This is a genomic window from Mesobacillus selenatarsenatis SF-1 (assembly GCF_000813125.1).
Classification (GTDB): Bacteria; Bacillota; Bacilli; order Bacillales; family Cytobacillaceae; genus Mesobacillus; species Mesobacillus selenatarsenatis.
Genome location: NZ_BASE01000028.1, coordinates 1 through 57,671 on the forward strand (window position 1 = coordinate 1; position 57,671 = coordinate 57,671).

The window sequence follows — 57,671 nt, forward strand, 5'->3', positions numbered from 1 at the left end:
ACCAAGCCTTAAGCTGTCTAAATCCATTTAGACACTTCCTTATTTCCTCACTACAAATTCTTCCCCGCTCCTCAATAAATCAACCCTACTAAAATTCCTTCTATTAATTAGTTCTAAACCTAGTATCCCGTCAATATCTTAGTGATAGGAAAACTAATACTATAGAAAAAGGTGATTGAAGTGTTTGTTGTCCATTTTTATGATCAGAAAAATGAACTGCTGAATCAGTTGCTTAAGCGTGTGCCCGTAGTTGGGGAGGATCTGAGAATCAAAGGTCGCAAAGGTAAGGTTGCGAGTGTGACGGAAATCGATGAGAAAACCTACCATGTTCAAGTTGCCTTGGAAGCAAAAGCGAAACCTGGCGTAGCGGCCGACCCTGGCAAAAAGAAGAAAAGGTAATAAAAAATGGAGAACCGCGCGGAGGTTCTCCATCTCTAATTATTTGTTCAAAAAAGCCCAGGCATACTGTGCATAAAGCTCTGCTCCCGTTACCAAAGCGTCTTCATCAATATTGAATTTGCCATGATGGTGAGCCCATTCTGTATCTTTATCAGGATTACCGCTGCCGACGAGGGCAAAACTACCTGGGACCTCGTCAAGATAGAAACTGAAGTCTTCCCCACCCATCGTTGGCTTTTCATTATAGATTACATCCTCACCGAATGCCTCAGATGCGACCTGCTGAACAAGCAACGTACTTTCCTCATCATTGATGACTGCCTGTGTCCCACGTGTATATTCTACATTTGCCGCAGCTCCGTAAACTGCTGCTACACTTTCCGCATAATGTGTTAGTTGGGTCTCGATGTGGTCCCGTGTTGCCGGATCAAAGCAGCGTACTGTTCCTTCAATCACTGCATTTTCAGCAATGACATTGAAACGTGTACCTACTACCATTTTACCAACTGTGAGAACTGCGCCCTGCTGCGGATCAATCGTTCTCGACACCACAGATTGAACATTCATGACAAAGGATGATGCAACAATCGCAGTGTCGATACAATCCTGTGGAATAGCTCCATGTCCGCCTCTTCCTTTAAAAGTGACCTTGAACAAATCAGCGGAGGCAAAGGATGGTCCGGGAGTGCAGCTCACCTTATGAGTCGGCATTTGCGACCAAATGTGGATTCCAAAAACGTTATCGACTCCTTCGACTGCACCCTGTTTTACCAGAGCTTTGGCCCCTTCTGCTACCTCTTCGGCAGGCTGGAACAATAAACGGACATTTCCTGGCAGCTCATCTTTGATTTCATTCAAAGCCTTTGCCGCGACCATAAGCATTGCAGTGTGCGCATCATGGCCGCATGCATGCATTTTTCCATCTTCGTTCGAAGCGTAAGGCAGGTCCTTGTTTAGTTCCTCGACAGAAAGGGCGTCCATATCCCCTCTCAATGCGACAGTCTTGCCAGGCTTGCCGCCCTTGATTTCTGCAATGACACCGGTTGGTTCAGTTCTTCTATAAGAGACTCCTAATTGGTCCAGATATTCACAAACGAAATCTGTGGTTCTATATTCTTCCCATGAAACTTCCGGCTCGCTATGAAGCTTCCTGCGCAACACTGTTAATTCGTCTTTGTATTCCTTTATAGCTTCTTTTAATCTATCGTTAATCATCATTCCGCCTCCGTTAAGCTCTTGGCTGTTTCGTAAAAAATCCCTACCGCTCTAGCTATGTCTTCTGAATCAGACCATTCTTCCGGACAATGACTCAGTCCATTTTTGCTTGGAATGAACAGCATCCCTACATCAGTATAGTCGGATAAAACCATAGCGTCGTGTCCAGCACCGCTATTGATCGAACAATAGGGAATTTCCAACGCTTCGCTTTTCTCTTTTAAAAGAGAGCGGATACCCCGATTCAGTTCTTTTGGCTGGATATATAAAAGCTGCTCTAAGGATGTTTGAATTCTATTTTTACTATAAGAATGAACTAGAGTCTTTGTTTTCTCGATGACATTCAGGACGTTTTCTTCTTTACCAGAGCGAATATCAACCGAGAAGACTACCTGATCCGGGATGACATTGGCACCATTCGGAAAAACATTCAAGCGACCGGTGGTGATGACCGTTCCTTCCCCCGCTTCTCTAGCAAGTTCCGGCAAACGACCGATAATACTAGCCGCAGCCACCAGTGCGTCGGCCCGGCGGTCCATCGGTGTCGTTCCTGCGTGCCCTGCCTGCCCTTTTACAGTTACCTCCAGTTGAGTCAGTCCTACAATCGCCTCGACTACTCCAATAGGAATCTCTTTTTCTTCTAAAATAGGACCTTGTTCAATATGTAATTCAAGAAAAGCTTTCATGGTTTTCGGGTCTCTTTTTTTCGGAAGCGAGGGATCAAGACCAATTTCAGTCATTGCTTCAACTGTGGATACGCCGTTTTGGTCTCGCAAGTTCTGAAAATCCCCCTCACCCAGCAAGCCGACCATCCCGCGGGATCCCATTAACCCACCGCCAAACCTTGCACCTTCCTCTTCTACCAGCGCAACGACTTCCAAAGGATATCTTGGGGTTAAGTTATTTTTAGCAAATAGCCCTGCCACTTCAAGAGCGGCGACAACCCCTGCTGGACCATCATAAGAACCGCCGTGAGGAACCGAGTCAAAATGAGACCCGACCATCACGCTCGGTGCGTCCTTCAGGGTTCCCTCCAATTTGCCAAAAATATTTCCGAATCCATCTTCTCTAACCTGGAGTCCATACTCTCTCATTTTTCCTTTTAGATAATTGCGAGTCTTTAGATCTTCCTGGCTGTATGTCAGCCTTGTCGTCCCTTTACCAGGAGTCGCAGTGTACTCACTGATTTGATTAATATGATTCTCAATACTTTCCTTTAATTCTACCAATCTCATTCCCCTCTATTCTTACAAGAATCCTACAAAGATACCGGCAAGTACAACCGATACAATCGTGACGGTCACAAAGCCGCCCACAAGCATTGGTGGAAGCATATGGCTGGTCAAGGCTTCTCTTTCTTTTTCATCCTCGGTTAAAGAATTGATGACTTCATTGGTGATGATATAGTCTGCAGGGAAGCCATAAAGGGCTGTCAATGATACAGCAAAGGCCATTTCCTTGCTCACCTTTAAAATCTTGCCGACAATAAATGAGAAGACGTACATTCCTGCGATACCAAGGACAATTGCACCAAGCAAGGGAACAATGATATCAAGCAGCATTCCTGGTGTAGCCTGCTTTAACCCATCGAAAATGAATAACATCAGGACAAGAATTGCAATCCCAAATCCATTGGCCTTCTGCAGGGCCTGCTTTTCAAGGAATCCTACGCTTGTTCCGATGACACCAAATAGTAATGCAAGTACGAACGGGCTTACCGAGACGACCGGAGCCAGCAAAGTTGATGTTAGGTGTGCTAAATAAGCGACCAGTGACAGCCTGAAAAACTTAAAGAATTCTGTGTTATATTTTTCTGGCAGTTTTTTAAAAAGCTTTAATTCAACAGTTGGTGCGGCGGTTTCTACAGTTGCAGCCACTTCATTTGCTGCAAGGCTGCCCTCGCGATATTGCTTTAAAAGTCTCTTGCCTTCTTTTTTCAGTACCAGTGAGGTTAAAGGGTAACCCGCAAAACCCTGCATGACATAAATAACAATAGCGAATACCGACAGTGTTGCAAGACCTGCTTCCTTTGCGCCTTCAGACATGATCAAGGCGGAAACAACTCCACCAACTAAAGGTGGTACGGCAACAACCATTGTCTGGAATCCAAAAATGAGTGTTCCGACACTCAATAGTACAGCTACTATTCCTAAAATTCCTGATAACGCAATCACAATCGTTTTCCATTGATTTTTCAATTCCTGGATTGAAAGCAAAGTTCCCATGTTTGTAATTAACAAATACATCATCATCACAGCCACTGCCGACGGTACACCAGCAAGCGCTACGATTTCTTTCGGGAAAAACGTCCAGTACCCAATTAGGAACAATACAGCTGAGACGAACATGGACGGAATCCATGCCTTCGTCCTAACAGCAACTAAATCACCAACAAATAAAATGAATACAACAATAACCAAAGCTAACATCTGTGACATCATGAATCCCCCCAGTTTCTTTTTTACTTAAACGCTTCGCTTTGCGAAAGAAAAAAGTATTAGGTACGATAATAATATAGATATAATATTCAGTCAATTATAAATTTTATAATTTTCAAAAGAAAACGTTTTCTTATCTTTTTTGATTCTTAGTACCTATTTTTAAGTAAATAAAAAGGCGAACCACTATAAAAGCGGCTCGCCAGTTGAATTTATATTTTTAGTCAGGATTTTTTGTTTTCAGGGAAACTGCCAGTGGCTTTTTATCCAAACAGTATTCCAATAGAACGATCTTGCCTTCAAGTTCAAGGTGCTTAGCCAGGGCGATCACTTCTTCCCCTTCTTCAGTTGAGGACACAGACGAAATTCTTAAGTTCCCATCACTATTCTGGATTTGATTAAATAGCTCTTCTTTTGACATATTCACTTTCGTCTTCATATTTATCACCCCTTCTTAGGAATTACCTTTCTTTACCCAGGGATGATAGAGCTAAATCTAGGAAATAAAATCCATTTAAGGGTAAATCAACCTTTCACCCAGGTTATTGGTTACCGAAAATTTTTGTTTCGCCATTTTTAGGGCACCAATACAGCCTATTGGTTGCCTATAATTTTAGTTTTTGGCTCTTTTAGGTCACCAATACCCCTTATTGGGTACCTATAATTCTAGTTTCAGCGCTTTTAGGGCACCAATGATGCTTATTGGTTACCTATAATTCTAGTTTCAGCCTTCTTAGTTCACCAATGACGCTTATTGGTTACCCATAACTCTAGTTTGGGTCCTTTTTGGGCTCCAATACCGCCTATTGGTTACTATAAAAGACAATTTCACCGTTATAAGGGCACCAATACTGCTTAACAGTTACAAATCATCAAGACATTTCCGTCTGGATCCTTGAAGTTGAAGAAGGCAAAATCGCCAATTCGCTCAATTTCTTTGGTGATTGTAATTCCATTTGACTTCACAAAGCTATAGGCTTCATCAACATCATCTACTAGAAGATTAAACAAAACATGGTTTGAAGGCTCAAAATTAAAGCCGGGGTCGAAGGTGTGATCGTCTAGGGTTAATCCTGTCTCAGATGTAACCGGGATGTTATGGACTGGTGATTCTACCTTTTCGGCATCAAATGGGATCCCCAGCAGGTTATAGTACCATTCTGCAGATTTTTTCAAATTGCTCACGTGGATAAAAACATTGTTTACTTTATTATAAAGTGGTGAATTCAAAGTTTCTCCTCCTAAAATGTTAGTACTCTAATGGATTATCTCCATACTTTTCCCATAAGGTAGGGAACTTCTTCTTCAAACCATCTACGTCTTCCTCATCCCAGTCGAATTCAATATCAGGAGGAATCGTTTCGTCTCCAGTCAGTTTTACATATAAATCAAAGTATTCGTCGTAGTTCAACCCTGTCTTCTCTTCATAAGCAATACTTGCTGCACTCAACAAGTCCTCGAGCTGGGGGACATCCTCTTCATCCTCCAGGACTTTTAAATGAGGAATAATCTTCTCGGGGTCATTGATGACTTCATCGTATATTTCCTTTCCCTGAAAAAGCAGCCAGGCCCTAAAATAATCAAAAGAATCATCCGAGGCTCCCCCCATGATGATATAGGCCGCTGCCCAAAGGTCGGAAGTGTATGACTTGAGATAATTCTGATTGAAAAAGTAATCGAAGATAACAATATCTTTGACGGGTTTCTTCGATAAATGGCTAACCATCCACTCGATTTGTTCCTCAGTGTCTTCTCCTTTTTGCTTGGCAGTCTTAAGCATCTCCCAAAATACGATTTCGGTCATTGAGCCTTCTTTCATTACCTGATCGACAGCATTGGCAGGTGTGTATCCCTTTTTCATTTTCGATTTAATCAGTTTATCTGCATCCTTTTGGCAGGCTTCTTCAGAATCAAAACTTTTCACTTTCACCGCGCCTACTGTTCCAATTTTGCCATAGGTAATACTATAACTCTTTCCGGACACATTAATTTTCCAGAATTTATTAGATGAACCATCTTTATAAATAAGCGTTGTCTCCATCCTTCACACTCCTGTTGTCTTATTTCCGTTTAGGATGTTTCCTGTCCAGATTGTCATCCTTGTCCAAATCAGCATCTTTTATTACAGAAAATTCATATTTGTTGTAACTGAATTTTTCTCTTTTAAATAAACGCTCTATTTCCTTTTTAAGTTCATCCAAAATCGGAAACTTCGTTGCATATCCAAGGCTCTCCACAACATTCTTGTAATACCACTCCTGTTGCTTTATTCCGCGATTGAACCTGCTCCATACTACCTCGCCTGATTGTTCGACGTCCTTGCGAATTGACCTGACATTATGCAATTTGTCTGCACAAGCTACCACGCGGATTTCTTCTGATGCAATCTTCAAAAACTCGATTGTATGCTCCTTGCGTTCTTCCCAGGAAAGAGATTTGTCTGGCTCTGAACAGCCTTCAACGATCATTGCAATTTCCTTTCCAAACTCCCGCTCGATATCTTCCATTGTTAAGTCGGTATCTTCAACCGTGTCGTGCAAAATTCCGGCTGCAATCATTTCTTCGCGGTATCCCGCTTTTTGTAAAATCATTCCCACTGCGGCTGGGTGGGCAATATACGGGATTTTCGTATTTTTACGATATTGTCCTTCATGTGCCATTGAAGCAATTTGCAATGCTTTCTCAATTAAATCCATTCAATCTGCCTCCAGTTTTTCAGATACTTAATTACTTCTTTAATGGATCAGTAAATCCTTCCTTACGAAAAAGGCAAACCTGATTATTTTTCCCAAAATATTCTGCTATATTTAGTATATAAACCTTTTGGAGGCTGACATGGAAAAACTGACAGACCACTTAATCGTCATTTCCTTTGACTGTCTTTCTGAGCATGATGTTCCATTGCTCAGGGAGCTGCCAAATTTTAAGGCTTTTATAGAAAATAGTTCTTTCTGTACACAGGTGGAAACGATCTATCCTTCTGTTACATACCCTTGCCATGCGACAATCGTGACCGGCAATTTTCCTAATCGGCACGGTATTGTCAACAATACATTTATCCAACCTGGCAAAACTTCACCAGACTGGTACTGGCACCGCCGGCATATCAAAGGGACAACCCTTTATGATGAGGCTAAAAAGGCTGGCATGAAAACTGCCGCATTATTATGGCCAGTCACGGCAAAAGCCGATATCGATTACAACTTGCCTGAAATTTTTGCGAACAGGCCCTGGCATCACCAGATTCCTGTTTCGCTTTCCAACGGGAGTCCTCGATACCAGCTTGAAATGAACTCGAAATTCGGACATATCAGAAACGGATTGAGCCAGCCCGAACTCGATGACTTCGTTCTTGAATCAACAGTGGAAACCATCAGAACGAGGAAGCCTGATTTAATGTTAATCCATTTTGTCGATCTCGACTCCCAGCGCCACATGCACGGTTTTTCATCAGATGAAGCATTGGCCGCCCTTCATCGGCATGACAAAAGACTCGGAAGAATCATGGAAGCACTCAAAGAAGCTGGCATTGCTGAGAACACAACTGTAGCCATTCTTGGTGACCACAGTGCACTTGATGAGTCTAAAGTGGTGAAAATGAACGTATTATTTAAAGAACGAGGACTTATCCAAACCAATGCTTCAGGTAGAGTCACCGACTGGAAAGCCTATTGCAAGAGTTGTGACGGTTCAGCCTATATCTATGTAAAACACCAAAACGATGATGCTGCGAAGAATCAAGTCACTGCTATTTTGGCGGAGCTTTTACAAGACGAAAGCAATGGCATTGAATCAGCTATCACAGGTGCCGAAGCTAACGCAAAAGGAGCTGATGGAACAGCCTTCAGGATGCTAGAAGCTGCCAGAGGTTATTACTTTAGCGAGGCATTAGACGGTGACTACATTGAAGAAGTGACCGAACAGGATGCAATGAGGAAGAAGTACACTTTTGCCTGTCATGGATACTCCCCTGAAAAAGAAGGTTATCACACTGTTTTCTTCGCAGCTGGAAAAGGTATTCGCCCAGGAATCTCCATCAAGTCTATGCACCTTGTAGATGAAGGACCAACCTTTGCTCGCCTTCTTGGCCTAGACCTCGGCGATACAGATGGCTCCATCCTCGAAGGAATTCTGGATATTTAGGACTAGGAAAGAAGGTCTTTGAGAGACTCGAAGCGAATTATATTACCAGTTGGAAGAGATATTTTATCGGTTAAGACAGTTTTACAAGCTTGGGATAGCTTTATTTTAGGTTAAGTGAACTTTTATTACCGGTTGAGACCCTTTTATTTCCGGTTGCAGCAATTTTATTACCGGTTGGGACACTTTTATCTCCGGTTGCAGTAATTTTATCTCTGGTTGGGACACTTTTATAAACCTTAAGTAGTTATGGTTCAACTTAATAGACAAAATACAAATTTATTGGGGGCAAAAGGATGAAAGGTTTTACGAAGGAAGAGAGCAGCTGGATTCGTTATGACTGGGCCAGCTCGGCTTATTCGATTATCATTTCGACGGCTGTGTTCCCACTATTTTATAAAGCTTCTGCTACTGAGGCTGGTGTGAGCCTGTCAAATTCAACCGCCTATTTGGGTTATACGATTGCGATCGCCACCTTCATATTGGCATTGATTGGTCCCATCCTGGGGACAATTGCGGACTATCAAGGAATGAAGAAGCGATTTTTCACCATTTTCTTTACGTTAGGGATCACCTTTACAGCTGGTCTTGCCTTCGTGCCAAGCGGAAACTGGCTCATGCTGCTAGTCGTCTACACCTTAGCCGTGCTTGGTTCGACAGGTTCAAATGTTTTCTATGATGCCTTTATCGTTGATGTAACGACAGATAAACGGATGGACAGAGTATCAGCGCGCGGTTACGGGATGGGTTACATCGGGAGTACGATTCCCTTCATAATCAGTATTGCAATCATCATTTTAGCCCAGACAAAGGTTTTGCCAATTTCTATGACCCTAGCCAGTCAGACAGCTTTTATCATTACTGCCATCTGGTGGGGACTTTTCTCCATTCCCATGTTTAAAAATGTGCACCAAAAGCATTACATCGAGCGCGAACCGCAAATGGTGCTGCAAAGCTTTAGACGTTTAGGAAAAACTTTTAAGGAAATCCGAAAGTACAGGGCATTATTTTTATTCTTATTAGCTTATTTCTTTTACATTGACGGTGTTGGAACGATCATTACGATGTCTACAGCCTATGGAACCGATTTAGGCATTAGCTCTACTAACCTATTAATCATCCTTTTCGCTACCCAGGTTGTTGCCTGGCCTTTCGCAATCTTATTCGGAAAATTATCAGAGCGTTTTACCGGTAAAAAAATGCTTTATGTCGGAATTACCGTTTATATCTTTGTTTGTATCTACGCTTACTTCCTGGAAACAACGACTGACTTCTGGATCCTGGCCATGCTTGTCGCTACGTCTCAGGGCGGTATCCAAGCGTTAAGCCGATCTTATTTTGCCAAATTAGTGCCGAAAGCAAATGCGAATGAGTTTTTCGGTTTCTATAACATTTTCGGAAAGTTCGCTTCAATCATGGGTCCGCTCATGGTTGGACTGACAGCACAGCTTACTGGCAATTCGAGCATGGGAGTTTTCAGCCTCGTCATCCTATTCGTTATTGGGATGGTCATTCTCGCATTTGTTCCAGAACCAGAACAACAGCCTCAAGCGCCTGAAATTGTTTAATTATTAGCCTCTGGGGAACCGGAGGCTTTTTTTAAAAAGGAGGTCTTCTAATAATCTATGAAAAAACTCAAGTTTTCTCTAATCATAATCGGCAGCTTGCTCCTTGTTTTCATCATTGTCACCATGTTCAATGCCCTCACCTTGGAATCCCGCCAACCCTCACCAGATTACTTTAACGGCACTATCAATGAAGACCATGCGATTAATACCCTATCAAAGGCGATTCAATTTAATACTATTTCCTACCAGGACCGAAGCAAAATGGACCTAATTGAATTCGACCGTTTTATTACCTTTTTAAAAGAAAGCTTTCCTATCGTACATGAAGATCTTGAGCTTGAAAAAGTAAATAGCCATGCACTCGTATATAAATGGAAAGGAACAGACTCTACGAAGCTTCCAATTGGATTGACAAGCCACTACGATGTGGTTCCCGTCCTTGAAGGCACGGAGGAAAATTGGGAGCACGACCCTTTCAGCGGGACCATCGCAGACGGAAAGATTTGGGGACGTGGTACACTGGATGACAAAATCGGTGTAGTTGGAATACTTGAAGCTGCAGAACACCTGCTCAAAGAAGGTTATCAGCCTTCCCGCGATATCTACTTGATGTTTGGACATGATGAAGAAATCGGCGGTGATGAAGGTGCTGCCTCTATTGTGAGTACTCTTAAAGAAAGAGGAATCAAGTTTGACTTCGTTTTAGATGAAGGCGGGGCCATCGTCGAGAACATGGTTCCAGGTGTCGATCAACCTGTGGGCGTTGTCGGTGTTTCTGAAAAAGGGTCTGCGACTGCAGAGCTGTCTATCGAAGGAAGCGGTGGCCATTCATCGCAGCCAAAAGACCGGACGAACATCGGCAGAATTGCAAGCGCGATTGCCAAGCTAGAAGAAACCCAGTTCCCCGCCGACCTGAAAGGACCTGGTGAGGATCTATTTGAGTTTGTCGCTCCTGAAATGAGCTTTGCCATGAAATATGTCTTTGCCAACAAGTTTATTTTCGAGCCGGTTATCGAAAGAATCCTGCTTGAGCAGCCTGCATCATCTGCGCTGATCAGGACAACGATCGCACCAACGATCTTCCATGCCGGCGAGCAGTATAACGCCCTTCCTGAAAAAGCTTCAGCAATTATCAATCTGCGCCTCATGCCTGGTGATTCATTGGAAGAAGTGAAGGATTATATCAAAAAAACGATCGATGACGAGGATATCAAAGTAACTCTCAAAGGCTCTGAAGCTTCTGGTGTTTCTGACGTCGATAGCTGGCATTTCAAAACAATACAGCAAAGCGCAAAAAATGTCTATGATGAAGCAGTCATCGCACCCTATCTGATGTTCGCCGGGTCTGATGCAAAGCATTACGACAGCATCGCCGAAAACACGTACAGGTTCCTCCCTGTTCAGTTGACATCAGAAGACCTGAATCGCATGCATGGAACAAACGAGCATGTTAGTATTGATAACTACCTGAACGCGATTGGTTTTTATATGGAAGTCATTAGGGAAGCGGATAAGGAAACAATGAAGTAGGATTTATAGGGGTCGGGTTGAGTGTTATTTCACTTAAGTAACGCTCGCCCAAATCAAACCAGCTTTTTTTACCTGAACCATGGCTGAACTCTCTTTCCAGTTATTTAAAATGAGGTGAAATGGATGAAACTTTATTGGCTATCTATTATGTTTCTACTCTTTATCTGGCTCACCGTATCCTCCATTTACTCAGACCCAGTATGGTGGTCAATCTTCACGGCAAATCGTTCTACCCATACCCCTTTAATTGAGCAGTTTTCTTTAGTCAAAGTAACCCTTGTTTTACTTGTTTCAATCGCCATATGGTTTATGTTAAAAAATCGACAGTCAGAATAAACTTTACTGAGGGATCGCAAGTGAATATCAAAACGTTATACTTGCCTTTTTAAAGATTTAAATTTATCACGATGTTCCCCTCTCTACTGTCATGCTTTCCATCCGAATTTTTCATCTCTTTTCTAAAAAAGTAGCGAAATTTGTCGATATGACAAAGTAGAGATTTTTAGTTTTGTTGCGAAAGGAATACTTTAAATGAAAATCAACCTTCGAGCTTATATGGCTCTATTTTTTGGCGTTATTATCATTGCGCTAACGATGCTGTTGAGTATAACGATCAGCAAGCATTCAAGTGAAACGATCAAAAGAGAGATTGGTAACAGCCTGTCTTCTACTGCCTATCATATGGCAGATAAACTAGACTCGTTTATGTGGTCAAGAATCGGGGAAGTTGAGGTCCTAAGTCAAATAGAGGATATTAAATCCCATGAGGATCTGCAGTCAGCTCAGCTATTGCTGGACCAGTTAAAGTCCAGTATTCCCGTTTTTTCTTGGATTGGCCTGACAGATTCAGCGGGAACTGTGGTCGCAGCATCAGACAAAATTCTGGTAGGCTCTGATATTTCACAGCGCCCTGTTTATCAGGAAGGTAAAAAAGGAACTTTCATTGGCGATGTCCATAACGCGGTTCTTCTTGCAAACCTGCTTCCGAATCCAACTGGAGAGCCGATGCAATTTGTCGATATCAGCAAAGCGTTAACAGATGAAAACGGAAATTTCACTGGTGTTCTGGCTGCGCATCTCAGCTGGGAATGGTCGCGGCAAGTACAGGATGAAATTGTGGAACCCTTAAAGGATGAATTAAGTGGTGCAGAAGTTTTTGTGGTGAGTGGTTTGGACAGTACGGTCCTCCTTGGACCAGATGGTATGACTGGGAATTTCCTTGATGTTGATAGTGTTCATAAGGCGAGGAAGGGTGCGAATAGCTGGCTCGTGGAAGAGTGGCCGGACGGAAAAAATTATTTGACTGGATTTGCAGTCGGTGATGGCCATGATGATTATTCTGGCCTCGGATGGACGGTCATTGTTCGAATCCCTGAAGAGAACGCTTTTGCCCCTGTCGAACAATTAAAGTCTTTTATAATCAAACTTGGCACAATAACTGCTGTAGTCTTTGCTATTATTGGCTGGTTTCTTGCCGGTTTCATAACCAATCCTTTACAAAGAATATCTAGAGCTGCTCATAGTTTAAGAATCGGCAAAGAAAGTACTATTCCTTTAATAAAAGGAATCAAGGATCTTGAACTCCTATCCAGTTCTTTAAGGGACTTAGTTGATACATTGGTACGTACTGAATCCAATTTAGGCAAAATGGAAAACCTGGCCCATCATGATATCTTGACCGGTCTTGGAAACCGTGTCGCGCTTGATCAATTTTTAAAACATGCCAAAACTTCAGGGAATTCATTGTCCTTTTTATATTTGGATTTGGATGGATTTAAAATAATCAACGATACGTATGGGCATCAAACAGGAGACCTGCTGCTAAAGGAAGTGGCTCGCAGGCTGAACGAAAATACACGGAAAGAAGATCCTATCTTCAGGCTTGGTGGTGACGAATTCCTTGTGGTCGTGAGTAGTCCGACTGAATCAAAGAAACACGTGCTTAGCGCAATAGCGAACAAGCTGATTACGAACATAAACAACCCTTATGAAATAGCTGGATCAAAGCTTCATGTCGGATGCAGTGTTGGTGGTGCAGTATGGCCCGATCATGATATCGACCCTTTTACCGTCATTAGTTACGCTGATGAGGCACTCTATGCTTCAAAACGAGCCGGTAAAAATAAATTCAGCTTCCATACGAATAAGCACCAAAAACAAATGCCAGGAGCGTAATCTCCTGGCAATTTGTTTGCTCAAAGCAATTTCATCTCCCTTTACCTAAACTAATAAGGGCACTTATTTTTGCGGAATATTCGATTTAAGGAATTTCACCAATTCATCATAATCATAAGTTTTCAGTGCGATCCCCTTATTATCCAGGACTACATATGCAGGTTCTTTTTCAATCCCGGCAGTCGAGAAAGACTCCTGAGCTGCTTCCAGCGACTTTGGATGATAAATCGTATGAATTTTTGTTTCATCAATGCCTTCTTTTGCGAGCTTGCTTCCATCAACTTCTTCATCACCTACGACATACAGGCCATAGATGCCTTCTTGATCAGAAACCAACCCTTTCAATTGTTGTTCTTCTTCACTACAGCCTGATAAAAAAGCGATTAGTATAATTGCCATAACCAGTAGTTTCTTTATCATCACTACGCACCTCCGGAAGAATAGTGGTTAATACAATTACGTATGAGAATTCTAAAGGGTTTCAAATAAACGGATAATCATTCATTTTTTTACACATCTTCTCCCTTTCTCTCTAAAAACCTCTCTAGCCATTCATAATCCACCGGTCCATTGGTAATTTCAAATTGGTACATATCGAATAACAAAACTTCTCTTTCGATTAAGGAAGGCATCGTGACCCTGTTGTCTTCATATTCCATTTGGAATTGGAATTGTTCATCTGGATATTCAGAAACAAAATCGCGATCTCCGATTTTTTTCACTTTATATTGATTTAGGAAACTAATCAGCTCCTGAATTGATTGATCATCAGTTAATTGCCGATTATAAGTTGCCCTTTCATCCATTTTCGGGAGCTGATTGTAATAGATTTTTTCAATTTTACTTGTATCTAGTAAATCCGCTAAATTTTTTTCACGATAATCGATCCATCTGGTAACACCATATATAAGTAAAATAAAAATTACGATGGATAATATATAGAAATTTTTCTTGTTCAAACCCTCTCACCTTCCTTATATGACAAAACTCTCCCTAAAACGAATCCATAAATCCAGTGCCCGGCCATCCAAAATAAAAAAGCATATGCACTTGTGATTGACGGTGTCCGTTCTGAGAGAAGCGTTGTTGGAAATAGCAGCAAACCAACGATTAAGCTCACTCTAATTACAAAACGATGTATTGTTTCTTTCTGGAAGTCCTTTCTGGTTATGTAAAAGTTCACACCAAAAGCAAGCATTATGGATATTACCATATGCAAACCAAACTCAACTGTTTCATGCAGATTAATGGTTTTAAGGATTGGTATGTAATCAACATTTAGCAATAAGGTGTACACTTTAAGGCTTGTTATAGATTGGACAAGTTTTAAAAACAAACCAAGGACTATCCCTGAAATCAGTCCGCCGACTACTGGTTTTATTTTTGTATTGATAGGACTTCTTCCCCCTCTAAATATTCATAAAATCTATATTAGATTCATTCGTTACCTATTCGGGATAAATATAGGATATTCCTTTTGGGAAATAGAAAAAGCAGATCTAAAAGACCTGCTTCCTTCAGTGATACAGCGACTTTACTCTCTCAAGGTCGCTGATCAATTCATTTATCTCGGACTGCGTCAATCTGACAAGCATCTGGTCATAAAGTGTAACTATTTGCCCATCAGAATCTCTTTCGTGTTTTATCAAGTAATTATACACTGCCTCCATCTGGCACTCTTTAAAAATGGATTGGGTTTCAAAGCTTTTTACCCGCTGCAGAGAAAATTCATTTAATGATTGATCAAATTCACCCGAGATGATCTTCCCCTCGACAAACATTCTATCACTCCCTTTGTATGGTGAAGATATTTTCCCCCATACCAAGGAACAAAACACATTGAGTTAGCCGAAAAATTTCTCATACTCTTCTTCAAGTAGTCGAGGATTTAATTCCTCGTATGCTAACTCCTTGGAAGTGATACAAAGTCCCGCGCAAACTGTTCCGAGCTTAAGCGATTCCTCAGTAGATTTACCCCTTAAAAACCCGTATAAGAAGCCTGAAAAAAAGCTGTCACCTGCTCCGTTCGCATCTTTGTATCGATACTCGTTGATAATCGGAGTTTCAAGCCATTCCTGATTATTTGTCAGAGCCGTTGCCCCATTCTTTCCGTGTGTGCAGACAACCAGTTGTTTGCCCAAAGATATCCACTTTTCCATCATCGGTTTGTAATCAGGCATATTATCTGAGCTAACGAATATAAAATCAGCAATCTCGATAAAATCATCGTGATAAGGGTTGCCTGGATTATAGTCGTGCAAATCGGTCCACACGGTTTTTTTGTATTGTTTTAATAATGGGATTAGCTGCTTTGTGTAAGCAATGATATTCAACACAACCAAATCAGCCTCTTTGATTAGCTGCTCGATCCTGTGCAAGTTCAAATGCAATTCTGATGATGACTGGGTAACAAATATCGATATTCTATCTCCCTGGGGACTCATCAAATTGACATGTCTCTCTGTCCCCCGAGGGTCATGGTCATAAACAAAATCGACACCGACTTCATCCAGTTTCTTTCGGATTTTCACTCCATACTCATCATTTCCGATAATGGAATGGAGTGTAGCAGGCACTTTCAGCTTGGAAAGGTTCAGTGCTTTCCCCGCGCCAGTAGAACCCAAAGTCTCAGTATATGCTGCATAATGGATTGTTTGCGGCACCGGATCTGGAAGTTTATCCAGATGAATGACCGAATCGAATGTAGTTCCACCTATTATAAGAACATTGCCCAACTTATATTCCTCCTTTTCCAATCAGTCCTCAATAGATTAAGCAACAAAACCTTTTTTTGTAATTCGAGCATAACAGATAATACTCTTGATTTTATTGATCTCTTTGTCCACTCGTTAACAAATTACAAAACAATCTTTGACTTTATGGATTTCTTTATAGGGGAGAACACCCAAATGAGGGAAATTGGTCAAATAATAGCCACCCGTCTCATTTCAACAGGTGGCTTTTGGTCGCTGGTAGAACTAATTGATGTACTATCAGACTAATTTCATGATTTTTGAAGTTAAAGTCTTCTGTTCACCTTCATTACCCCTGGTTCGTTGGCCTGATGATGATTTCATTTACAGCAACTGATGCGGGCTGAGAAAGTGCATAATGAACTGCATTTGCAATATCTTCACTCCGTATAGAAGGTAGATCCGGGTTCTCAAATATAGGCTTTACTTCTTGGTCAACAATTAAATTTGGCAGCTCCGTATCTACGACACCCGGGGAGATCGTGGTAGTCCTGATATTCGATTTGGTCAATTCTTTATTAAGTCCCTCCATAATCACCCTGGCAGCAAACTTTGTTGCACAATATACTGTTCCTGATGGGAAGATTCCATGTCCGGCAACGGAAGATGTCGTGATGATGTGACCACTGTTTTTTTCAAGCATATGAGGAAGTACAGCACTTACACCGTGTAAAACTCCTTTAATGTTGACATCAATCATTTGATCCCATTCTTCCACTCTATTATTTTTCATATAGGAAAGCGGCATGATTCCAGCATTATTAAAAAGCACATCGATTTGGCCATAATGTTCAAGTGCGAAACCAGCCAAATTTTGAACATCCTCCAGTGAAGTGACATCGGTAACTTTATAAACAGCTGTGCCGCCAAGTGATTGGATTTCCTCGGCAAGCTCTTGCAATCGTTCTTTCCTCCTTGCAGCAAGAACAATTTTCGCACCTACACTTGCTAATTTAACAGCAGTTGCACGACCGATCCCACTGCTAGCCCCTGTAATAATTACAACTTTATTTTTAATTACCGACATAATTGCCACCCCTTTTTTTATTAAAAGTTAATAAGTTATGAGCCTCTTTAAGTGCATTTTTCAATAAATAATTCACTTTATTAACCTGCCTGTTTATAGAGTTGTTCAACAAATAAAACTCATGTGTCCCCTTCTCCAAGGAAGCCATTCTATTAATTGAGGAGAGCGAGGGAACTGGCAATAAACCAACAGCCGGATCATGTTCGAAAAGGTCATTACTTACATAATTAAGAGGAACAAGACTACGTGAAATTGCCATGATTCTCTTATTTATTTCCTTCTGGTCTTCAACCAACAGCGCCGAAGTTGGTAAAGTAGATTGCACCTTCATGATTACTTCTTCAAGTTCATTTAAACGTTCCAAGGTTAAGTCCAGATTCACTTTATCTCCTGCTGTTTCTTGATATTTTTTTATCGTAACTTTAATTTCTAGAACCGCAGCCAATTGGTTGATCGGCACAATAGGATCGGTTAAAACTTTATAGATTGAGAGAACATAGATTTCACAATCGCGCTTTAAATTGGCAGGATGGATTTTATCAATTGTGTCTTCAACTGTATGCCACCACCAACCGAACCCTCCTGCCTCTTTTCCCGCAAAAACTTGAAACACTTTTTGGGACATCGGGTCATTAGATAGTTGTTGTTCGGACATTCCCATATACAAGGATGGAACTCCCGCTCCCCAAAAAGATTGGTCAGCGTACTTTCCATATCTGCTGCCAACATAATCCTGACCGGCTAATTCCTTCACATAGAGAGACGCAATATCTTTAGTTTCACTCATACAGTTACTCTCGCTAAGGATAGTAGCTCCTTTTCCTCCGACAGAATCAATATAGAAATGCATGACGCAATTCTCGTGGATTTCTTCCCAATGCTGATCACAGTAGGCCTGTGAACCAGCATATCTGCCATGAGAATGTCCTGACCAAAAAGCAAAACGAATCGATCGTTTCATTTTGTTTTTATATTTTGACAGCACTCTCGCGACCTCTAGCATAGTCGCATTTGCAGATCCGTTATCCATGGCTCCGTAATGCCACGAATCGATATGGCCACTGAATAAGACAAAATGCTCTGGTTCTTCTTCCCCTTTAATTTCGGCGATTAACGTTGGGATTGCTGTCCATTTCGTTTCAACCTCGGTATGTAATTCTACCTGGCTCTTCCCTTCAGCAATCGACTTTTTTAGGATTTCACCAGAGTCATCATTTACTGAAACTACAGGAATCTTCGGCATTTGTGAGATATTTTCGGCAGTGGGACTTCCCCAAACAGTTGAAACAATCATTTCATGTGTATATGGTCCATTTATAAAGACGACGGCAAGGGTTCCGGCATCACTAAGCTTTGCTATAACTTCTGGACTTGCAATGCCTTCTACAACGCTAATTTTGCCCTTGCAAAGAGAAAGCTTACCATCTGTATAATCACCAATATAAACGGATTCTCCTAATAAGCCGCCTTCTTTGGTGGACGGTGCCATTGAGTGAGTAATACAAGGCACATCGATATCCCCAATCTTTAAGCTAGCTTTACGTGGAAGAGAAATGTACGCTTCGTGAAAAGAAAGTTCAGTCTCTAGCCCAAAGCTTTCCAAAGACTTTTGGGCAAATTTGAACGCACGAAGCTCTTCTTCAGATCCTGACAGTCTTACCTCTTTGGCAATTTCCCTGTTATAATCCATTAGTTGATTTGCATTTATGTGGGATATTATTTCTCTTTCAATCACCGTCAACTTTTCCAAGGTTCTCCCTCCCATTTTCATTTAATACTGAACTCCACTCTCGATCCAAAATACTCATCTCATAATAACTCCAATAATCGTTCACGATTCTCGATGCTTCTCTAATCAATCCCTCTGTTTGAAAACCCATTTTCTGATAGAGTTTAAGAGCTGGGGTATTGAAATCATATACAGCAAGGCTCACCTTATGAAGTCCAAATTGTACAAATGCTATATTTAACAGCTTATTGACCATTAAAGGAGCTAAGCCCTTGCCTTTCATCTCCTCATCACCAATTAGGACTCGACACATTCTCGCATTTCTATTATGAAGATTGATTGAACCAAGCGAAATATGCCCGATTACCTTCGATGATTCAACGTGGACAACCTTAAAAGCCTGAATCTCTGAACCCACTTTATTTGCTTCACCCAAATACTTAATGAGCTGTTGGTGCGTCAGCGGATAGGTAAATCCTGTCCCGCTCCATTGCAGTAGAAATTCAGGACTATCAATCCAGCTTATAAGTTGTGGGATGTCACCTTCTGTAAAGTATTTCAATTCGATCATGTTGATGAGCCTCTTTCACTTTAATATGAAGGCTCTTTTCTCAAACTTTGTTGCTATTGACAACAAAATAGGATTAGATAACCTATGTTTCTTCACAAAATTAAAGATTATTAGGAGAAAAGAGCTTGCACACTTAATACCGAACTACAAAATAGCTTTTTTCACGTTAAATCGGCTTTAGGATTTTAACAACAATCTTTACGAAAACAGCCTATATGAATGAAGGGAGCAGGTTTAAACCATTTCAAAACCTGCCCTCTCTTAATTATTTGGACATTTTATGGAAAGGCACATACCATGTATTCATTGGATTCATTTCAAATCCTTTTACATAATCCTTTACAGGTGCGCTTTCCATCGTTTGTGCTATAAAGGCGTAAGGAATTTCTTCTGCCATGATTTTCTGAACGTCTTCATATAAATCTTCGCGTTTTGCTTCATCAACAGTAGTACGTGCTTCTTCTAACAGTTGATCAACTTGTTTATTGTCATAAAATGCTGTGTTAAAGCCCGGCCCTTTACTTGAGGAATGCGCAAAATACCATAAGTTATAATCAGGGTCTGCAAAGTCAGGTGTCCAAGCGCCTAAGGAAATATTATGGTTTCCTGAAGTTATCAAGTCTAGATAAGTAGGCCACGCGTATTCTTTTATAGTTACTTTTGCACCAATCTTTGCCAAATCTGATTGGATAGTCACGGCCATGTTTTTATAAACCTCATCATTTTCTGAAATTGAAATTTCAAATTCAAGCATATCTTTATAACCAGCCTCTTCGATTAATTGCTTTGCTTTTTCTAAATCATAAGGATATAGAGGAGTATCCTTAGCAAAACCGAACATCCCCTTAGGAACTGCCGAGTTAACCCTAAATGCATTCCCAAGATAGATATTTTCTATAATCGCTTCATAGTTAACAGCATGGACAAACGCCTTTCTAATAAGAGGATTATCAAATGGAGCTTTCGACATGTTCATGTCTCCAAATACTAGTTTGTAGCTTGGAGAAGAATGAACTTTGATTCCATTTTTGCCGTCCATTTCTTCCAGAGTCGCTGGAGAAATAGTGGTAGTGTCCAGCATATCCACTTCACCTTTTTCCAGCATGATTCTTGCTGTCGATGCTTCTGGTATAACGAGTATATTGACTTTCTTCAAAGTTGGCTTTTCTCCCCAATAGTCTTCATTTGCAGTTAATACAAGTTTCTGCCCTCGGTCCCAGCTTTCAAGTTTATAGGGTCCTGATCCCATTTCTTTATCAGCAAGGTATTCTTCTCCTAGATCTTCACCCTCATGTTCAGCTAGTTTCGGATTGACTATATTCGCATAAACAGTTCCTAAAGTTTTAAGAAATGGAGCATATGGATGTTTGAGATTGATAGTGATCGTATGATCATCGACAATTTCGAAACTATCTTCATCAATTACTTTTTTAAACTGTCCCGCTGCTGATTTACCTACTTTTAATGCTCTTAAGTATGAATATTTAACCGCTTCGGCAGTAACTGCACTGCCGTCATGGAATTTTGCGTCCTTTCTTAAATGGAAAGTATAACTCAGTCCATTGTTTTCAATGTCCCATTTTTCCGCCAGCATTGGGGAAATTTCTGTGGTGGTACCATCATAATTAACAAGTCGATCATAGAGCATATAAGTTATTCTAAAAGATGTATTAGCTCCGGTTCCGTGAGGATCTAAGTGAGGAATATCCTGATTGGTTGCAAAATTGAAGACTTCACTGGCAGTGTCAGATTGTGGTTTGTCTTTTTGATCATTCGATTTTGTTGTAGCCTCTTCATTGTATTTATTACACCCAGCTATTAATAAGACGGAACAAAGCAGCAATATAAATAATACAAAAGGTTGACTCTTTTTCATCCTCAAACCCCTCTCTTCATTATCTTAGGACATCATCCTCATATAGCTTCTTCAAATCCATTAGATTATCCCATGACATTTGCTTGGCCCCTTGCTCTAACTCTTTTATTCTTTCAATTACAAATTTAGTTAGAGGGAAGGACAAATTATGCTGTCTGCCAATCTCTAATATTGGAACTAAATCAAAATCCACCTCTGTCTTTCGCCTTCTTATGGCAATGTCCCTCCATATTCCACTTTTTTGTTTTTTATTTTTTGCCATCCAAGTCGAAATACGATCAAATTCTGCATTTAACAGTTCTTGTTTTTGGTTTTCCCTTGGAAAGATTAATTCCGGCCTCCATACATCAAAGGAATGGACATTCACGTTCTTTACGTGTGCTGCTTCAAGTGTTTCAGCACATAGCTCAATAAGTGCTGGCCTGAATTCTTTCCTATCTACGACAGTGGCCATAGTCTCATCTACTAGGGCGGTTGCATACAATAATGCTGCATATGACAACTTACTCCATAAATATCCCAATATATTATGCGTTTGTTTAACTGGACCCCAATGTTCCAATATATTTTTCAACACTTTCAATCTATCGGTAGATGTCCCGTTAAATTCTCCTATCGCAACAGAGGATACCCCACCATACAAAATCCGGCCTGGCTCAAGATAATCTGCCGAAAAGTTGACAAAACAACATAGTGGCTCAGACACCTTCTTTTGTACGGGAACTTTCAAATCTATTAATCCGTTTTGAAAAGATACAATTGTTGCGTCTTTGTTGATCAATTGGCAGACCTGGTCCAATGCCTGTTGAGCATGGTGGGCCTTTGTGCAAATAAAAACCCAATCAAGCTGCTTGTTTCTTGCTATTAATTCTTCTGGTGTATACGCTTCTCCTTTGACTACAAATTCTTCTGCCGGACCCTCTATCCTTAATCCTTTATACCTGATGTGATTTACATGTTCTTGCTCAATATCACAGAAAACTACATTTACACCTGCTCTCGCGATATAGGCGCCAAGAACCCCTCCAATTGCACCCGAGCCAATAATCGTTATTTCCATTCATTCACCTCCACTGAGTATATTTTTTTGAAGGTGAAGCCACAAAAGCCTCACCTTCTACCTTTATTGTTTCAACGTGTTAAAAGCATCGAATTCTTTTCCGTTCAACTTGCTGATCGCTTTGATAAAAGTATTCGTTGTATGTGGTGTGTCATAGAGAATGGAGAAATACTCTTCTCGTTTTTCTTTAGGAGTTTCTTTATAGGCGTTTCCTACCATCCAACGGCCATAATAGTAGCAAGGGAAATAAGTTTTTTGAATAGGATCTGAGAAGAATCGGAAGGCATTGTTTGCTTCAATTTCGGTTATACCGCCTTTATTGATTAAATAATCTATTGTTTCCTCCTTTGATACCTGGCCAAGGTTATACATATAGCAGGCATTAGTGGTGAACATCCTTTGGTAATCGAGATAATTCCTTGCTAGTAAGTACTGTTGCTTCTGCTCATCCGTTACACCAGGTGTTTCTTCGTTTACATCATCCCAGCCAAGGAAGCTTAGGGCTGTTTCAGGTCCACCTTCAAACAATGCATTGGTAGGACTGTTGATTAAGTAGTACGAAGCCTCGAGTGGAAGCTTTCCCTGCTGGAATAAGTAATCCCATCGGCAATAGAATGCCTGGTGTCCAGGATAGCCTTCATGCGTCATAATTTGTGCAAGGATCGGTTCTGTCCATGGGCGGTCAATATTGAAGGTTAAGTTTCCGCGATAGCTGCCGGTATATTTGGAATACCCGCTCCAGAACACTCCTCTGATTGGCTTGATCCAATCGATCCCATCTTCCTCTGGAAGCCCTATTACCCTTTTCAAAGTCCCTTGCTTGCTGTTTTCACGGAAGTTTTCTGCTACGGTTGTCACCTGTTCAGGCTCAATCAATGTATCAGAACGCCAGGCAGTAGCTTTTTCAAATAAACTTCCTTTGTACCCAAGGTCTGACAGCCCTTTTTCAACCAGCTGCCTAGCATATTCTAGCTGTTGTTCAGTTATCAAGGTGGATGGCAACTCCTGTATGTTCGCAATCAGTTCTTCATATGGAACATTGTCACCCTGCAGGCTTCGAGCAAAATAACGAAACCCGTTCGCCATAGCTCTCATATATTCTCCTTCATGTCCTTCTTTCGTTTTGAGTGCACTTTCTACTTCATCCAGAACGTCACCAATCTCATCGAAGCTGGAAAGCGTCGGCTTCAGATTACTGTAACTAGCCGTGGCAACCTCCTGGCTGTGTAATTTTTGAGCCTGTTCATTCAAACTGACGACAACATCAACGATTTTTCCCCCCACTGGTTCATCAGTCCATCTCAACATCTGCTTCTCTTCCTTAATTGACCGATTCATATGCAACCCTCCATAGATCTTCAATATCGGATAAAACTAGTTCCAGCATCATTTCATATAATCTTTCGCCTTTTTCGGCTGTTGCTGCTCCTGCATTGCCTAGATAGCCATCCTTAAATAACACCTTGCCTGATTTTTCGTACTTGATTTTCGGATTCATATTTACCTGATGGTCACCAGCAAGACTAGGATCAGCAAGCTTCTCATCAATAGCAAGAATTAATGAAGTCTCGTCTTCTCCACCGTGGCCAGGTCCTTTTGTGATTTCAAGAATTTGTTCACGGTAATCCACCCACCAATTGATGGTTAAAACCTTCATCCCTAGGTCAGCAAGCTTTTCGGCAACAGTCGTTAAGCTTGGAATATTGCCTCCGTGCCCGTTGAACAGGACAATTTGTTCAAAACCATTCCGGTGAAACTCCTTCCCGATTTCATAGACATATTGAGAAAAAGCCTCAGCAGAAATATCAATCGTCCCTTCAAATGGGGCAAGACCCCAAGAATGACCGTAAGCAACTTCAGGGGCCATCAATACTCTGTCTCCAATCCTCTGGTCAAGCCGTCGGACAAACTCACGTGGAATCCATACATCTGTTCCGAGCGAACAATGAGGTCCATGCATTTCAATCATTCCAATTGGCAGCAAAACAGTGTCTACGGAAGATTTAATTTCCTTGAATTTTGAGGCTGTTAAATCCATCATGTACATTATGTCAGACCCCCTTTATTTGTTGGCGTATCTCTGGATAATTTCAGCCATCAGTGCGGCCCTGTATGGGAGATTAGATAAATCAACATGTTCCTTCTCTGTGTGGGCTCCATCACCAAGCGGGCCCAGTCCATCGATTGTCGGAATGCCTATCCCTGAGGTGAAGTTGCCGTCGCTCGCTCCGCCTGAAGACCCTTCATTCAAATCATATCCGTGTGATGCGGCGATTCCCTTCAACTCGTCATACAATTGAATCACTGCCTCCGTCCGTTCAAGAGGGTATCGATCGATTTCTCCAATAACCTCGACCTTTGTTCCTTTTACAAAAACAGGCCTGTTCAAGATTGCTTCTGTAATCTTTTCTGCCTGTGCTTTTTTGGTGATGCGAACATCAATTTCTGCCACAGCTTCCTTTGCAATGACATTCCCTCGGGTACCGCCTTTCACTACACCGACATTCACCGAAATGCCTTCATCACGATTTTCAAGCTTTTTCAAATCCAGGATTTGATAAGCCAACTCTTCGATTGCACTCGCACCATCCCATGCATTGATCCCAGCATGAGCTGCAATTCCTTCGACTTTCATGAGGAACTGCGCAGCACCTTTTCTTATGGTTTTTACTGCACCATCTGGTCCGATGCTTGATTCCGGAACAAATACGACTGAGCTTTTTTCAGCTTCCTTGAGGATAATTTCCTTCGAATGGGTACTGCCAACTTCTTCATCTGTTGTAACCAGGAAGGTAATTTTCTTGTTAAGTTGAGCACTCGTTTCTTTCAATGCCTTTAATGCCCATAGTGTAATAGTGAGGCCGCCTTTCATATCAAAGACCCCTGGGCCATAAAGCAAGTTTCCTTCCTGTCGTATTGGCAATGCCCCCTCATCCCATACTGTATCCATGTGGCCAATCACTAGAATCTGTCCTTCATCGCCACCTTTTCCATATGTAAATTTGTATTGATTGCCAACTTCTATTTTTTCAATCATTTCAACGGAACTCCCTACTAATCTCTCGAATTCCTCCCCCAGAACTTGACCGCACTTATCTACCAGATCCTTTGTATGGGAAGGAGATTCAGCCTTTGTCAACCTAAGCAAAGTGTCAGTAATGGAGTTACTGTGTTCCTTAAGGTAGTTTAAAATATCAGACATTCACTTTGATTCCTTTCATTGATTTGCCCAACAGTTTTTCTAATTTCGCTGCTGTTTCAATCAGTCTATTGTCGTCTAAACATCTTCCAACAAGCTGTAGTCCAACCGGAAGATTATTCTTTGTAAAACCTGCGTTAATCGTCATAGCTGGATGTCCTGTAACATTGAATAAACCGGTAAATTTCATTTCGTTATCATCCTCAAGGGCTGGATCCTCTTCAGGTGCAGGATAAGGAACAGTAGGCATGAGCAGAAAATCCACGTCTTCCAATACTCCGTCCACATCCTTTCTCGCACTCACTAATTCATTTTTCGCTTTCAAGTAATCAAGAGATCGATGAACCAAACCAGCCTCAATCTGTTTATATGTTAAAGGAGCATACTCTTCTTTCCTGGAAAGCCATCTTTCATGAATTGAAGCCGCTTCCGGTAAAAGCACATTCATAACGATCTCTTCTGTAAAATCAAAGTACTTCAACTCGATTTCCTCTACAGTCCATTCTAGTTTCTTTACATGTTCTAATGCCTCTTTATAAATTCTTGCTACCTCTTCGTTTACATCTGAAAATTTGTCAGCCGGAAGAATTCCGATAATTACATTTTCATTTTTCGGAAGTTTTGCAAAGTGAAAACCCCGCACAAGTGCTTCCATAACAACCATTAAATCTTCCGAACTTTTAGCCATGGGACCGACATGATCGAGTGAGGGCGATAAAGGAAATATTCCTTCGAGCGAAAGTAAACCGTATGTCGGTTTTAGCCCAGCGATTCCACAATAAGAAGCAGGAATCCTTATTGAGCCCCCTGTATCTGATCCAAGTGAAAATAATCCTATCCCCGCTGCCACGGATGCAGCAGATCCGCCGCTAGATCCTCCAGCAGTCTTTCTCAGGTCCCAGGGATTGTTTGTCTGCCCATACTCCGGGTGAACAATTCCATAAGCAAACTCCAGCATATTCGTTTTACCAATGAGAATGGCTCCGCAATTCTTCAGCCGTGATACCAATGGAGCAGTGGTGTCAGGGATATACCCCTTAAGGATCTTGGACCCGCACGTCGTCCTGACTCCTTGTGTATAATAAAGATCCTTTACGCTGTATGGAATGCCGTATAAAACATGCTTCACTTCATTTCTTAAAAAAGCAGCCTCAGCCTCTTTCGCTGCTTCCTTGGCTTCTGATTCCATTACCGTAATAAAACTGTTAAGTTTTGAGTCAACTTCTTTAAGCCTTTCGAAGGTGCTTCCGACTAGTTCAACAGGCGACAATTCCTTTCGCCTGTATAACTCAGCCACTTCCAAAATCGTTAAATCGGACCACTTTTTCATCATTCATCACCTATTGCCAGTAAAGGATCAATCCTATTTACCGGTGCTGTTACCAGGAAGAAATCGACCGCGACACGCCTCAAGTTCCAAAACTTCCACATTGCTTTCCCTCCTGAATTTGATTGAATAAAACGACCGCATACGATAAAGTCCTGCGGTCGTTTTACTGGAATTATTCTTTCGTCATCTTCTGGAACGGAACATACCATGTGTTCATTGGATTGATTTCATACCCTTTTACCCAAGACCTTTGAGTAGCCTGGACAAGACGCTGTGCAGGGAAGATATAGGGAACTTCTTCGCTCATGACTGCCTGGATTTCCTTGTAGATTTCCTCACGTCTGCCTTCATCGACAGTCTTTCTGCCTTCTTCCAATAGCTGATCGACTTTGCTGTTTTCATAGAATGCAAGGTTAAAGCCTGGGCCCTTACTAGTAGAATGAGCAAAGTACCAAAGGTTGTAATCCGGGTCAGCATAATCCGGTGTCCATGCTGCCAGGGCTAACTGATGGCCTCCTGATGTAACAGTTTCAAGGAATGTCGGCCATGCCAATGTCTTGATTTTCAAGTCAACACCGATCTTTTTAAAGTCTGATTGCATCATGACAGCAATATTCTTACGGACTTCATTGTTCTCGGAAATCAGGATTTCTGTCTCAAAGCCGTCTCCGAGTCCTGCCTCTTCAAGTAAGGCTTTTGCTTTATCAAGGTCAAAATCATATTGTTTCACATCAGGGTTATAGCCAAACATTCCTTCAGGGATGATTCCGCCGATACGCTTACCAGCTCCAAGAAGAATATCATTATTAATAGAATCGTAGTTTACGGCGTGTGCCAATGCCTGGCGCACCTTCACATTATCAAGAGGTTTCTTCTCCATGTTAATCGCGATATCGTCAATCTGGTATCCAGGCTGTGTGATGACGTCGATCCCCTCTGTACCTTCCATTTGTTTCATGACATCAGGAGATAGCATAGAGTAGTCGAGCAAATCCACTTCGCCTTTTTCAAGCATTAATCTTGCAGTTGAAGGCTCGTTGACAATCATGATGTTGACAGTTTTTAATTTAGGTACTTCTCCCCAGTAATTCTCATTTGCTTTTAAAACTATTTTCTGTCCGCGATCCCAGCTTTCAAGAATGTATGGACCAGAACCGTAGCCCTTATCTGCAAGATAACTTTCACCTAAATCATCGCCATGATTTTCAGCAAGCTTTGGATTGACGATATTGGCAAAAACAGTACCAAGTGTTTTGATGAACGGTGCAAATGGCTTTTCAAGAGTAATCTTGATTGTATGGTCATCAACAATCTCGAAGCTATCCTTTGAGATAACCTTTTTAAATTGTCCAGCAGCCGACTTTCCAATATCAATTGCACGAGTGAATGAATATTGAACAGCTTCAGCTGTTACAGGAGTACCATCATGGAATTTCGCTTCCTTGTTCAGATAGAATGTGTAGGTCAAACCATCATCGGAAACATCCCACTTTTCGGCCAGTTGAGGTTTAACTTCAGTATCTGTTCCATCATAAGTAACGAGGCGATCATAAAGCATATATGTTACACGGAACGAAGTATTAGCAGCAGTGCCATGTGGGTCAAGATGAGGTATATCCTGGTTGGTGGCGAAATTGAAGACTTCTGGATTTCCAGAACCCTGTGGTTCTGCTGGCGTCTCGTTCTTTTCTTCTTTCTTTCCTTCTGCTGGTGTAGTTGTCGTCTCTTGGTTGTACTTATTACATCCAGTCAAAGCAAGTAACAGAATCAGGGTCATGGCCATCACTTTAAATAAGATACTCTTCCTCTTCATTTGTTTCCCCCCAGATTTTTAATGGATTTTTTACTTGCAAAGCTTTAAAAGGCAGGAATCACCCCTTTCAAAGAATTGTAATTACCTATTTTTAGGATCTAGCAGATCTCTCATGCCGTCACCCAATAAGTTAAAACCTAAGACAGTCAGCAGGATTGCTAAACCTGGGAATGTGGCTGCCCACCAGGCATCCCGCAGTATTTCCCTGCTCGAGGATAGCATCGCTCCCCACTCAGGTGATGGAGGCTGTGCTCCCAAGCCGATAAAACTTAGTCCAGCTGCAGCCAGGATAACGAATCCTAAGTCCAGGCTCGCCTGGATACTTGCAGGAGCAATCGCGTTAGGAATGATTTCTTTAAACAGAATCCTAAAAGGGTTGGCTCCGATCGCCTTTGCTGATTCGATAAACTCAGAGCTCTTAATTGACAGGACTGATGAGCGTACAATTCTTGTATACCATGGCCACCAGGTGATCGCTAATGCAAGCAGGACATTTTCAATCGACGGTCCGAGAGCAGCAGCAATGGACATTGATAGGATGATTCCTGGGAAGCTAAGAAAAATATCAGTAAGCCTCATGATGACCTGGTCCACCATACCACCGACATAACCTGCGATGGCTCCCAGGATGGTGCCGATTGGAAATGAGATTAAAACGACCATTAATCCAATCTTTAAAGAGATCCTTGTTCCAAAAATAATCCGGCTTAATATATCTCTGCCTACTTCATCCGTACCGAACCAATGCTCTGAACTTGGCGGCAGCAATTTTTGTCCAAGGTTTACCTCCAGAGGATCCCTAGGGGCTATCCAAGGTGCGAATATAGCCAGAATAATGATCATTGCTACCAGGAAAATCCCTAACACTGTTAAAGGACTTTGTAAAATCCGTCTACCCACTTTTACTGCCTCCTTTTAATCAAGACTCTTTTCTCTAACTTTGTTGCTTTTGGCTACCAAATTTGATTGAATGACCTATGTTTCTTTACAAAATTAAAGCCAATTATGAGAAAAGAGCCGGCACACTTAATTCCGAACTACAAAACTGCTTCTTATCACGTTAAAATCGGCTTTAGGATTTTAACAATAATTTTTTTCGTAAACAGCTTTAATCATAGTTAAGTCGAGGATCGACAACCTGATAGAGTATATCGATAATAAGGTTTACGAGAATGAAGAGTACGGCGATTAAGATCGTAACGGCCATAACAGCTGGAAAATCCAGATATGTAATGGCATTGACCGCATACTTCCCGAGTCCAGGCCACGAAAACACCGACTCAACGAGGACACTTCCGCCCAGCGAATGACCAAAGGTCATTCCAAGGAGTGTCATGATCGGCATCATTCCATTTCTCAATGCATGGCCGTAAAGTACTCGCTTCTCTGATCCACCTTTTGCAAAGGCTGTTCTGATATAATCGCTTCTTAAAACTTCGAGCATGGATGATCTTGTCATTCTTGTAATCATCCCGATGGTAACGGCCGCCTGGGTTATGCCTGGGAGTATTAAATGGATCACTGCTGATTTAAACACTGTCCAATTTCCTGTAAGCAATGCGTCAATCGTGTACATTCCGGTAATTGTCTCCGGTGGTGCCAGCCCAGTATCTAACCGTCCTGAACCGGGTAGCACCCCGAGCTTCAGATAGAAGAATAATAGAAAAATGATTCCTAGCCAGAAGGCTGGCATCGCGACACCTATAAGGGCCATGACCCTTGCAAATTGGTCAGCTACTTTATCTTTCTTGCTCGCACTTATGACACCCAAAGGTATTCCGATTAATATCGTGATAAACATCGAGAAGAATGTTAATTCAAGAGTTGCCGGAAAATATTGTTTAATGTCCTCCATTACTGGCTGATGGGAGTAGTTACTGTTACCAAGATCCCCTTGGAGCAAATTTTTCATGTAATTGAAATACTGTACATACACAGGATCATTAAGGCCCATTTTTTCCTGCAGTTCCTCGATTACCTTCGCATCTGCATATGGACCAGCCGCTAAACGAGCTGGATCACCGGGAATAGTATTTGAGATAAAGAAAGTCAAAATACTAATACCAATTAAAATCGGAATCATGAGCAGAATTCTTTTTACCGTGTAACGAAGTGCGTCCACCTACCCCGCCTCCTTTAAGTTAAGAAATATTAATCTTTGTCTTCTCACTCTGCTCATGATGTACATGAATACATGAAGCCCAGTGACCCATTGCTTTTTCCCTGAGTTCAGGAGATTCCTCTTTACATTCAGGAGTTGCTACCGGACAACGTGTATGAAATGCACAGCCTGTCGGAGGGTTGATTGGGCTTGGCAGGTCTCCCTGCAAAATGATTCTGTCTCGCTTTTTTGTCGGATCCGGAATCGGTACGGCTGTCAGCAGCGCCTTTGTATAAGGGTGCAGCGGATTCCTGTACAATTCTTCGACATCAGCGATCTCAACTATTTTTCCTAAATACATAACAGCTACTCTATCGGAAATATGCTGTACAACAGAAAGGTCATGAGAAATGAACATATAGCTTAAGTTAAGTTCCTTTTGCAAATCCACCATAAGATTCAGGACCTGGGACTGAACTGAAACATCAAGCGCTGATACAGGTTCATCTGCTATAATCAATTTCGGGTTCAATGTGAGTGCACGTGCTATGCCGATCCTTTGCCTCTGTCCCCCTGAAAATTCGTGAGGAAATCGGTCAAGCTGGTCTTTGCGAATGCCGATTTTATCGATCAGGCCTTCGACTACTTTCCTTCTTTCCTGTCTATTTCCTACTCCATGAACGATAAGCGGAGTTTCAAGGATTGCACGGACAGTACTCCTTGGATTTAATGACGCATAGGGATCCTGGAAGACAATTTGCATATCCTTCCGCAATTCCTTCATTTCCTTCCTCGGAAGATGGGTAATATTTTTTCCACCGAAAAAGATATCTCCAGACGTTGGCTTTATTAACTGGAGGATCGTACGGCCCAGACTTGATTTTCCACAGCCAGATTCGCCAACAATCCCTAACGTTTCCCCCTGCTCTATGTGAAAGCTTACTCCATCCACGGCTTTCACTTTTTTCTTTTCACCCAGGAATCCCTTTTTAATTGTGAAGTGTTGCTTCAAGTCCTTCACTTCCAGAAGAGCCATTCATTTCTCCCCCCTTTTCTTCGTATAGCCAGCAAGCTGCAGTATGCTCCTCTCCTACACTGCTCATTGGAGGTGTCGTTCCTTTGCATACTTCCATTGCTGAACTGCAGCGTTCATAGAAGCGACAGCCCTTCGGCATTTTATCTGGTGATGGAACCATCCCAGGAATAGATCCAAGCTTTGCTTTTTTAACTCCTAATTTCGGTATTGATTCTAGAAGACCTTTTGTATAAGGGTGTTTAGGATTGATGAATAGTTCCTTGACATTGGCCTGCTCGACAATTTTGCCGGCATACATAACAACAACACGGTCGCAAACCTCTGCGACTACACCAAGATCATGGGTGATCATAATAATTCCCATCTCGTTAACATCTTTAAGATGGTTCATTAAATCGAGGATTTGTGCTTGAACGGTTACATCAAGAGCAGTTGTTGGTTCATCACAGATCAATAGACTTGGGTTGCATGCCATGGCAACTGCTATCATGATTCTCTGTCTCATCCCGCCAGATAATTGATGAGGATATTCGGAAGCAATTTCATCTGCTCTCGGTAATCCTACTTCATTCAAAAGCTCAATCACTCTACGTTTCCGCTGCTCCTTATTTAAATCTGTATGAAGAATAAGTGTCTCTTCAATCTGTCTGCCTACAGTATGAAGAGGGTTCAATGACGTCAGCGGATCCTGGAAAATCATCGCCATTTTATTGCCTCTAATTTTCTCCATTTTCCTCTTTGAATAGGAGGTTATATCTTCATGATCAAGTTGAATAACACCTTCAAGCTTCGCTTTTTCAGGTAATAGTCTCATGACCGATAATGCTGTCATGCTTTTCCCACAGCCTGACTCACCTACAATCCCTACTGTCTCTCCTTTTTTCACCTGAAGAGAAATCCCATCTAAGATTTTTACGTATTTTCCATCTCTCTTAAGAGATAGTGACACGTCATTCAGTTCTAGTAACATAAAAACACCACCTTTATATTGTCAGAAGGCCTTTTACCTCTTTTAGTTCATTCAATGCGTGAACATAATGATCGGAAAACTCCCTGCTGACTCTATCTGTATCCTTTGCCTTCAAAGCTTCAAGCAATTTTCTGTGGTTTTCTACAACAAGCGCTGCTCTCGCAGGAAGCTTGTTGGCTACAGTTAAAAACATCGCTCCAACTTGTGTATCCAACTGCTGATGCATATGGATCAATCTTTTATGTCTGGAAGCACTGACGATTAATCTGTGAAAGTCAATATCACATCTTGCTTCCGTTTCTAAGTCCCTCTCATCCATGGCATTCTGGAATTCTTCCAGAAGAAGTTCAAGTCTGCTAAAATCCTTATCTAATAGATTAGGGATTGCGAGGCTTGCAGCCTTTGCTTCCAGCAAAGCCCTAAGTGTATATATCTCATATGCATCCTGAGAAGAAAGAGTCGTAACATGTGTTCCCTTATTAGTTTCATGTTTGATTAACCCTTCATTTTGAAGTAATCTCAGAGCCTCTCTTATTGGGCCACGTGATATATTAAGACTTTCAGCAAGCTGGGCTTGGTTCACTTTTTCGCCAGGCTTCAATGATCCATTCAGAATCATTTTCCTAATGATTTTCGCTACATGATCAGAAAGATTTTCATGATTTAACTGCATATTTTTTCTCCGCTTTCGTATAGTCCTTTTAATTTATATAAGTGATCCCAATCCATTTGAGTTGAACCGGTTTCAATCTCTTTGATAAGACTCACAAGCAAATCCGTCAACGGCATTGGTACTTGATGTTTTGCTCCCATTTCTAAAATTGGGACTAACTGTGAATCAATTTCTGTTTTTCTTTTTCTGACAGCCAAGTCTCTCCATATGCCGCTTTTTGTTTTCTTGTTTGCCGCCATTCTTTGAGCTAGTTTTTCCAGCTGATTATCGAGCAGTTTCTGATCACGAGTTTCTCTAGGGTATACAAGCCCAGGGACCCAATCATCAAAACCGATTGGCTTGACTCCTTCCTTATCTGCAACCTCTAGTATTTCGGAACAAAGTTCCATCAATGTTTCTCTAAGATCCACTTTTCTTACAACAGCCGCCATTGTTTCATCAACTAAAGCAGTCGCGTATAAAAGTCCTGCATAGGACATTTTCCCCCAGAGATAGCCCCAAATGTTATTCGTAACCTGGGCTGGTCCCCAGCATTGGAGAACCTTTTGCAAATCAGTGACTCGCTGGCTGATTTCCCCATCCAATTCACCAAGATAGAGCGCTGCAACTCCGCCATAAAGGATCCTGCCCGGCTCCAAGTAATCTGCTGAAAAATTAACAAAGCAGCCAATCGTTTTATCTCTTCCTACCAAGCTGGCAATCTCGTTTTCGCATAACCCATTTTGGAAAGAAACAACTTTGGTTTCATCTCCAACAAGATGTATAAATGGTTTCAGTGCTTCTTTTGTATGCTGTGCCTTAACACAGAGGAACACCGTATCCAGAACTGGCTTTTTTTTAACTAGTTGTTCGGGTGTATAGGCGTCACAGTCAACGGTAAATGTTTCATCAGGCCCCTCGATTCTAAGACCGCGGTTATTCATGACATGAACATGTTCTAAATCTTTATCGCAAAAAGTTACTTTGTTGCCCGCTCGCACAAGATGAGCCCCTAGCACACCACCAATCGCGCCTGCACCAATCAATGTGATTTCCATTAGACTCCTCCTAAAAAAGTTGTTGTCCGCCATCCGCAGAAATGGTTTGGCCGCTCACATAGCTTGCAAAGTCTGAGGCAAAAAACAGAACCGGATGAGCAATATCTTCAGGTTCTCCAAGTCGCTTAACCGAGATCGATTTGACCAGGTTTGCTTGCTCCTCCATCGTCATTCTTTCCCACTGCTTCTTTGTTGACGGATTCGATATTACAAATCCAGGCGCTACGTTATTGACCGTTATTCCATAGGGACCAAGTTCTTGAGCCATTTGCCTTGTGAAACCAATCTGTCCAGCCTTAGCACTGGCATATGCCTGGATTCCAGTCAGACTTGTGCTGCGCCCTGCTCCACTTGAGATATTAATGATTCGTCCATAATTCTGCTTTTTCATGTAAGGAGCAACTTCCTTTGTCGTATAAAAAGCGGCATCCAGATTAACTGCAAATATCTTTCTCCATTGCTCAGGACTTACTTCTTCTACTGGTTGATGAATTTGTCCACATACACCTCCAGCATTGTTAACCAATACATCGATCTTGTTAAATTTTTGGATCGTGTAATCCACTAACAGTTTCACACTTTCCACTTCTGTGATGTCGCATGTATATGTATCAAAACGGTTAGATTTTTCATTCATATCAAGCCACTCATTAAGTTCCGTTTTCACTTCCATAAGTTCTTGATCCAATATATCTGTACCAATTACTGTTGCACCGTGCCTGAGGAATGCTTCGCAGATTCCTTTGCCAATTCCATGCGCTGCACCAGTAACCAGAACAACTTTTTCTGTAAAAAATGTCGATTGTAAACTGTTAACACTTTGAATCAAAATACCACCCCTTCGCTTGGTCCTGGATATTGGTAACACTATATAACAGTCTAAAAAGATTGTAAAGATTATTTTTAGAATATTTATAATATTTAAAATATAAAACTATAGTCATATAAAATTAGCATTGTAGATAACTAAACTACTAATTATCGTAAAATACTTTTGTACTTGCTTTAGTTTGATAAAATCAATAATTTAAAAGGCAAATTATTATTTTTATACAAATATACGTAAAAATTATCAGGACCTTTTAGAAAAACAAAATTCTGATAAATTTTTTTTATAGCTTTCCATCTAAATCATTAAATGGAAGTTGATCCGTCGTAGCTCCTCACTCCCGAGCATCAGTTGATTTTCTTAAAAATCGCTCCTGTAAACGACATTTTCCGCCTTTCTTTGCATAAAAAAAGCACACATTCAATCAACTGAATGTGTGCTAAGTTTTATTGCTCCTCACAACTTCCTAACTTTACCCTTATCTTTTATCATGACATTAACCGCCCAAGCTTCCCCACTCATTGACCCTACTTCTAATTTGGAAAGATCGATCTCGGTTTCAATGGTTACGATTTCTCTCTCTTTCCCATGTAGCATTACTTTATATGGACCTCCTTCGTTCATCAGGGAAAGCAGTGGTGTTTCATCTTCGAATAGGTATTTTTCATAGAATTCAATGTTGAATTGGACGGTTTCATTATTGTAATTTTCGAATGGCAGATCGCATGAAGCGGACATTGTGGTATCATCTTTCATTTCAAAGCGGCAGTGGCTGTTTTCCCGGTCATAGTGAACAGCATGAATACCTGAGGCCAGTGTTTTTTGGTAGGCACTGACAAGTTCCATAGGAAGGAAAAACGCAAGCAAAATGGCAATTAAGACCATTCTATTATGATACATTTCAAGTGACCGCCCCAGGAAATAAAGACTAATTATTAGAAGAATCAAGGAAGTAATTCCAACATAATGTAGCCCGTTGATAGACTTTAGAGGTATGTTTAACGCTGAAAATACATCCTGCCCAATAGGATATTCATGAGGAAAAGGAAAATTCAATGCCATCGAAAAAAGAAAAAGAATAATAGCAATGACAAAGTTTCTTTTATTTTTTATCATAAAGAACCACCACCATTCCGAAAATTCTATTTATCTATCAGTCAATCTCTACACATTTGCGTCCCCTCTAGAAGACCTAATTGGCTAAATGAAACATTGGGCGATTTTAAAAAAATTACAAAATGACTATTAAACAAACAAGTAAAAAGATGGTCAATAAAAGTTAGATCATCCATCGTCTCTTTAATGCCCTCCTGGCTTTATTGAAACAGTCTATGTAAAACATCAAATTGAATGATCCCCAGAACAATTAAAATAAGGGTGATGCCTTCTCCAAGTGACAGGATTGATTGTTTAGGATCAGCAGTATATTTCCACTCAAAGAATGCGCGGACAAAGCTTTCCAATGCTATGATCAAGGTCATGATGAAAAGTAACAGATTCATTGAAAAATCATGGAAGTATAATCGATACATGAAAATCATATAAAAAGTTGCCGCAGTAATTCTGACCATCCAATCTACAATGCGGTGAGTGCGATTGATATGATTATAGGAAAATATCTTCTTTTTCACTTTTTTTATATTAAACACTTTCATTAAAACGAACTTAGATACGGCTACTATAGCAAGGATCGATACAATAAGAAAAAAGAATTCCAGCCATGGCATATAATCACTCCCTTTTGTACCATTTTACCATTTAGTCCCAGCTATTTGCACCTCCTACGGTGGAGTTTCTTTTTTGCATGTATTTTCAAAAAACTACTTCGCTTTTCGAAAAAGATGCTACAATACTATTTATATAATTTAGAAGAATGAAGGGAATATAATGAACAAAAAATTATGGCTTACATACGGCATGTTGACTTTTGCAACGGCAACATGGGGCAGTGCATTCATCGCTGGCAAATATGCTGTCCAAAGCTTTGAACCCGCTACTGTCGCTTTTTTCAGGTTTTTTGGCGCGGTGATTCTGCTTATACCGCTTATGTTCGTGATGGAGAAAAATCGCCAAAAACCAAATTTGAAGGATTATGGTCTATTTGCAGTGCTGGGCCTGACCGGTATCGCCTTGTACAATATCTTCTTTTTCCTGGCCAGCAAGCATGCACCGGTTATCAAAAGCTCGCTATTCATCGCCTCCAATCCGGTGTTGATTGTGCTTTTATCGGCTCTGTTTTTAAAAGAAACAATCACACGCAATAATGTTATTGGATTGGCAATCGCCCTTTCTGGAGCCTTTTTCATCATAACCGAAGGACATCTGCTGAGCTTGTTCAAGCTTGGATTTGAACCAATCGACTTTGTGCTTATGGGCGCAGTCGTTAGCTGGGCATTATACAGTGTCGTTGGGAAAGTTGTTTTGAAAAAGTTCAGTTCGGTCGAGTCTACCACCTATGCCGTCGCTTTCGGCACCCTTTTCCTGATGCCCTTTGCCCTTGCAGAAACATCATGGCAGGATGTTCAGCAGGCAACTGGTACCACCTGGTTTGCGATTATTCATATGAGCGTTTTGGTTACGGTTGTCTCGTTCGTCATGTACTACAACGGAATCAAAGAAGTTGGCGCCGCGAAGGCTTCAATCTTCATTAATGTAATGCCGGTATCTGCAGTTATAATGGCTACTTTGTTTTTAGGCGAAAATTTCACTGCGGCCCATGCAATCGGAGCAGCCCTTGTATTATCTGGTGTTTATATTGGAACAAACCCACGGCTTTTCAAAAAGAAACAAGCCGAGAAATTAGTAAAAAATGAAATCGCATAAGGAGTTGCAGCTATGATTCATAAAATTCAACTGAAATCCGAAAATCTTCACGGTTCTTTTAGCAATGAATATAAGCCAATCCTTAAGGTGAATTCCGGAGACAGCATTCGCATGCAAACGCCCGATATTGAATGGGGCTACTCTGAATTAAAAGGTGTTGAGAGACAATTTTTCACGTCTGCCGTAAAAGAAGAGACTCCACTCCACCCGATGATCGGGCCGATTGAAGTTAACGGAGCAAAAGCCGGAATGGTTCTTGAAGTAAAATTGAACGATGTCGTACCAGGATGGTATGGCACAAATTGGGCAGGCGGCAAGAAGAGCTGGCAAAATGATGCAGTCGGTCTAACAGGGTCTGAGAGAATTCGCCTTGATTGGGAATTGGACAGCGACACAATGACAGCAGAAACTGAAGTTGGTTCTCGTTCATTAAATGTCGCGCTTAATCCATTCATCGGCTTGATGGGAGTCGCACCAGCAGAACCAGGTGTACATCATACATCCCCTCCACGCTATTGCGGCGGGAATATCGACTGCAAAGAGCTAAAAAGAGGCAGCACATTGTATCTGCCTATTTCAGTTGATGGGGCATTGTTTTCAATTGGTGATGGACACGCTGCGCAAGGCGACGGCGAAGTTTCCGGCACGGCCATTGAGTGCCCAATGGACTTGGTTGACATCACCCTTACATTCAGAGAGGATCTTCAGGTGAAAATGCCGCGGGCTAACACACCAGCGGGATGGCTTACCTTTGGCTTTAATGAAGACTTGAATCTTGCTGCCGGACAGGCACTGGATGAAATGGTTTCACTTTTGCGAGAACTTCATGGGATGGAGCGTACAGAGGCACTTGCACTGGCCAGTGTGACAGTCGATTTGAGAGTTACCCAGGTAGTAAACGGGGTTAAAGGTGTGCATGCGGTGTTGCCGCACGGTGCGATAAGATAAAGAAGAGCCCCTGTGAAATTCGCAGGGGTTTAATTTTGAGCACTTAGAAATGAATACTTACAAATTATTTATTTAAAATCCCCAGATAACTTTTCCATGGCCCAACTTCTTTGGTATACCTTTTAGCTAAAACTCTGGTTATTTGCGATAAGTGCGTTAAGTCATGTACTGCCCAAGTAGCGATTAGTTGTCTTGCCTCTACTTCCCCGTATTCCGGATGGACTCCCGTCAATACAAACTGCTTATCATCAACGATCAGTTCCTTCAGTTTCTTGATACTTTCCTTCCTCAAGGAAGAAAATTCACTAAGTTTTTCCTCAATTGATAGATGATTATAGTCTTTTAAATGTGAAAAACGGTCAAAAGCGGGGAACCTTTTATCATCTGTTTCCCCTAACATGATTTTAAGTCTTGGAATCCAATTATATTTTTCACCGTCGACGAGATGTCCGATTACTTCGGAAGGATTCCAAGTTCCCTCCCCTTCATTGCTGTACACCCAACCTTCTGATAATCCTGATAACAAAGCCTCCAAAGTTCCAGGCGTCCGCTCCAGGATTTCGATTGCATCATTCATGTTAAACACCATTTTCTACACCTGCCTTTTCGATATAAATCCATTTTATTTTCAGATGAGGATTTGTATGTAACACATTGTCACACTTCTGTTCTTTTTCTGCAAAAATTCAATGGTATGATAGATTTGTCTGATTATTTTTATATAAGAGAGGCAATTAGATGCTGACAATCAAAGAGGCTGCAGAACAGTTAACTTCATACGGAATAGATGCTGTTGATCAAGATGTTTTGATGTGGATTGAAGAAGGACTTTTAAAAGCCGAACAGGCTAATAGAAGATATGCTTCGTATAAAATTCATCTTAAAGACCTGACAGACTTCATTATCCAAAAACATAACGACAGTTTCACCGCACAGCTGGAAAGTTCTAAACGGGAGAATAACCTGCTTAACGAACAGCTGGAATTGCTGACCACACGATTACATATTGAGCAATCCAAGGTAAGGACGCTGAAAAAAATGCTGAATGCACAAATCGAAGCATCAGGCACTGAACCTTCGCAAATGGAAGAAATGTTAGGTCTAAAACAAAATACAGATAACCAGGTGCTTAGAAAAGAATTCAAGAAAATCCTCAAAGCCCTCCATCCCGACCGCGGTGGCGATGAAAGGCTGTTCAAGGTGTTTAACGAACATTACGAGAATTTAAAGTAATGGAATCCTTCATTGATTCCTTCTTTTCGTAATATAAAAATAGGAGCTGACACCCATTAGCATCCCGCCTAAAACACCAATGGACGCTCCGATAGCGGTCCATTTAGTAGATAAATAGATGCCTGCCATATACATGATTAAGCCTCCGGTAAATAGTAGCATTCCCTTATACATAAAAGCTCATTTTCACATGTTTTCCATAAACTATTCTGCAAAAATTGGAAAATACCTTTAGGAAATAAAAATGGAACCAGAAATCAACACTGCTGGTTCCATTTTTTCTATTTATTTTTATAAAACCTCTCCCTGACCCTTTTTAAGCGCGCATGGTAATTCAAAATGTCCAGTCGTGCTTTTTCCGCTTCAGGCGCGATCGGCCTTAGGTTCTCGATATCCCAATAATCAACGATGACATCGAGGACTTGATCGAAATATTCCAGTGGACCGTAATTCGCCTCTTTAGCGATGATGGCCATCCGGTCTTCAAAATCTGGCATAACCGCTCCTGGCATTTTAAAGTTCATGATGACATTGCCCAGGTAGTAGCAGTAATTAGGCTCTAATTCTAGGTGGTATTTGATAACATCTCGATAAAATGCGTAGTGAAGCGTCTCATCCTTTGCAAGCCGGCGGAGAAGCGTGGCCAATTCTCGATCATGCGGACCTGCTACCTTCGCGACATTATTGTAAAACACCATCGTCGCCAGCTCTTGCATTGAGGTGTAGACCATCGTCTCAAATGGCGTATGAAAATCTGGATCCCAGCCATTCTCCAGCGTCATTTTATGTAATTGATGCAGCCGCATTGGTTCAACATTTCTGGTTATTAACAGATACGTTTCCAGCAAATTTGAGTGCTGGTCCTCTTCTGCCGTCCATGTATGGACAAAATCTTTGATGACCGATAAAGACCCTTTAAATGTCTGATCAAGATAAGAAGTAAACCACGGCAGGTTCACCTCAGTCAGCAGCGCTGTCTCAATCGCGGTGACTACTGGTGCAGGCAGTGTAATCTGGCTTTCATCCCATGGCACTCGCTTGAAATCCATTGCTTTATCCCATGGCAAAAATTCATGATAACCCCAATCGATTTTTTCAGCACGCTTCTTATGCTCCTCGTAAAGTTCTCTAATCCTTGGCTCGAGTCGAAAATCCAGGTGGTTCGTCAGCAATGCAGTCCCTCCAAATTATATACTAGATATTATGACCTGTTACTAAATACAACTCTAACATATTTTCTGAATTTTAACTAAATGAAAGGCTCTTTTTATTTAAAAATAGGAATTTAGGAGGAAGGAGTTATCCATTCGCTACAAATTCTCCATAAATGGTATAATGAGTTTTCAGCAAAACAATATATACTGAAGAAAATACATAAGGAGGTGCACCTTGAAGAAACTAGGTTTTTTAATGATGTTACTGATGATAGGAGCTTTCCTAAGCGGCTGTTCTGAAGATAAATCTGAATCAACTGGCCTTTCCCTGCCTGATGAAAATGGCGAGGAAGTATCCTTTGAAAATATGGACAAGCCTGCACTCGTTTTCTTTTTTACCGGAGTTGGTTGAGACTTCTGTAAATCGCAGCTGGTCGAGCTGCAGAACCGAAAAGATCTTTTCAGCCAGTTCCCTGGGAACATTTACGCCGTAAGCGCATCGTCTGTTAAGGAACATAAAGCGATGAAAGAAGAGTTGGGACTTGATTATCCAGTCATCTCGGATGAGAAATTGATATTGATCAAGAAGACAAACATGTTAGATCCAGAAGCTCCTATAGCCGTAAGAGGCTTCGCTGTACTTGATAAGGACGGCACAGTTCTTCATTCGCAGGAAATCGATACATTCGGCATAGAAGCAGAAGGAATCCTTCCATACGCTGCGGATATTGCAAATGGTGAGAAACCAACTGAATAAATGCCAAAGAACCACCTTTGGTGAAGGTGGTTCTTCTATTTGTTCATTACGTTTACCTCTATCAAGAACAGATCGGAAACCGCCAACTTATGGAGCCTCCAAATATTACTTAAAATTCGAAAACTCAACAAGCTCGAGTTGGTTGCCGAACGGATCTTCAATCACATTATACCTTCCTGGCGGGCACGGTCTGGATTCGTCAAACAGAATTTTCACACCCTTACCGCGAAGAATTTCAACATCTTCATCGATATTCTCAGAGAGGATTCCCAATAAAACCTTCTGGCTAACAGATGTACTATTTTCATCTGATTTTTCTATTACAATCGGAATCTCGTTATGTACCAATGAAATGATATTTTCCCCATAATGCTTGGACACTTCAAAATCCAGCGCCTTTGTATAGAATTCAAGTGCTTCTTTCATGTCCCCAACCTTAATCGTTATTACACAAACTCTGTTTAACAATACAATCACTCCTTTTTCATAAAATTAGCACATTACAATAGGTTATTTTTCATCTAGTTTGCTATCTTTTTCAAATAAGAGAATCGGCAAATTAATCAAGATTGACGGGTTATACGGCAAAGGTTCGCACAGCTTTATATGTACTTTGCAGATATTACTTTCAGAGATTTCAACAGGGCAGTCAGCTTTCCCTCGCAGATTCTTGCATAGCAGAAAATAATCCCGAGGATTCAGGCTCCATGGAATTGCAGTTGCCAGAGCATAATAGGTTCTAGGTGGACTTTCGAAAAAACACACTTCTTTTTGGTTCCTCTTAAGGCAATTCTTGGTCTGGTATCGGCCGAGGGAACAACTCTACAAAAATGATGCCTTTGAAAAACACTGGAACTTCTGGCGTGCATCTGACTGCGGGTGATTTTACAGAAACAGGAATTTCAAGATTGACTTCATCGTAGTCATTCATAAACCGATGAAGCTTCACTGCACTGTTTTGAAATTGTTTGGGTGACTGTCCGACAAATTGCTTGAATTTTGAGCTGAAGGTACCAAAACTTTTAAAGCCTATATCCAATAAGGTTTTGAGAATTGAGCCGTATGACGGCCCTATCAACTTCTCCTTTCCTGCCTCAATTCTCAAAGCGGAGAGAAAGTGTCTGGGAGAAACGCCCGTGACATCCTTAAACACTCGTGTAAAATGATATAGACTATATCCAGCCAATTCTGCCAATTTTTCAGAGGTGATTTCCTCTTCGATATTCTTTTTCATGTATTCAATTGTTTTTGAGACTAATTCAATTTGTTATTTTGTAGTGGACATCTTGTCACCTTACCGATAAAAAGGTCAATAATAACCTCTAGAGTATATGCTTATCTTAATTATTCTCTATAAATATCAAAAATTCCTTTTATATCCATTTTTTAGACTTTAAAATTCCATATTCTTTTAGAAATGACTTATAATCTCTGTTCCAGTATTTCAAAGAGACATAAAAACTAAAAATAAGGGGAGGATTTACTTTGTAAAATAACTTCTAAGAATGAGTACTATAAATCAAACTCATTAAAAAAGGCCTCCACTCATATAGTATGTGCGGAGACCTATTTACTCTCTTACCTTATTACCAAAGCAACTATGAATTTTTACAGTATGCTTACTACCTCTCAACTGATGTTGCAGGCATTACAGCCATCATTTTAGATCGCACATCATCAGGAATAGTGCAGGCTTTAAGGTTCCCTTCTTGACTGAATTGTACCCATGATCTCAACTCATGTCCTTTTCCTGTTAATTCGTTGCCTTTATAAACCTCATGTTCCATCCGAAAAACCTTTTCTCTAACTTCAGTAACTCTTGTCACTACTTTTATTTCATCTCCGAAATAGAGAGGTTTATGAAAACTGCAGCCCACATCCAAAATTGGCAAGGCTATTTTATCTTCAAACATAAGTTCTTTTAGTGGGATTCCGATTGATTCGAATAAGGTATGACTACCGATATTAAACCAATTAAAATAGTTAGGATAATAAATTATCCCAGCCATATCTGTGTCACCCCAGTGCACTTTCAAGTTTACAGTATGTCCTGTCATACTATTTCACTCCTATACTATTTTTTGAATTCTTTTTAATGCTTAGGTTGAGTTGTTGTTCTTTAACCATTTTAAAAATTCATCATCTGACAACTCTTTCATTGTTTTTTCAATTTCAAGCTTTCTATACCAGGCAGCTTTTCGAGATTTCCCATAGTATTCTTGGTGAACTAGTTTCCCTGATTGATCCTTTACAAATAGAGTGGTTTTCCCTATTCGAATTGCTTCTCCAGCACTAAACAGTTTTTCGAAAAGATATACAAACGGCATTCTCCAGGCATGTGCTGTCGCTTCAATTACAATTTCATATGAAGTTTGTTCTTTTTTTAAATCTTGCATAGCTTTTTAAACCTTTTGTAATTTGCATCAACATTTTGTTGTAATTCAGCTAGATTTTGTTCTGTCAGATGGGAGTATTTTTGCATTGATTCAGTATATTCACTAATCGGGCGGCGTTTCAAAACCTCATAAGTTAATCTGAATTTTCCATCTTCATATTCCCAAAGGGGGTAAAGATTTGTCTCTACAGCAAGTTTTCCCACTTCTATCGTTTTCTCTGTAGGAAACTTCCATCCAGTTGGACATCCAGAATATAAATGAATATAAGACATTCCATTCTTCACTTTCATTGCCTTTTTTAATTTCGCAATATAATCATGCATATATGAAGGGTTGGCTGTTGCAACATATGGAATATTATGCTGTGCCATAATCATAGGCATATCTTTTCCTTTTTGTGACTTCCCATGGGTTTGTTCACCTACAGGAGTTGTTTGAGTCCATGACCATTTCGGAGTTGTACCGCTTCTCTGTACACCAGTGTTCATATACGCTTCATTGTCATAGCAAATATAAATAATATTTTCTCCTCGTTCAGCTGCACCCGACAATGATTGGAATCCTGCATCTGCAGTTCCGCCGTCTCCGGCAAAAGCTACGACATTAATATCTCCACGACCCTCACGGATGTATTTTCTTTTAATGCCAGCGAGCATTGCTGCTGTATTATCAAGCAGCGGAAAGAATACTGGAATTTTCGCCCCTGCACCACCATTGAATCCTACAGCACCAATTCCCCCCATACAACCTGGTGGTATTGCGAGAATAGTATTAGGGCCAAGAATTCTGAGTGTAGTGCGCAAGGCTAATTCTGCATGACACCCCAGACAGGCAGAATTTCCAGGTGACAACAAATCTTGTACTTTTGTAATCTCTTTATAAACTTCTTTTGTTTTCTTTTCTTCATTAAATATAAATCCAAAGCGTTTCTTTGTGAAAAACGCATCATTCTTTTCTAGTGTAGGTCTTGCACCCTCAGGAATCGTTGAATAATTTGTGTTATCCCGTATACCGTCATTAACACCCATTAGCCACTCACTCCTTTCAACTTTAAACTTCTATCCTTATCCATACTAAATAATGTCTCAACATCAATTTTATCTAAGCCGAACCATGTAACTTCTTGAAATTCTCCGCCTTCTGCCACATGTTGAGTAATCACAATCGCTTGTTTAATTTGTTCCATTGTTACATCCGAACCCCCAAGACCGCCTATAAAATCTATCATAGGTGGCATCTTTAAGCCTCCAAACACTGTCTTTAACTCAAGAAAGCTGATACCCATTCCTTTGGCAAATGAGACATTTCGATCAATTACACCAATAGCTTTTATATTGACTAACGCCTTGCGTATTTCTTCATCAGGAAACGGACGAAGAACTCGAATACGTATCATTCCCACTTTGATGCCATGATTACGCATTTCATCAATTGCTACTCTGGCTGTACCTGCCGGACTCCCCAAACAAACCAAAGCTATTTCAGCATCTTCCATTCTATATAGATCAATTAAACCTCCATAATCGCGGCCAAACATTTCTAACCATTCTTGTCGAACTTCCTCAATAATCTTTTTTGACATATGCATAGCTGTCACTTGCTTATGGCGAAATTCTGTAAGCATTGGTCCTGGGGTTAATGGGTCTACTGCTATTGGATTATTTGGGTCCAGTTTCACATGAGTAATGTTCGGTTTCGGCAAAAACTGATCTACTAGTTTTTGATCTGGGATTTCAACCCTCTCTGCCATATGGGAAAGTGAAAATCCGTCATAGCAAACATTCACCGGAAGCAAAACATCTTTATTTTCAGCTATTTTATATGCTTGGACTATTGAATCCAGAATTTCCTGACTGCTTTCACACCATATCTGAATCCAGCCTGCATCTCGTACTGTTACGGCATCCTGCTGTCCGCCCCAAACTGTTTGGGGCGATATGACTTCCCTGGTTACAAGCGCCATCACAATAGGTAAACGCATCGTACTCGTTCTAATATAGGGTTCATACATGAGCGCAAGTCCCTGTGAGCTAGTTCCTGTAAAAGTTCTCGCACCAGCTAATACCCCACCTTGTAACACACTCAAAGCTGAATGTTCACTTTCCACCTCTACTAGATCGGCATCTATCACTCCATCTGCTACAAAAGATGCCAAATATTCAACAAGAGGGGTTTGGGGTGTTATTGGGTAGGCTGCCATAAGGTCTGCTCTAGCCAGTTTGGCACCCCAAGCAGCTGCTTTATTTCCATTTAAAACATCTACTTTACCCACTATTCAGTTCCCCTTTCTTCAAACATTGTTATCGCATTGGCAGGACATACCTCAGCGCAAATTCCACATCCCTTGCACCAGTCTAAATCGGTATCATAATGAGTGCTTACTTCAATTTTGCAGCCAACAGGGCAATAGATATAGCACTCTGAACATCGCTTGCATAAATCAGGATCGGTTACCGGTCTCTGATACCTCCATAGACCAGTATTTACTACATATAAACCTCGTCCTACTGAAGCAATACTTTCTCCTGTTTCTTTATATTCCTTTTTCAATACTAAAGTTTGATTCATGATATAATCACTTCGCTTTCTTTAATATCTCGGTTCTTACCGTTACCTCCACTTCGTTATAACCTCTTTCTACTGCAAGTAAATTCTTCTCAATCACCTTACCTGGAAAGAATCCACTGATGGCATTTTGAAGTGAATCTAATTTCACTAGACCAGTAGCCGATGCAAACGCACCAAGTAATATCGTGTTCGTGATAGGAGCTTTGAAAACATTTAGAGCAATTCTATTTGCATCTATAGTCGCAAGGGTTTCCAATTCCTCTGGAAGATCACTATGCGCTAACGTTTTTCGTGAATTCAAGATGGCGAAACCACCATGTTTCATCCCTTCAAAAATAGGTAATTGGCTGATTAAAGATTCATCCAAAACAATAATTCCATCCGGCTCATAAACTTGCACTCTCTCCCTAATCGGTTTATGATCCAACTTAACAAATGCCTGGAGTGGTGCTCCCCGCCTTTCAAAGCCATAAGCTGGTATCGATTGTCCATAGTTTCCTTCTCTAACCAAGGCATGGACTAATAATTCTGAAGCCATTACGGCTCCCTGTCCGCCACGACCGTGAAACCTAATCTCTTTCATATAATCACTCCTCAAATTTAATTTACTAATTATTCTAATTTTTTCATATTAATCATTTAACATATCCTTTATTATTAATTTGATTTTCATGAATTTTTTACATCGTCGCACAGTCAAGCAATCAACTTAGTTTTAAATCAACGAGGGCTTTTACCGGATTCCAATTCATCAAACAAAATTTTCCCATCAGATATATTTCAGTTCCTGTTTAATTAACAAATTTATTGTAAGCGCTTTACTGTACTTCGGTTGTATTATATAGTAATGTAAACAATATTTTGAATTTACTGACTTTTATAAGGTTTTTACATTGTAATGGAAAGGATGGTAAATATGCAGATTACATATTCCTGGGAGCCTTTTATTTCCTATGGACAAAAAAAAGAGATTAAAAAAAATACAACCCTATATAGCCAAGGAGAGATAGGAAATGGCTTTTATTATTTACATGAAGGAGAAATTCAAATTAAAATGCTTTCGGACAAAGGGGATGAAAGAATAATAGACTATATCTCACCAGGAGAACTACTAGGTGAACAAGGAGTTAAGGGTGAACCATACTTTACAACTGCAAAAACCACAAAACCTTCTACCATTTTCTTTTATTCTAAAGAAGATCTGCAAACGATATGCAAGAAACACTCCGCCGCATCAGATATCATTTTGAATTCATTAGTAAAAAAAGTACGTTTATTAGCTGAAACAGTTTCTATACAAGATAGCTCAATGGAGCATCAATTGGCTCACATCATTTATAAACTCTATAGAAAAAACCAAAATCCCTGCATAAGTATCGACCAAACCTCTCTTTCAAACTATATAGGTACATCAAGAGTTACAATATATAAAATCCTACAACAATGGAAAGAAAATGAAATCGTAAATATTACTGATCGGAAAATCAGGATTATTAACGTTAACAAATTCCAAGACCTTCTTTATTGAGAAGGTTAGATAATTATATCTTTTAATATTGCTTTCTTTTTTGCCGTCAACTCTTATCTCTCTGTCGCTAAGTAAGGTTTTACATTTACAAAAGAAATGAGGAGGCTCTCAATGAAAACAATGATTGAACACTCTAATACAAAAAAATGGGATCAATATTATGAATTCGGTCAACGTATATTTTTCAAAAGAAATTCGATAATTTACGAGCAGGGAACGATAGGCAACGGTTTTTACTATATTCACAAAGGATTGATAAAAATTGTAACTGCAAAGACAAAAGGAGGAGAAAAAATACTAAGCTTAGAACCATCTGGACAATTATTTGGAGAGCAAGCCATGGACCAGGAACCCTATTTTTCAACTGCTATAGCAGTAGATGATTGTGTCTTATATTATTTTTCAAAAGAGCAATTCAATGAAATCATTACTAGGGATACTGAAATGTTGAATCTCTTTATGGATTCTACAATAGGAAAAATTCGCATTCTGGCTGATGAAATATTAGCCAAAGGACTTACAGCCCAACAAAAAATTGCATTGACTTTAATTAAAATCTGCACGACATGTAATACTGACAAAATTTTTCTAACTCAACAAGAACTCGCTAACTATACAGGATTGACTCGAATATCTGTATACAAAGCTTTTAAACAATGGAAAGAAGCAGAAATTATAGATGTAGTAAATCGGATGGTTATCGTAAAACAACCAGATGCATTGAAAAAGCAAACTGTTAATTTGTAGAATATATTTATTGTGAACTAACCCAATAATTTACACAGAAGAAAGCTGTCTTTTAGTTTTATAAAAGACAGCTTTTTAAATTGCAATGGAGCATTTTTTTACCTTAGCTAATTTTTCATAAGTTCTGGCAGCCAGGTAGCTAATTCAGGGAATAAAAACACCAGGATGATAAGTACAATGTCTAATGCAATAAATGGAAAGGATGCACTGTAGATTTCCTTCATCTTCGTACCTCGAGGCGCTACCCCCTTCATTACGAATAGGCCTACACCAAATGGGGGTGAGATTGCACCAATTTCGATCGTAATCAACAGCATTGTTGCAAACCATAGAAGATTAATATCAAGAATCTGAGCTATAGGTATAAACATTGGCAAAATGATCATCATGATTGATAAAGATTCCATGAAAGTACCCATAATGATCACTAGCAACAGCATGGCAATCAGAATAATTATAGGTGAAAACTGTAAAATTTGAATTAATTCCACTAGATTTCGAGTAACCCCCGAAAAAGATAAAATATGGCTAAAAGCCGTGGATCCAGCGACAATTATTAATATCATCACCGAAACTTTCATTGTACTCGTAAAGGCTTTTTGAAGGCTTGCCCAGTTTAAACGCCCATATAACGCTGCGAGTACAACACTGCCGAATGCACCCATTGCAGCAGCTTCAGTTGGTGTCGCAATTCCAAGAAAAATTAGGCCAACTACTAGAAAAATGATAAATCCGAGTGGCAGAATATATATTATGCTAGTTCTAATTTTCTCCATTAGAGGTACAGATGACAAAGAATATTTTGGAGCAAGTTCTGGCTGCATTTTAGCCCGTAAAATGATATAAAGCGCGAAAAGGAAGGCCATTAAAATTCCTGGTAAAATAATCGCGATCATAAAGGCACCAATTGAAATCTTACCGATCGATGCCAGCAAAACTCCAAGTGCACTTGGAGGAATCATAACCGCAAGACCCCCGCTTCCAAGAATCGGCCCGATAGTCATCGGCTTTTTGTAACCCCTCTGCTCCATTTCCGGTATCAATGTTGACCCTAATACAGCTGTACTGGCCATTGTAGAGCCAGTAAGTGTCGAGAGTAGGGTTCCACTTCCAACTGCAAGCAAACTCAACCTTCCAGGTAATCTGCCAATCCATTTATCTACCGAATCAATCATTTTGGGGGCGATACCAGTATGAAACATAATTTCGCCCATTAAAATAAATAAAGGAATGGGAACTAGCGCAAATGTAGTTAATGAGTCTTCAATACTTTGTATTAATTGAATAAGCCCATTGCCGCCTCCCCATAGGAATATTGCTGCGACAATATTTACTGTAAAGAAGGAAAAAGCTACTGGTACACGAATTAACATTAAGGCAATTAAGCCACCAACAATAAGAAATAACACTTGCCACCAGTCCATAGTGCATCCCCCTTTTTTTACAAACTCGTCGTTATAGTGTCTATTTTATTTATAGATTTCTTCATTAAGATCGTCCGATAAAGCTTCCTAATAAACTCTAACATTAGAATAAAAGTTCCAAGCGGTATGATCGCCATTACGTAAACCTGAGGGATCTGAAGAGTTGTTAGACTGCGTACATCTCGATATAACACATCGAAAGTCGTTAATGTGCCATACCAAACTATAATGATACATATTAATATGCCGACGATAGCAATCAAAATATCTGATAAAAAACGTAATCGACTAGACATTAACTCTTCTAAAATATCAACAGTTATATGTCCATTTGAGCGGAGAAGCCACGCTCCACCAAGAAAAGGAATATACAGTAGGATATACTCACTTATCTCATTGACCCACAGAAAGGAATAATTAAATAAATAGCGAGAAATTACCTCCATAACAACCGTAATAGTAGAGATTGCTAATAGAATACCGCCTATATAGGCAAGTACATTTTCTGTAAAATCAAGCACTCTAGATAGTCTATGTAACAATTTACTCACTCCCCTTTTTACTAATAAACAGTTGTTAGGGATAACCTTAAATTACGGCTATCCCCTTAATTAAAGAAATGACTTTATGAAGTTCAAAGAACTACAGTTACTCTTTGTACAGAAGTTTTTTTAGTTCTTTAATTTGATCAGGAGTAGATTTTTCTAACGACTCCCACTTTACCTTCTTTACTAATGCCTGAAATTCCTTACTTTCCTCTTGGTTCAATTTAATAATTTTCACACCTGCGGCTTCTATTTCCTTTCTCTCTTTTTCATTCAATTCGTTAAAGTATGTGATCATTTCAGATTCAAAAGCAGCTGTTAGTTCAAGCATTTTCTGCTGGTTATCTGAAGAAAGTGACTTGAAGGCTTTAGGATTCATCAATATAGTTGCGTTTTGGTTAAGAAAAGGCTCATCGATAAAATATTTAGTTACCTCTGTCCAACCGTTTTCATTCGGTCCTAGCAACGGGAAACCAAATCCATCGACCATACCTCGTTCAAGAGAGGTATATACATCTGTTGGATTAATATCGATCGGAGTCATTCCTAACGCCTGCATAATATCATGGTATGTTGGATTAGAACGGAATTTAGTATCCTTCAAATCATCTAAGGACTTTATCTCCTTATTGCTCCAAAAATGAAAAGGTGAAGGACTCAACCATCTTCCCATATAAACTAACCCATTTTTATCAAACCTTTTTGACAAATACTCGAAATACCCATTTTCTCTTTCTTCTTCAGGTGTGTAAGGTGATAGATGCATCGATAGAGATTCTGGCATTAAATGGCCATAATAGGAGCTAACATTGAAACCTATATCTGCAATACCATTCCTTACAGCATCAAATTGATCTTTGGAAGGAATAGACTCTGGTCCTCCAGTCCATTCGATTTTAACTGCTCCATTTGTTTCTTTTTCTACTTTTTCTATCCACATTGGAACAATGTCCTTTGTTAGCGTATTATCAGTAGGTAAAAAGCTGATTAATTTAAACACCTGAGGATTCTTACTTCCATCACTCTTGGCTGCATCCACTTCTTGATCCTTACTGTTACATCCAGTAAAAACGAAAAGATAAACTATCAACAACAATAAAACCAAAGAGTTTTTTCTTTTCAACATAATTACCTCCTAAAAAAATGAAATTAATAAGCTGACCCTTTCTTTTGTATTTGATTTAGTTAATGTAAATAATACTGAATATTTAGATATTTTTATATTAATTAGTTAACATTATTTTCACTTAACTTATATCATTAATTAAACGAGAGTAACCTTCCCAATAGGATGAGGATATATATTTTAGTAACTAAAAGATTTCATCTAGCTCCCTGGTAACATTTACACTACCAATGTATCTGCCGCTGCAGATAATGATTCTGTAAACATCGCAGACTATGAAGGCAATAACCCTCAAAGATTCAAATTATTTAAACTGTTTAATTTGATGGATTTAACTAGAACATGAGGATTATTAGAAAACTTTGTGCTAAATTCGGACGTCAAGATTTACACTCTTAATATGAGTAGATAGAACCGTTCCATTTCTCTTTTATAGTTGCTGGGAACATGCTTATTCTAAAAAACTAAAAAACCACCTAATGCTCAAATGCAATTGGTGGTTCTTTATTATTTTGATTTTGCCTTTAGGAATTTTTCGCCTATTAAACATACACTTTATTAACACTTATCATCCTTCGTCACTCCTCCAAATCCCCAATATTTATGGGGAACTGTCTGGACAATCACACGGACCTGCTCAGGTTTCACTTCAAGCGTCCGAACCGCCGTTTCGGTTATTCCAGCAATCAATTCTTTTATTTTCTCATCACTTCGACCCTCAAGCACCTGTACCTGAATAATCGGCATAGCAACAACTCCCTTATCGACAAATTACGGGTGGTGACAGGCACCGCCCGAATTAGAATCCTAGCAATCGTGGAATAAACAGTGTTGTTTGTTCCCAATAGGTGACGATGAAGAGCATGGCGATCCCGATTAGAAGCATTGGTGTAACGGCTTTAATTAAACGTTCGAATTTTACTTCGGCTATGGAGGACACGATGAACAGTCCTGTCCCGACTGGCGGTGTCAACAGTCCGATTGTCAGGTTGATACAGATAATCACACCGAAATGGATTGGATCGATATTGAATCCTGTAACCAAAGGCATCAATACTGGAACAAGGATAATCAGAGCTGCGATTCCATCTAACAATGTCCCTATTAGTAACAAGAAGATGTTAACCAGCAACAGGAAAACAAATGGGTTATCCGAAATGGACAACATCGAGTTCGCAATCAATTGTGGGATTTGTTCAAAAGCAATCAGCCAGCCGAACAAATTGGCCATCGCAATTAAGAAAGTAACTGTAGCTGTACCAATTACAGTGTTAACCAAAATCTTCGACAAGCTCTTCCACTTTAATTCTTTGTAAAAAAACATCCCGACAATGAATGCAATCACACTAGCGACTGCAGCCGATTCTGTTGCCGTGAAAGCCCCACTTAAAATCCCGACAGTAATGACAAATGGAACTAAAATGGCTGGCAATACCTTCAGGAAAGAGTCGAAAATAGCGCTAAGGCTGGCTCTTTCACTGCGCGGAAAATTATGCTTATATCCTAAATAGGCGATTAAAGAGACAAAACCGACACCAAAAATCGTTCCCGGAATAATCCCGGCCATGAACAAACCGCCAATCGAAGTTCCAGACAAAGTTCCGTAAATGATGAAAATCATGCTCGGTGGAATGATTGGCGCCACGATAGAGCTCGCAAGTGTCAAAGCCGATGAAAATTCCCGGCTATAACCCTCCTTTTCCATCTCGGGTACCATAACTTTGCTCATCATAGCCGCCTGTGCATTCGCCGATCCAAGAATCGACGCAAGGAACATATTAGCGATAACTGTTACGTAAGCAAGTCCCCCGCGGACATGACCGACAAGCATTCTTGCAAAAACAACAAGCCTGTTCGTTATCCCGCCGCTATTCATCAACTCACCTGTCAGCATGAATAACGGAATCGCTAACAACCCGAAGTTCTCCATCCCTGAATACAGCCGCTGAGGAGTCGATTCGAGCAGCATGGTATTGCCAGTCACCAAAAAGTAAACGATTGTTGTCATTCCAAGCACAAGCGAGATAGGTATCCCCATTAACAGAAAGACTATGAATGCTAAAATAACCAGTGCCATCATTATTCTTCACTCTCCTTTGCAGCAGCATGGAGATTTGTAGCAATTTCACGATCAATATGCTGATTTTGCATGATATCAAACAAATTACTAATTAAATGAATCGTCGCGAACAGCAACCCAATCGGCAGGATTGCATAAGGAATCCACATTGGAAGCAAAATTGCACTCGACCTTTGAATAGCTACAGATGAGGAAGCAATCCACGTAAAACAATAGAATAATAGAATCGCCATGAATAAGAGCATAAAAATATGAGCAAGTACTGCCACCCATTTATTAATTTTTTCTGGCAGATAATCTGTAATCAGCGTTACAGATGCCTGAGTCTTATATTTCAAGCCGAGGCTGCCGCCGATGAACGTTATGTAAATCAACAAGAATATCGATACCTCTCCAGCCCAGAATAAAGGGTTATTGAATACATATCGAAAAACAACGGCAGCCGCTACAATCACAGCCATTGCAAACATGAGGATAATAGCCAGTTTCTTTTCGAAACTGGCTACCATATTGCTAACGTATTTCACGCATTTCCCTCCAATAGGTTATTTGCGGAATGTGTCGATGAATTCCTGGATCAGCGGATCTGTTGGTCCATACTTTTCATCGAACTGCTTGATATATGGTTCAAACAACTTCTGGTCGATTTCATAGATCTTCATCCCAGTATCGCTTAGCGTCTTTTTGAATTCTTCTTCCTGGGATGCACGTGTGTTAGCTGAATAATCTGCTGCAGTTTTGATCGCATCTTCAACGATTTTTTTATCGGCATCAGATAACTTCTCGTACTTATCTTTGTTCATAATCGCTACTGATGGCCATACCATATGGTTCGTTACCGCACCGTACTTGGCAACTTCGTGATACTTGTTCGTAATGGTGGCATCCAGGTCCATATCCATTCCATCGATTACCCCAGTTTGAACAGCGGCGTATACTTCCGGCAATGGCAAGGATTCTGGAGAAGCTCCCAGTGATTTATAAAAGTCCTGAAGCGGCGGGCTTGGCGTTACACGGAATGCTAATCCCTTCATATCCTCAGGCTTCTTTACTTCCTTATCCTTGAACAACATGACACGATTCCCGGCGAACAGGTAATCAAGTCCTTTAAGCCCCTGATCATCAAGGGTGCCCAAAATCTTTTTCGCAATTTCAGTATCGCGTGCTGCGTTCGTCTCTTTTAAATCTTCAAAAGCATATGGAGCAAACCAAGCAGTAAACGCAGGAGCACGTGAACTCATATAGGCAGCCGTAATCAATCCGAAATCTACTGAACCAGAAGAGATTTGCTGAACCATATCAGCTTCACTACCAAGCTGGCTCGCAGGGTAAATTTCCAGTGTCATCCTGCCATCCGAGTTCTTTTCCAGTTCTTCCTTGAATTTTTCAGCGGCTTTATGCCACATATGATCCGTTGGGGTTATGTGCGCAAGCTTAAATGAGTACTTCTCACCAGATCCTGCCGCAGGCTTTGCATCCGTATCATTGCCACATGCAGCGGCCGTCAACACGAGCATAAAAATTAATAGTGTCAGACTAAATTTTCTTAAACCAATCATTTCTCGCACCCCTTTTTTCTTTTTGTAAACGCTACCAAAATATTTTCCCAAGCTGTATCTAACTGTGATTATAATCACTTTTTACTAGTAAAAGTGTAAAGTGCTTAACATATAACGTAAATTTTATCTTTATATTTCGAATATTCAAAACTAAAAAAAGAAGGCACTTAGTCATAGAAACTAAGTGCTGGATTTGCATGTAAAAGAAACGCTGCCCAATTCAGCGAAATGCACTAGAACGTTGTCATTGGGTTCAAAAGCAATCGCCTCTGATACGGCTCCGCTCAGAATCACGTCTCCCTTTTGAATCCCTTTCCCAACTTCACCTAGCTTGTTGACTGCCCATGCGACTGATGTTGCCGGATGGCCCAGGACGGCTGCACTCGATCCAGTTTGGACAACCTGTCCGTTTTTCGACATCACCATACCCAGCTGGCCTAAGTCCAGATCCCGAGGTGACATCCACTTGCTTCCAATCAGGAATTTTGAAGATGAACAGTTATCCGCGATGACATCTGCCAGAGTGAATTTGAAGTTTAAATAACGGCTGTCGATAATCTCGATTGCCGGCGCAACGAATTTCGTCACTTCTAATACATCTTCCGCGGTTACGTTGGTTCCTTCCAAATCCTTATCGATGAAAAACGCAATTTCCGGTTCTGCTTTAGGATGTATGAACTGTGTAAAATCAAGGTGTTCCCACTCTAGCGCCAGCATATCATCAGTCAGGTAACCATAAATCGCTTCATGAACCCCCATCATCTGCTGCTTCGCTCTACTCGTCAATCCAAGCTTCAGGCCGATTTTACGAGACCCATCCTGCTCACGTCTCTGAATCAATTTGTCCTGAATCGAATACGCATCGGAGAAGCTCAGCTCTGGATAACGATCGGTCACCTTCACGACTTCGCGACGTTCTTTTTCAGCAGAATATAAGTATTCCACGATTTCGAGGTCGACCCCCTTCGTAATCGTCATATTTTACACCTCCAGCTTCCGGGCTTTGGCCAGTTCAGCAGCGACATCAAGGATCATATCTTCCTGGCCGCCAACTACCTTCCTCTTGCCCAACTCTATTAAAATATCTCTTGAATCGATGCCGAATCTCTGTCCGGCTCTCTCAGCATGCAGCAAGAAACTCGAATAAACACCAGCATAGCCTAAAACTAGACTACCTCTATTAATCTCCTGCGCTCTCGGAATCATCGGCCCAACCGTATTCTCAGCCAAATCCATCATTTTATAAATATCGATTCCAAGATTGACGCCCATCCGGTCCAAAACTGATAAAAGAACCTCTGTTTGCGCATTACC

At 40.6% G+C, this 57,671-nt stretch carries 61 protein-coding genes and 1 pseudogene (1 of these 62 running past the window's edge); 12 read left to right on the forward strand and 50 right to left on the reverse strand.

Annotated elements, in window-relative coordinates; all coding sequences use genetic code 11:
• The first annotated feature begins 180 nt into the window (after positions 1 to 180).
• Positions 181 to 399: a hypothetical protein gene (locus TY49_RS06235; protein ID WP_041965049.1), complete on the forward strand. Its 219-nt coding sequence runs from the start codon at positions 181 to 183 to the stop codon at positions 397 to 399.
• A gap of 39 nt (positions 400 to 438) precedes the next feature.
• Here the strand turns inward: TY49_RS06235 and TY49_RS06240 are convergent, their stop codons facing one another.
• The 7 genes from TY49_RS06240 to TY49_RS06270 all read right to left on the reverse strand — a co-directional run bounded on the left by TY49_RS06240 (position 439) and on the right by TY49_RS06270 (position 6,748).
• A complete protein-coding gene (locus TY49_RS06240) occupies positions 439 to 1,614 on the reverse strand; it encodes a M20 family metallopeptidase (RefSeq protein WP_041965050.1) in 1,176 nt (391 codons plus the stop codon).
• Positions 1,614 to 2,849, reverse strand: a complete 1,236-nt coding sequence (locus TY49_RS06245) for a Zn-dependent hydrolase (RefSeq protein ID WP_041965051.1) — start codon at positions 2,847 to 2,849, stop codon at positions 1,614 to 1,616. The genes TY49_RS06240 and TY49_RS06245 overlap by 1 nt, the downstream gene beginning before the upstream one ends.
• Positions 2,850 to 2,861: 12 nt before the next feature.
• Positions 2,862 to 4,052, reverse strand: a complete 1,191-nt coding sequence (locus TY49_RS06250) for a hypothetical protein (protein WP_041965052.1) — start codon at positions 4,050 to 4,052, stop codon at positions 2,862 to 2,864.
• Between the two features lie 220 nt (positions 4,053 to 4,272).
• Entirely contained in the window at positions 4,273 to 4,491 is a 219-nt protein-coding gene (locus TY49_RS06255) for a hypothetical protein (protein ID WP_041965053.1), read from the reverse strand.
• A 416-nt stretch (positions 4,492 to 4,907) separates the two neighbouring features.
• A complete protein-coding gene (locus tag TY49_RS06260) occupies positions 4,908 to 5,282 on the reverse strand; it encodes a VOC family protein (RefSeq protein ID WP_041965054.1) in 375 nt (124 codons plus the stop codon).
• A 19-nt stretch (positions 5,283 to 5,301) separates the two neighbouring features.
• Positions 5,302 to 6,093, reverse strand: coding sequence for a DUF4240 domain-containing protein (locus TY49_RS06265; RefSeq protein WP_041965055.1), 792 nt, complete (start codon positions 6,091 to 6,093; stop codon positions 5,302 to 5,304).
• Positions 6,094 to 6,112: 19 nt separating this feature from the next.
• Positions 6,113 to 6,748, reverse strand: coding sequence for an HD domain-containing protein (locus TY49_RS06270; RefSeq protein ID WP_084135398.1), 636 nt, complete (start codon positions 6,746 to 6,748; stop codon positions 6,113 to 6,115).
• A gap of 139 nt (positions 6,749 to 6,887) precedes the next feature.
• Here TY49_RS06270 and TY49_RS06275 point away from each other — a divergent pair, with 139 nt between their 5' ends.
• From TY49_RS06275 to TY49_RS06290, 4 genes are all read left to right on the forward strand, one after another.
• Positions 6,888 to 8,195, forward strand: coding sequence for an alkaline phosphatase family protein (locus TY49_RS06275; RefSeq protein ID WP_041965056.1), 1,308 nt, complete (start codon positions 6,888 to 6,890; stop codon positions 8,193 to 8,195).
• 293 nt (positions 8,196 to 8,488) lie between these two features.
• Positions 8,489 to 9,760 (forward strand): MFS transporter, encoded by a 1,272-nt coding sequence (locus TY49_RS06280; RefSeq protein WP_041965057.1) that lies wholly within the window; start codon positions 8,489 to 8,491, stop codon positions 9,758 to 9,760.
• Between the two features lie 57 nt (positions 9,761 to 9,817).
• Positions 9,818 to 11,290 (forward strand): M20 family peptidase, encoded by a 1,473-nt coding sequence (locus tag TY49_RS06285; RefSeq protein ID WP_041965058.1) that lies wholly within the window; start codon positions 9,818 to 9,820, stop codon positions 11,288 to 11,290.
• Between the two features lie 531 nt (positions 11,291 to 11,821).
• Positions 11,822 to 13,465: a diguanylate cyclase domain-containing protein gene (locus TY49_RS06290; RefSeq protein ID WP_041965059.1), complete on the forward strand. Its 1,644-nt coding sequence runs from the start codon at positions 11,822 to 11,824 to the stop codon at positions 13,463 to 13,465.
• A gap of 63 nt (positions 13,466 to 13,528) precedes the next feature.
• Here TY49_RS06290 and TY49_RS06295 read toward each other — a convergent pair whose 3' ends face one another.
• From TY49_RS06295 to TY49_RS06410, 23 genes are all read right to left on the reverse strand, one after another.
• Entirely contained in the window at positions 13,529 to 13,885 is a 357-nt protein-coding gene (locus TY49_RS06295; protein WP_041965060.1) for a hypothetical protein, read from the reverse strand.
• Positions 13,886 to 13,974: 89 nt separating this feature from the next.
• Complete coding sequence (locus TY49_RS06300) at positions 13,975 to 14,424, reverse strand: hypothetical protein (protein WP_041965061.1); 450 nt, start codon at positions 14,422 to 14,424, stop codon at positions 13,975 to 13,977.
• A 558-nt stretch (positions 14,425 to 14,982) separates the two neighbouring features.
• Positions 14,983 to 15,246, reverse strand: coding sequence for a hypothetical protein (locus TY49_RS06310; RefSeq protein ID WP_041965063.1), 264 nt, complete (start codon positions 15,244 to 15,246; stop codon positions 14,983 to 14,985).
• A 63-nt stretch (positions 15,247 to 15,309) separates the two neighbouring features.
• Complete coding sequence (locus TY49_RS06315; RefSeq protein WP_041965064.1) at positions 15,310 to 16,200, reverse strand: carbohydrate kinase family protein; 891 nt, start codon at positions 16,198 to 16,200, stop codon at positions 15,310 to 15,312.
• Positions 16,201 to 16,507: 307 nt separating this feature from the next.
• Entirely contained in the window at positions 16,508 to 17,245 is a 738-nt protein-coding gene (locus tag TY49_RS06320) for an SDR family oxidoreductase (RefSeq protein ID WP_041965065.1), read from the reverse strand.
• The gene (locus tag TY49_RS06325) at positions 17,232 to 18,980 is read right to left on the reverse strand and encodes a M28 family peptidase (protein ID WP_232310393.1); all 1,749 of its coding nucleotides are present in this window, start codon (positions 18,978 to 18,980) and stop codon (positions 17,232 to 17,234) included. The genes TY49_RS06320 and TY49_RS06325 overlap by 14 nt, the downstream gene beginning before the upstream one ends.
• Positions 18,973 to 19,545 carry a GNAT family N-acetyltransferase gene (locus TY49_RS06330; protein ID WP_041965066.1) on the reverse strand — a complete coding sequence of 191 codons (573 nt, stop codon included), beginning with the start codon at positions 19,543 to 19,545 and terminating at the stop codon, positions 18,973 to 18,975. Before TY49_RS06330 ends, TY49_RS06325 begins: the two co-directional genes overlap by 8 nt.
• A gap of 265 nt (positions 19,546 to 19,810) precedes the next feature.
• Positions 19,811 to 21,421 (reverse strand): ABC transporter substrate-binding protein, encoded by a 1,611-nt coding sequence (locus TY49_RS06335; protein ID WP_041965067.1) that lies wholly within the window; start codon positions 21,419 to 21,421, stop codon positions 19,811 to 19,813.
• A 19-nt stretch (positions 21,422 to 21,440) separates the two neighbouring features.
• A complete protein-coding gene (locus tag TY49_RS06340; protein WP_041965068.1) occupies positions 21,441 to 22,481 on the reverse strand; it encodes a ketopantoate reductase family protein in 1,041 nt (346 codons plus the stop codon).
• A gap of 63 nt (positions 22,482 to 22,544) precedes the next feature.
• The gene (locus TY49_RS06345) at positions 22,545 to 23,819 is read right to left on the reverse strand and encodes a hypothetical protein (RefSeq protein WP_041965069.1); all 1,275 of its coding nucleotides are present in this window, start codon (positions 23,817 to 23,819) and stop codon (positions 22,545 to 22,547) included.
• Positions 23,803 to 24,528: a creatininase family protein gene (locus TY49_RS06350; protein WP_041965070.1), complete on the reverse strand. Its 726-nt coding sequence runs from the start codon at positions 24,526 to 24,528 to the stop codon at positions 23,803 to 23,805. The genes TY49_RS06345 and TY49_RS06350 overlap by 17 nt, the downstream gene beginning before the upstream one ends.
• A 15-nt stretch (positions 24,529 to 24,543) precedes the next feature.
• Positions 24,544 to 25,683, reverse strand: coding sequence for a M20 family metallopeptidase (locus TY49_RS06355; RefSeq protein ID WP_041965071.1), 1,140 nt, complete (start codon positions 25,681 to 25,683; stop codon positions 24,544 to 24,546).
• Positions 25,676 to 27,013, reverse strand: coding sequence for an amidase (locus TY49_RS06360; RefSeq protein ID WP_084135400.1), 1,338 nt, complete (start codon positions 27,011 to 27,013; stop codon positions 25,676 to 25,678). The genes TY49_RS06355 and TY49_RS06360 overlap by 8 nt, the downstream gene beginning before the upstream one ends.
• Before the next feature lie 169 nt (positions 27,014 to 27,182).
• Complete coding sequence (locus TY49_RS06365; RefSeq protein ID WP_041965073.1) at positions 27,183 to 28,823, reverse strand: ABC transporter substrate-binding protein; 1,641 nt, start codon at positions 28,821 to 28,823, stop codon at positions 27,183 to 27,185.
• Between the two features lie 81 nt (positions 28,824 to 28,904).
• A complete protein-coding gene (gene nikC / locus TY49_RS06370) occupies positions 28,905 to 29,723 on the reverse strand; it encodes a nickel transporter permease (protein ID WP_041965074.1) in 819 nt (272 codons plus the stop codon).
• 208 nt (positions 29,724 to 29,931) lie between these two features.
• Positions 29,932 to 30,945 carry an ABC transporter permease gene (locus tag TY49_RS06375; RefSeq protein ID WP_052442108.1) on the reverse strand — a complete coding sequence of 338 codons (1,014 nt, stop codon included), beginning with the start codon at positions 30,943 to 30,945 and terminating at the stop codon, positions 29,932 to 29,934.
• Between the two features lie 19 nt (positions 30,946 to 30,964).
• Positions 30,965 to 31,960 (reverse strand): ABC transporter ATP-binding protein, encoded by a 996-nt coding sequence (locus TY49_RS06380; protein ID WP_041965075.1) that lies wholly within the window; start codon positions 31,958 to 31,960, stop codon positions 30,965 to 30,967.
• The gene (locus TY49_RS06385) at positions 31,914 to 32,930 is read right to left on the reverse strand and encodes an ABC transporter ATP-binding protein (RefSeq protein WP_041965076.1); all 1,017 of its coding nucleotides are present in this window, start codon (positions 32,928 to 32,930) and stop codon (positions 31,914 to 31,916) included. The genes TY49_RS06380 and TY49_RS06385 overlap by 47 nt, the downstream gene beginning before the upstream one ends.
• Before the next feature lie 13 nt (positions 32,931 to 32,943).
• Complete coding sequence (locus TY49_RS06390) at positions 32,944 to 33,603, reverse strand: GntR family transcriptional regulator (RefSeq protein ID WP_041965077.1); 660 nt, start codon at positions 33,601 to 33,603, stop codon at positions 32,944 to 32,946.
• Positions 33,594 to 34,640, reverse strand: coding sequence for a ketopantoate reductase family protein (locus tag TY49_RS06395; protein WP_041965078.1), 1,047 nt, complete (start codon positions 34,638 to 34,640; stop codon positions 33,594 to 33,596). The genes TY49_RS06390 and TY49_RS06395 overlap by 10 nt, the downstream gene beginning before the upstream one ends.
• Before the next feature lie 10 nt (positions 34,641 to 34,650).
• The gene (locus tag TY49_RS06400) at positions 34,651 to 35,469 is read right to left on the reverse strand and encodes an SDR family NAD(P)-dependent oxidoreductase (protein WP_232310394.1); all 819 of its coding nucleotides are present in this window, start codon (positions 35,467 to 35,469) and stop codon (positions 34,651 to 34,653) included.
• A 456-nt stretch (positions 35,470 to 35,925) separates the two neighbouring features.
• Positions 35,926 to 36,369 carry a hypothetical protein gene (locus TY49_RS06405; RefSeq protein WP_156972616.1) on the reverse strand — a complete coding sequence of 148 codons (444 nt, stop codon included), beginning with the start codon at positions 36,367 to 36,369 and terminating at the stop codon, positions 35,926 to 35,928.
• A gap of 416 nt (positions 36,370 to 36,785) precedes the next feature.
• Positions 36,786 to 37,196, reverse strand: a complete 411-nt coding sequence (locus TY49_RS06410) for a DUF4181 domain-containing protein (RefSeq protein WP_041965080.1) — start codon at positions 37,194 to 37,196, stop codon at positions 36,786 to 36,788.
• 160 nt (positions 37,197 to 37,356) lie between these two features.
• Between TY49_RS06410 and TY49_RS06415 the strand changes: the two genes are divergently transcribed.
• Positions 37,357 to 38,292 (forward strand): DMT family transporter, encoded by a 936-nt coding sequence (locus TY49_RS06415; RefSeq protein ID WP_041965081.1) that lies wholly within the window; start codon positions 37,357 to 37,359, stop codon positions 38,290 to 38,292.
• A gap of 12 nt (positions 38,293 to 38,304) precedes the next feature.
• Entirely contained in the window at positions 38,305 to 39,240 is a 936-nt protein-coding gene (locus tag TY49_RS06420; protein WP_041965082.1) for an acetamidase/formamidase family protein, read from the forward strand.
• 64 nt (positions 39,241 to 39,304) lie between these two features.
• On the opposite strand, the gene TY49_RS06425 is transcribed toward TY49_RS06420, so the two are convergent.
• Positions 39,305 to 39,829, reverse strand: a complete 525-nt coding sequence (locus tag TY49_RS06425; protein WP_041965083.1) for a DinB family protein — start codon at positions 39,827 to 39,829, stop codon at positions 39,305 to 39,307.
• Between the two features lie 149 nt (positions 39,830 to 39,978).
• On the opposite strand from TY49_RS06425, the gene TY49_RS06430 reads away from it, so the two are divergent.
• A complete protein-coding gene (locus tag TY49_RS06430; protein WP_232310395.1) occupies positions 39,979 to 40,473 on the forward strand; it encodes a J domain-containing protein in 495 nt (164 codons plus the stop codon).
• 9 nt (positions 40,474 to 40,482) lie between these two features.
• Here the strand turns inward: TY49_RS06430 and TY49_RS25395 are convergent, their stop codons facing one another.
• Positions 40,483 to 40,608 (reverse strand): hypothetical protein, encoded by a 126-nt coding sequence (locus TY49_RS25395; protein ID WP_269745718.1) that lies wholly within the window; start codon positions 40,606 to 40,608, stop codon positions 40,483 to 40,485.
• Between the two features lie 146 nt (positions 40,609 to 40,754).
• On the reverse strand, positions 40,755 to 41,645 hold the full coding sequence (locus TY49_RS06435) for an acyl-ACP desaturase (RefSeq protein WP_041965084.1): 891 nt from the start codon (positions 41,643 to 41,645) through the stop codon (positions 40,755 to 40,757).
• Between the two features lie 217 nt (positions 41,646 to 41,862).
• Here TY49_RS06435 and TY49_RS24565 point away from each other — a divergent pair, with 217 nt between their 5' ends.
• Together TY49_RS24565 and TY49_RS06440 are read left to right on the forward strand one after the other, a co-directional pair.
• A complete protein-coding gene (locus tag TY49_RS24565; RefSeq protein WP_156972617.1) occupies positions 41,863 to 42,039 on the forward strand; it encodes a hypothetical protein in 177 nt (58 codons plus the stop codon).
• Between the two features lie 15 nt (positions 42,040 to 42,054).
• Positions 42,055 to 42,384, forward strand: a pseudogene (locus TY49_RS06440) (redoxin domain-containing protein); the annotation flags it as partial.
• Between the two features lie 105 nt (positions 42,385 to 42,489).
• Here TY49_RS06440 and TY49_RS06445 read toward each other — a convergent pair.
• The 8 genes from TY49_RS06445 to TY49_RS06480 all read right to left on the reverse strand — a co-directional run bounded on the left by TY49_RS06445 (position 42,490) and on the right by TY49_RS06480 (position 47,931).
• Positions 42,490 to 42,852 carry a VOC family protein gene (locus tag TY49_RS06445; protein ID WP_052442109.1) on the reverse strand — a complete coding sequence of 121 codons (363 nt, stop codon included), beginning with the start codon at positions 42,850 to 42,852 and terminating at the stop codon, positions 42,490 to 42,492.
• Positions 42,853 to 43,165: 313 nt separating this feature from the next.
• Positions 43,166 to 43,618 (reverse strand): helix-turn-helix domain-containing protein, encoded by a 453-nt coding sequence (locus TY49_RS25205; RefSeq protein ID WP_232310396.1) that lies wholly within the window; start codon positions 43,616 to 43,618, stop codon positions 43,166 to 43,168.
• Between the two features lie 388 nt (positions 43,619 to 44,006).
• The gene (locus TY49_RS06455) at positions 44,007 to 44,441 is read right to left on the reverse strand and encodes an acyl-CoA thioesterase (protein ID WP_041965086.1); all 435 of its coding nucleotides are present in this window, start codon (positions 44,439 to 44,441) and stop codon (positions 44,007 to 44,009) included.
• 42 nt (positions 44,442 to 44,483) lie between these two features.
• Positions 44,484 to 44,780 carry a hypothetical protein gene (locus TY49_RS06460; RefSeq protein WP_041965087.1) on the reverse strand — a complete coding sequence of 99 codons (297 nt, stop codon included), beginning with the start codon at positions 44,778 to 44,780 and terminating at the stop codon, positions 44,484 to 44,486.
• The gene (locus tag TY49_RS06465) at positions 44,768 to 45,808 is read right to left on the reverse strand and encodes a thiamine pyrophosphate-dependent enzyme (protein ID WP_041965088.1); all 1,041 of its coding nucleotides are present in this window, start codon (positions 45,806 to 45,808) and stop codon (positions 44,768 to 44,770) included. Before TY49_RS06465 ends, TY49_RS06460 begins: the two co-directional genes overlap by 13 nt.
• Positions 45,808 to 47,052 carry a phenylglyoxylate dehydrogenase gene (locus TY49_RS06470; RefSeq protein ID WP_084135402.1) on the reverse strand — a complete coding sequence of 415 codons (1,245 nt, stop codon included), beginning with the start codon at positions 47,050 to 47,052 and terminating at the stop codon, positions 45,808 to 45,810. Before TY49_RS06470 ends, TY49_RS06465 begins: the two co-directional genes overlap by 1 nt.
• A complete protein-coding gene (locus TY49_RS06475; protein WP_084135403.1) occupies positions 47,052 to 47,348 on the reverse strand; it encodes a 4Fe-4S binding protein in 297 nt (98 codons plus the stop codon). Before TY49_RS06475 ends, TY49_RS06470 begins: the two co-directional genes overlap by 1 nt.
• Positions 47,349 to 47,355: 7 nt before the next feature.
• Entirely contained in the window at positions 47,356 to 47,931 is a 576-nt protein-coding gene (locus tag TY49_RS06480) for a 2-oxoacid:acceptor oxidoreductase subunit gamma family protein (RefSeq protein WP_041965089.1), read from the reverse strand.
• Positions 47,932 to 48,264: 333 nt separating this feature from the next.
• On the opposite strand from TY49_RS06480, the gene TY49_RS06485 reads away from it, so the two are divergent.
• Together TY49_RS06485 and TY49_RS06490 are read left to right on the forward strand one after the other, a co-directional pair.
• Positions 48,265 to 48,876 carry a Crp/Fnr family transcriptional regulator gene (locus TY49_RS06485; protein ID WP_052442110.1) on the forward strand — a complete coding sequence of 204 codons (612 nt, stop codon included), beginning with the start codon at positions 48,265 to 48,267 and terminating at the stop codon, positions 48,874 to 48,876.
• A 111-nt stretch (positions 48,877 to 48,987) separates the two neighbouring features.
• Positions 48,988 to 49,623, forward strand: coding sequence for a Crp/Fnr family transcriptional regulator (locus TY49_RS06490; RefSeq protein WP_052442111.1), 636 nt, complete (start codon positions 48,988 to 48,990; stop codon positions 49,621 to 49,623).
• Positions 49,624 to 49,730: 107 nt separating this feature from the next.
• Here TY49_RS06490 and TY49_RS06495 read toward each other — a convergent pair whose 3' ends face one another.
• From TY49_RS06495 to dmpG, 9 genes are all read right to left on the reverse strand, one after another.
• Positions 49,731 to 51,047: a TRAP transporter large permease gene (locus TY49_RS06495; RefSeq protein ID WP_041965090.1), complete on the reverse strand. Its 1,317-nt coding sequence runs from the start codon at positions 51,045 to 51,047 to the stop codon at positions 49,731 to 49,733.
• 17 nt (positions 51,048 to 51,064) lie between these two features.
• Positions 51,065 to 51,589, reverse strand: a complete 525-nt coding sequence (locus TY49_RS06500; RefSeq protein WP_041965091.1) for a TRAP transporter small permease — start codon at positions 51,587 to 51,589, stop codon at positions 51,065 to 51,067.
• A gap of 106 nt (positions 51,590 to 51,695) precedes the next feature.
• On the reverse strand, positions 51,696 to 52,718 hold the full coding sequence (gene dctP / locus TY49_RS06505; protein WP_041965092.1) for a TRAP transporter substrate-binding protein DctP: 1,023 nt from the start codon (positions 52,716 to 52,718) through the stop codon (positions 51,696 to 51,698).
• A 558-nt stretch (positions 52,719 to 53,276) separates the two neighbouring features.
• Positions 53,277 to 53,465 (reverse strand): tautomerase family protein, encoded by a 189-nt coding sequence (locus TY49_RS06510; protein ID WP_041965093.1) that lies wholly within the window; start codon positions 53,463 to 53,465, stop codon positions 53,277 to 53,279.
• 52 nt (positions 53,466 to 53,517) lie between these two features.
• Complete coding sequence (locus tag TY49_RS06515; protein WP_084135406.1) at positions 53,518 to 54,798, reverse strand: TRAP transporter large permease; 1,281 nt, start codon at positions 54,796 to 54,798, stop codon at positions 53,518 to 53,520.
• A complete protein-coding gene (locus TY49_RS06520; RefSeq protein ID WP_156972618.1) occupies positions 54,798 to 55,325 on the reverse strand; it encodes a TRAP transporter small permease in 528 nt (175 codons plus the stop codon). The genes TY49_RS06515 and TY49_RS06520 overlap by 1 nt, the downstream gene beginning before the upstream one ends.
• Positions 55,326 to 55,343: 18 nt before the next feature.
• On the reverse strand, positions 55,344 to 56,357 hold the full coding sequence (locus TY49_RS06525; RefSeq protein WP_041965094.1) for a TRAP transporter substrate-binding protein: 1,014 nt from the start codon (positions 56,355 to 56,357) through the stop codon (positions 55,344 to 55,346).
• Positions 56,358 to 56,537: 180 nt separating this feature from the next.
• Entirely contained in the window at positions 56,538 to 57,335 is a 798-nt protein-coding gene (locus tag TY49_RS06530; RefSeq protein WP_041965095.1) for a 2-keto-4-pentenoate hydratase, read from the reverse strand.
• 3 nt (positions 57,336 to 57,338) lie between these two features.
• Positions 57,339 to 57,671 carry the 3' portion of a 4-hydroxy-2-oxovalerate aldolase gene (dmpG, locus tag TY49_RS06535; RefSeq protein WP_041965122.1) on the reverse strand. It continues 696 nt past the right edge of the window, so only the last 333 of its 1,029 coding nucleotides appear in the window; its start codon lies off the right edge, out of view; it ends in the stop codon at positions 57,339 to 57,341.

Excerpts from the sequence above, each read along its gene's own strand:
- TY49_RS06475 (WP_084135403.1), bottom strand. The coding sequence starts at position 47,348 with ATGAATCAAACTTTAGTATTGAAAAAGGAATATAAAGAAACAGGAGAA.
- TY49_RS06285 (WP_041965058.1), top strand. The coding sequence starts at position 9,818 with ATGAAAAAACTCAAGTTTTCTCTAATCATAATCGGCAGCTTGCTCCTT.
- TY49_RS06320 (WP_041965065.1), bottom strand. The coding sequence starts at position 17,245 with ATGTCGGTAATTAAAAATAAAGTTGTAATTATTACAGGGGCTAGCAGT.
- TY49_RS06335 (WP_041965067.1), bottom strand. The coding sequence starts at position 21,421 with ATGAAAAAGAGTCAACCTTTTGTATTATTTATATTGCTGCTTTGTTCC.
- TY49_RS06510 (WP_041965093.1), bottom strand. The coding sequence starts at position 53,465 with ATGCCGATTATTCAGGTACAGGTGCTTGAGGGTCGAAGTGATGAGAAA.
- TY49_RS06240 (WP_041965050.1), bottom strand. The coding sequence starts at position 1,614 with ATGATTAACGATAGATTAAAAGAAGCTATAAAGGAATACAAAGACGAA.
- TY49_RS06495 (WP_041965090.1), bottom strand. The coding sequence starts at position 51,047 with ATGGACTGGTGGCAAGTGTTATTTCTTATTGTTGGTGGCTTAATTGCC.
- TY49_RS06490 (WP_052442111.1), top strand. The coding sequence starts at position 48,988 with ATGAAAACAATGATTGAACACTCTAATACAAAAAAATGGGATCAATAT.
- TY49_RS06465 (WP_041965088.1), bottom strand. The coding sequence starts at position 45,808 with ATGGGTGTTAATGACGGTATACGGGATAACACAAATTATTCAACGATT.
- TY49_RS06355 (WP_041965071.1), bottom strand. The coding sequence starts at position 25,683 with ATGTCTGATATTTTAAACTACCTTAAGGAACACAGTAACTCCATTACT.
- TY49_RS06245 (WP_041965051.1), bottom strand. The coding sequence starts at position 2,849 with ATGAGATTGGTAGAATTAAAGGAAAGTATTGAGAATCATATTAATCAA.
- TY49_RS06280 (WP_041965057.1), top strand. The coding sequence starts at position 8,489 with ATGAAAGGTTTTACGAAGGAAGAGAGCAGCTGGATTCGTTATGACTGG.
- TY49_RS06350 (WP_041965070.1), bottom strand. The coding sequence starts at position 24,528 with ATGTACATGATGGATTTAACAGCCTCAAAATTCAAGGAAATTAAATCT.
- TY49_RS06515 (WP_084135406.1), bottom strand. The coding sequence starts at position 54,798 with ATGATGGCACTGGTTATTTTAGCATTCATAGTCTTTCTGTTAATGGGG.
- TY49_RS06525 (WP_041965094.1), bottom strand. The coding sequence starts at position 56,357 with ATGATTGGTTTAAGAAAATTTAGTCTGACACTATTAATTTTTATGCTC.
- TY49_RS06390 (WP_041965077.1), bottom strand. The coding sequence starts at position 33,603 with ATGCAGTTAAATCATGAAAATCTTTCTGATCATGTAGCGAAAATCATT.
- TY49_RS06310 (WP_041965063.1), bottom strand. The coding sequence starts at position 15,246 with ATGTTTGTCGAGGGGAAGATCATCTCGGGTGAATTTGATCAATCATTA.
- TY49_RS06265 (WP_041965055.1), bottom strand. The coding sequence starts at position 6,093 with ATGGAGACAACGCTTATTTATAAAGATGGTTCATCTAATAAATTCTGG.
- TY49_RS06270 (WP_084135398.1), bottom strand. The coding sequence starts at position 6,748 with ATGGATTTAATTGAGAAAGCATTGCAAATTGCTTCAATGGCACATGAA.
- TY49_RS06455 (WP_041965086.1), bottom strand. The coding sequence starts at position 44,441 with ATGACAGGACATACTGTAAACTTGAAAGTGCACTGGGGTGACACAGAT.
- TY49_RS06430 (WP_232310395.1), top strand. The coding sequence starts at position 39,979 with ATGCTGACAATCAAAGAGGCTGCAGAACAGTTAACTTCATACGGAATA.
- TY49_RS06480 (WP_041965089.1), bottom strand. The coding sequence starts at position 47,931 with ATGAAAGAGATTAGGTTTCACGGTCGTGGCGGACAGGGAGCCGTAATG.
- TY49_RS06360 (WP_084135400.1), bottom strand. The coding sequence starts at position 27,013 with ATGATGAAAAAGTGGTCCGATTTAACGATTTTGGAAGTGGCTGAGTTA.
- TY49_RS06275 (WP_041965056.1), top strand. The coding sequence starts at position 6,888 with ATGGAAAAACTGACAGACCACTTAATCGTCATTTCCTTTGACTGTCTT.
- TY49_RS06420 (WP_041965082.1), top strand. The coding sequence starts at position 38,305 with ATGATTCATAAAATTCAACTGAAATCCGAAAATCTTCACGGTTCTTTT.
- TY49_RS25205 (WP_232310396.1), bottom strand. The coding sequence starts at position 43,618 with ATGAAAAAGAATATCGAAGAGGAAATCACCTCTGAAAAATTGGCAGAA.
- TY49_RS25395 (WP_269745718.1), bottom strand. The coding sequence starts at position 40,608 with ATGTATATGGCAGGCATCTATTTATCTACTAAATGGACCGCTATCGGA.
- TY49_RS06485 (WP_052442110.1), top strand. The coding sequence starts at position 48,265 with ATGCAGATTACATATTCCTGGGAGCCTTTTATTTCCTATGGACAAAAA.
- TY49_RS06340 (WP_041965068.1), bottom strand. The coding sequence starts at position 22,481 with ATGGAAATAACGATTATTGGCTCGGGTGCAATTGGAGGGGTTCTTGGC.
- TY49_RS06250 (WP_041965052.1), bottom strand. The coding sequence starts at position 4,052 with ATGTCACAGATGTTAGCTTTGGTTATTGTTGTATTCATTTTATTTGTT.
- TY49_RS06330 (WP_041965066.1), bottom strand. The coding sequence starts at position 19,545 with ATGATCGAATTGAAATACTTTACAGAAGGTGACATCCCACAACTTATA.
- TY49_RS06405 (WP_156972616.1), bottom strand. The coding sequence starts at position 36,369 with ATGTATCATAATAGAATGGTCTTAATTGCCATTTTGCTTGCGTTTTTC.
- TY49_RS06255 (WP_041965053.1), bottom strand. The coding sequence starts at position 4,491 with ATGAAGACGAAAGTGAATATGTCAAAAGAAGAGCTATTTAATCAAATC.
- TY49_RS06395 (WP_041965078.1), bottom strand. The coding sequence starts at position 34,640 with ATGGAAATCACATTGATTGGTGCAGGCGCGATTGGTGGTGTGCTAGGG.
- dctP (WP_041965092.1), bottom strand. The coding sequence starts at position 52,718 with ATGTTGAAAAGAAAAAACTCTTTGGTTTTATTGTTGTTGATAGTTTAT.
- TY49_RS06380 (WP_041965075.1), bottom strand. The coding sequence starts at position 31,960 with ATGGCTCTTCTGGAAGTGAAGGACTTGAAGCAACACTTCACAATTAAA.
- TY49_RS06365 (WP_041965073.1), bottom strand. The coding sequence starts at position 28,823 with ATGAAGAGGAAGAGTATCTTATTTAAAGTGATGGCCATGACCCTGATT.
- TY49_RS06385 (WP_041965076.1), bottom strand. The coding sequence starts at position 32,930 with ATGTTACTAGAACTGAATGACGTGTCACTATCTCTTAAGAGAGATGGA.
- TY49_RS06425 (WP_041965083.1), bottom strand. The coding sequence starts at position 39,829 with ATGGTGTTTAACATGAATGATGCAATCGAAATCCTGGAGCGGACGCCT.
- TY49_RS06415 (WP_041965081.1), top strand. The coding sequence starts at position 37,357 with ATGAACAAAAAATTATGGCTTACATACGGCATGTTGACTTTTGCAACG.
- TY49_RS06295 (WP_041965060.1), bottom strand. The coding sequence starts at position 13,885 with ATGATAAAGAAACTACTGGTTATGGCAATTATACTAATCGCTTTTTTA.
- TY49_RS06345 (WP_041965069.1), bottom strand. The coding sequence starts at position 23,819 with ATGAATCGGTCAATTAAGGAAGAGAAGCAGATGTTGAGATGGACTGAT.
- TY49_RS06410 (WP_041965080.1), bottom strand. The coding sequence starts at position 37,196 with ATGCCATGGCTGGAATTCTTTTTTCTTATTGTATCGATCCTTGCTATA.
- TY49_RS06460 (WP_041965087.1), bottom strand. The coding sequence starts at position 44,780 with ATGCAAGATTTAAAAAAAGAACAAACTTCATATGAAATTGTAATTGAA.
- TY49_RS06530 (WP_041965095.1), bottom strand. The coding sequence starts at position 57,335 with ATGACGATTACGAAGGGGGTCGACCTCGAAATCGTGGAATACTTATAT.
- TY49_RS06290 (WP_041965059.1), top strand. The coding sequence starts at position 11,822 with ATGAAAATCAACCTTCGAGCTTATATGGCTCTATTTTTTGGCGTTATT.